The organism is Veillonella orientalis, assembly GCF_018406505.1.
Lineage (GTDB): Bacteria > Bacillota > Negativicutes > Veillonellales > Veillonellaceae > Veillonella > Veillonella nakazawae.
This window is the reverse complement of record NZ_AP022322.1, coordinates 1,515,001-1,572,671: the sequence shown is the minus strand read 5'-3', so window position 1 is coordinate 1,572,671 and position 57,671 is coordinate 1,515,001. Positions and strand designations below refer to the sequence as shown.

51 protein-coding genes (2 of these 51 only partly in view) are annotated in these 57,671 nt (G+C 38.5%); 47 read left to right on the top strand and 4 right to left on the bottom strand.

The genetic code is table 11. The features are described from left to right. The 24 genes from hemL to VEIS1202513_RS07010 all read left to right on the top strand — a co-directional run. Window positions 1–340, top strand: the end of a protein-coding gene (gene hemL, locus VEIS1202513_RS07125) for a glutamate-1-semialdehyde 2,1-aminomutase (RefSeq protein WP_195186589.1). The gene continues 965 nt to the left of window position 1, outside the view; 340 of the gene's 1,305 nt are visible here — the last part of the coding sequence; its start codon lies beyond the left edge, outside the window; its stop codon occupies window positions 338–340. Between the two features lie 69 nt (window positions 341–409). Beyond that, window positions 410–871, top strand: coding sequence for a helix-turn-helix domain-containing protein (locus VEIS1202513_RS07120; protein WP_105084888.1), 462 nt, complete (start codon window positions 410–412; stop codon window positions 869–871). A 302-nt stretch (window positions 872–1,173) separates the two neighbouring features. Next, entirely contained in the window at window positions 1,174–1,602 is a 429-nt protein-coding gene (locus VEIS1202513_RS07115; protein WP_213467184.1) for a hypothetical protein, read from the top strand. 55 nt (window positions 1,603–1,657) lie between these two features. Continuing rightward, entirely contained in the window at window positions 1,658–1,906 is a 249-nt protein-coding gene (locus VEIS1202513_RS07110; protein ID WP_213467183.1) for a hypothetical protein, read from the top strand. A gap of 75 nt (window positions 1,907–1,981) precedes the next feature. Then, window positions 1,982–2,746: a DUF3969 family protein gene (locus VEIS1202513_RS07105; RefSeq protein WP_213467182.1), complete on the top strand. Its 765-nt coding sequence runs from the start codon at window positions 1,982–1,984 to the stop codon at window positions 2,744–2,746. A 79-nt stretch (window positions 2,747–2,825) separates the two neighbouring features. Then, a complete protein-coding gene (locus VEIS1202513_RS07100; RefSeq protein ID WP_244856227.1) occupies window positions 2,826–3,197 on the top strand; it encodes a hypothetical protein in 372 nt (123 codons plus the stop codon). Window positions 3,198–3,202: 5 nt separating this feature from the next. Continuing rightward, a complete protein-coding gene (locus VEIS1202513_RS07095) occupies window positions 3,203–3,619 on the top strand; it encodes a hypothetical protein (protein ID WP_213467180.1) in 417 nt (138 codons plus the stop codon). A 109-nt stretch (window positions 3,620–3,728) separates the two neighbouring features. Next, the gene (locus VEIS1202513_RS07090) at window positions 3,729–4,106 is read left to right on the top strand and encodes a hypothetical protein (protein WP_213467179.1); all 378 of its coding nucleotides are present in this window, start codon (window positions 3,729–3,731) and stop codon (window positions 4,104–4,106) included. A 117-nt stretch (window positions 4,107–4,223) separates the two neighbouring features. Continuing rightward, window positions 4,224–4,643, top strand: a complete 420-nt coding sequence (locus tag VEIS1202513_RS07085; RefSeq protein WP_213467178.1) for a hypothetical protein — start codon at window positions 4,224–4,226, stop codon at window positions 4,641–4,643. A gap of 136 nt (window positions 4,644–4,779) precedes the next feature. Further along, window positions 4,780–5,547: a M48 family metallopeptidase gene (locus VEIS1202513_RS07080; RefSeq protein WP_213467177.1), complete on the top strand. Its 768-nt coding sequence runs from the start codon at window positions 4,780–4,782 to the stop codon at window positions 5,545–5,547. Between the two features lie 12 nt (window positions 5,548–5,559). Continuing rightward, entirely contained in the window at window positions 5,560–8,967 is a 3,408-nt protein-coding gene (locus tag VEIS1202513_RS07075) for a DNA polymerase III subunit alpha (RefSeq protein ID WP_213467176.1), read from the top strand. Window positions 8,968–9,042: 75 nt separating this feature from the next. Then, entirely contained in the window at window positions 9,043–10,791 is a 1,749-nt protein-coding gene (gene pyk, locus VEIS1202513_RS07070) for a pyruvate kinase (protein ID WP_213467175.1), read from the top strand. A 37-nt stretch (window positions 10,792–10,828) separates the two neighbouring features. After that, the gene (locus VEIS1202513_RS07065) at window positions 10,829–11,572 is read left to right on the top strand and encodes a Bax inhibitor-1/YccA family protein (protein WP_213467174.1); all 744 of its coding nucleotides are present in this window, start codon (window positions 10,829–10,831) and stop codon (window positions 11,570–11,572) included. An 11-nt stretch (window positions 11,573–11,583) separates the two neighbouring features. Continuing rightward, window positions 11,584–12,495 (top strand): LysR family transcriptional regulator, encoded by a 912-nt coding sequence (locus VEIS1202513_RS07060; RefSeq protein WP_213467173.1) that lies wholly within the window; start codon window positions 11,584–11,586, stop codon window positions 12,493–12,495. 395 nt (window positions 12,496–12,890) lie between these two features. Beyond that, complete coding sequence (locus tag VEIS1202513_RS07055; RefSeq protein ID WP_213467172.1) at window positions 12,891–14,312, top strand: DASS family sodium-coupled anion symporter; 1,422 nt, start codon at window positions 12,891–12,893, stop codon at window positions 14,310–14,312. A 105-nt stretch (window positions 14,313–14,417) separates the two neighbouring features. Next, window positions 14,418–14,687, top strand: coding sequence for a citrate lyase acyl carrier protein (citD, locus tag VEIS1202513_RS07050; protein ID WP_005385629.1), 270 nt, complete (start codon window positions 14,418–14,420; stop codon window positions 14,685–14,687). Further along, window positions 14,687–15,652: an HpcH/HpaI aldolase/citrate lyase family protein gene (locus VEIS1202513_RS07045; RefSeq protein WP_004695279.1), complete on the top strand. Its 966-nt coding sequence runs from the start codon at window positions 14,687–14,689 to the stop codon at window positions 15,650–15,652. Before citD ends, VEIS1202513_RS07045 begins: the two co-directional genes overlap by 1 nt. Beyond that, window positions 15,642–17,189, top strand: coding sequence for a citrate lyase subunit alpha (gene citF, locus VEIS1202513_RS07040; protein WP_213467171.1), 1,548 nt, complete (start codon window positions 15,642–15,644; stop codon window positions 17,187–17,189). Before VEIS1202513_RS07045 ends, citF begins: the two co-directional genes overlap by 11 nt. Before the next feature lie 248 nt (window positions 17,190–17,437). Then, window positions 17,438–17,980, top strand: a complete 543-nt coding sequence (locus VEIS1202513_RS07035; RefSeq protein ID WP_213467170.1) for a hypothetical protein — start codon at window positions 17,438–17,440, stop codon at window positions 17,978–17,980. Then, on the top strand, window positions 17,943–18,938 hold the full coding sequence (locus tag VEIS1202513_RS07030) for a hypothetical protein (protein ID WP_213467169.1): 996 nt from the start codon (window positions 17,943–17,945) through the stop codon (window positions 18,936–18,938). Before VEIS1202513_RS07035 ends, VEIS1202513_RS07030 begins: the two co-directional genes overlap by 38 nt. Window positions 18,939–18,959: 21 nt before the next feature. After that, window positions 18,960–19,835 (top strand): DUF4261 domain-containing protein, encoded by an 876-nt coding sequence (locus VEIS1202513_RS07025; protein WP_213467168.1) that lies wholly within the window; start codon window positions 18,960–18,962, stop codon window positions 19,833–19,835. Between the two features lie 28 nt (window positions 19,836–19,863). Beyond that, entirely contained in the window at window positions 19,864–20,220 is a 357-nt protein-coding gene (locus VEIS1202513_RS07020; protein ID WP_058948382.1) for a cupin domain-containing protein, read from the top strand. Between the two features lie 241 nt (window positions 20,221–20,461). Further along, window positions 20,462–21,775: an MFS transporter gene (locus VEIS1202513_RS07015; RefSeq protein ID WP_213467167.1), complete on the top strand. Its 1,314-nt coding sequence runs from the start codon at window positions 20,462–20,464 to the stop codon at window positions 21,773–21,775. Window positions 21,776–21,933: 158 nt separating this feature from the next. Continuing rightward, entirely contained in the window at window positions 21,934–22,830 is an 897-nt protein-coding gene (locus tag VEIS1202513_RS07010; RefSeq protein ID WP_213467166.1) for a hypothetical protein, read from the top strand. Between the two features lie 67 nt (window positions 22,831–22,897). Here the strand turns inward: VEIS1202513_RS07010 and VEIS1202513_RS07005 are convergent, their stop codons facing one another. Together VEIS1202513_RS07005 and VEIS1202513_RS07000 are read right to left on the bottom strand one after the other, a co-directional pair. Further along, window positions 22,898–23,317: a hypothetical protein gene (locus VEIS1202513_RS07005; RefSeq protein WP_060924520.1), complete on the bottom strand. Its 420-nt coding sequence runs from the start codon at window positions 23,315–23,317 to the stop codon at window positions 22,898–22,900. After that, complete coding sequence (locus tag VEIS1202513_RS07000; RefSeq protein WP_024065776.1) at window positions 23,317–24,240, bottom strand: LysR family transcriptional regulator; 924 nt, start codon at window positions 24,238–24,240, stop codon at window positions 23,317–23,319. Before VEIS1202513_RS07000 ends, VEIS1202513_RS07005 begins: the two co-directional genes overlap by 1 nt. Before the next feature lie 385 nt (window positions 24,241–24,625). Between VEIS1202513_RS07000 and nifJ the strand changes: the two genes are divergently transcribed. The 4 genes from nifJ (at window position 24,626) to VEIS1202513_RS06980 (ending at window position 32,779) form a co-directional block, all read left to right on the top strand. Next, window positions 24,626–28,162, top strand: a complete 3,537-nt coding sequence (gene nifJ / locus VEIS1202513_RS06995; RefSeq protein WP_156718891.1) for a pyruvate:ferredoxin (flavodoxin) oxidoreductase — start codon at window positions 24,626–24,628, stop codon at window positions 28,160–28,162. A gap of 271 nt (window positions 28,163–28,433) precedes the next feature. Then, window positions 28,434–30,050 (top strand): methyltransferase regulatory domain-containing protein, encoded by a 1,617-nt coding sequence (locus VEIS1202513_RS06990; RefSeq protein WP_213467165.1) that lies wholly within the window; start codon window positions 28,434–28,436, stop codon window positions 30,048–30,050. A gap of 349 nt (window positions 30,051–30,399) precedes the next feature. Next, complete coding sequence (locus VEIS1202513_RS06985) at window positions 30,400–31,428, top strand: helix-turn-helix transcriptional regulator (protein ID WP_213467164.1); 1,029 nt, start codon at window positions 30,400–30,402, stop codon at window positions 31,426–31,428. Window positions 31,429–31,666: 238 nt separating this feature from the next. After that, the gene (locus tag VEIS1202513_RS06980; protein WP_105085552.1) at window positions 31,667–32,779 is read left to right on the top strand and encodes an IS1249 family transposase; all 1,113 of its coding nucleotides are present in this window, start codon (window positions 31,667–31,669) and stop codon (window positions 32,777–32,779) included. Between the two features lie 68 nt (window positions 32,780–32,847). Here the strand turns inward: VEIS1202513_RS06980 and putP are convergent, their stop codons facing one another. After that, complete coding sequence (gene putP, locus VEIS1202513_RS06975; RefSeq protein ID WP_213467163.1) at window positions 32,848–34,335, bottom strand: sodium/proline symporter PutP; 1,488 nt, start codon at window positions 34,333–34,335, stop codon at window positions 32,848–32,850. A 324-nt stretch (window positions 34,336–34,659) separates the two neighbouring features. Here putP and recQ point away from each other — a divergent pair, with 324 nt between their 5' ends. The 8 genes from recQ to VEIS1202513_RS06935 all read left to right on the top strand — a co-directional run bounded on the left by recQ (window position 34,660) and on the right by VEIS1202513_RS06935 (window position 44,772). After that, window positions 34,660–36,543: a DNA helicase RecQ gene (recQ, locus tag VEIS1202513_RS06970; RefSeq protein ID WP_371732207.1), complete on the top strand. Its 1,884-nt coding sequence runs from the start codon at window positions 34,660–34,662 to the stop codon at window positions 36,541–36,543. A 115-nt stretch (window positions 36,544–36,658) separates the two neighbouring features. Next, a complete protein-coding gene (locus tag VEIS1202513_RS06965) occupies window positions 36,659–37,450 on the top strand; it encodes a thymidylate synthase (protein WP_213467162.1) in 792 nt (263 codons plus the stop codon). A gap of 133 nt (window positions 37,451–37,583) precedes the next feature. Next, entirely contained in the window at window positions 37,584–38,078 is a 495-nt protein-coding gene (locus VEIS1202513_RS06960; protein WP_105097349.1) for a dihydrofolate reductase, read from the top strand. Next, window positions 38,075–40,354, top strand: coding sequence for a Tex family protein (locus tag VEIS1202513_RS06955; RefSeq protein ID WP_244856225.1), 2,280 nt, complete (start codon window positions 38,075–38,077; stop codon window positions 40,352–40,354). Before VEIS1202513_RS06960 ends, VEIS1202513_RS06955 begins: the two co-directional genes overlap by 4 nt. Window positions 40,355–40,592: 238 nt before the next feature. Then, the gene (locus VEIS1202513_RS06950) at window positions 40,593–42,077 is read left to right on the top strand and encodes an aldehyde dehydrogenase family protein (RefSeq protein ID WP_213467161.1); all 1,485 of its coding nucleotides are present in this window, start codon (window positions 40,593–40,595) and stop codon (window positions 42,075–42,077) included. Window positions 42,078–42,234: 157 nt separating this feature from the next. After that, entirely contained in the window at window positions 42,235–42,627 is a 393-nt protein-coding gene (locus tag VEIS1202513_RS06945; RefSeq protein ID WP_213467160.1) for a hypothetical protein, read from the top strand. 65 nt (window positions 42,628–42,692) lie between these two features. Further along, window positions 42,693–43,646 carry a hypothetical protein gene (locus VEIS1202513_RS06940; RefSeq protein WP_213467159.1) on the top strand — a complete coding sequence of 318 codons (954 nt, stop codon included), beginning with the start codon at window positions 42,693–42,695 and terminating at the stop codon, window positions 43,644–43,646. Window positions 43,647–43,701: 55 nt separating this feature from the next. Then, window positions 43,702–44,772 carry a hypothetical protein gene (locus VEIS1202513_RS06935; RefSeq protein WP_213467158.1) on the top strand — a complete coding sequence of 357 codons (1,071 nt, stop codon included), beginning with the start codon at window positions 43,702–43,704 and terminating at the stop codon, window positions 44,770–44,772. 84 nt (window positions 44,773–44,856) lie between these two features. Here VEIS1202513_RS06935 and VEIS1202513_RS06930 read toward each other — a convergent pair whose 3' ends face one another. Next, the gene (locus tag VEIS1202513_RS06930; protein WP_213467157.1) at window positions 44,857–45,432 is read right to left on the bottom strand and encodes a hypothetical protein; all 576 of its coding nucleotides are present in this window, start codon (window positions 45,430–45,432) and stop codon (window positions 44,857–44,859) included. Between the two features lie 286 nt (window positions 45,433–45,718). Between VEIS1202513_RS06930 and VEIS1202513_RS06925 the strand changes: the two genes are divergently transcribed. The 11 genes from VEIS1202513_RS06925 to speE form a co-directional block, all read left to right on the top strand. Continuing rightward, a complete protein-coding gene (locus VEIS1202513_RS06925) occupies window positions 45,719–46,114 on the top strand; it encodes a hypothetical protein (protein ID WP_213467156.1) in 396 nt (131 codons plus the stop codon). Between the two features lie 1,190 nt (window positions 46,115–47,304). Beyond that, window positions 47,305–48,870, top strand: a complete 1,566-nt coding sequence (gene cshA, locus VEIS1202513_RS06920; RefSeq protein ID WP_213467155.1) for a degradosome RNA helicase CshA — start codon at window positions 47,305–47,307, stop codon at window positions 48,868–48,870. A gap of 176 nt (window positions 48,871–49,046) precedes the next feature. Beyond that, window positions 49,047–49,466, top strand: coding sequence for a Fur family transcriptional regulator (locus tag VEIS1202513_RS06915; protein ID WP_005385669.1), 420 nt, complete (start codon window positions 49,047–49,049; stop codon window positions 49,464–49,466). Between the two features lie 162 nt (window positions 49,467–49,628). After that, on the top strand, window positions 49,629–50,465 hold the full coding sequence (locus tag VEIS1202513_RS06910; protein WP_009351073.1) for a deoxyribonuclease IV: 837 nt from the start codon (window positions 49,629–49,631) through the stop codon (window positions 50,463–50,465). A gap of 85 nt (window positions 50,466–50,550) precedes the next feature. Then, on the top strand, window positions 50,551–51,786 hold the full coding sequence (locus VEIS1202513_RS06905; protein ID WP_213467154.1) for an exonuclease SbcCD subunit D: 1,236 nt from the start codon (window positions 50,551–50,553) through the stop codon (window positions 51,784–51,786). Continuing rightward, window positions 51,787–54,870 (top strand): AAA family ATPase, encoded by a 3,084-nt coding sequence (locus VEIS1202513_RS06900; protein ID WP_213467153.1) that lies wholly within the window; start codon window positions 51,787–51,789, stop codon window positions 54,868–54,870. Window positions 54,871–54,949: 79 nt separating this feature from the next. Then, window positions 54,950–55,324, top strand: a complete 375-nt coding sequence (locus tag VEIS1202513_RS06895) for a VOC family protein (protein WP_024065847.1) — start codon at window positions 54,950–54,952, stop codon at window positions 55,322–55,324. Then, window positions 55,324–56,031: a tRNA threonylcarbamoyladenosine dehydratase gene (locus VEIS1202513_RS06890; RefSeq protein WP_213467152.1), complete on the top strand. Its 708-nt coding sequence runs from the start codon at window positions 55,324–55,326 to the stop codon at window positions 56,029–56,031. Before VEIS1202513_RS06895 ends, VEIS1202513_RS06890 begins: the two co-directional genes overlap by 1 nt. Then, entirely contained in the window at window positions 56,028–56,462 is a 435-nt protein-coding gene (locus tag VEIS1202513_RS06885) for a peptidylprolyl isomerase (protein ID WP_005385683.1), read from the top strand. Before VEIS1202513_RS06890 ends, VEIS1202513_RS06885 begins: the two co-directional genes overlap by 4 nt. 4 nt (window positions 56,463–56,466) lie before the next feature. Then, window positions 56,467–57,096 carry a hypothetical protein gene (locus VEIS1202513_RS06880; RefSeq protein WP_213467151.1) on the top strand — a complete coding sequence of 210 codons (630 nt, stop codon included), beginning with the start codon at window positions 56,467–56,469 and terminating at the stop codon, window positions 57,094–57,096. Window positions 57,097–57,178: 82 nt separating this feature from the next. Then, window positions 57,179–57,671 carry the 5' portion of a polyamine aminopropyltransferase gene (speE, locus tag VEIS1202513_RS06875; RefSeq protein WP_060924501.1) on the top strand. 347 nt of this gene lie beyond the right edge of the window, so the window shows 493 of its 840 coding nt (coding positions 1–493); it begins with the start codon at window positions 57,179–57,181; the stop codon falls past the right edge of the window.

The following is a 57,671-nucleotide window of genomic DNA, read 5'->3' as shown; positions in this document are numbered from 1 at the left end:
AACTATTTTTAAACAAGTGGAAGATGCAACCATAGCCCTTTGTGAAGGCTTTGAACGATTGGCTGCACAATACAATGTGCCTGTTGTAGTGCAACGGGTAGGCTCCATGTTCACCATCTTCTTCACTGATAAACCAGTTAAGAACTTTGATGATGCAGCAGCGTGCAACGAAGAACAATTCAAAATGTTCTTCCACCATAACTTGAGCCATGGTATTTACTATGCACCAAGCCCTTATGAAAGTAACTTCGTATCTATTTGTCACAAGAGCAGTGAAATCGAACGCACATTAGCCGTAGCTGATGAAGCTTTCAAAAAAATCAGTGATACACTACTATAAAAATGAGTGATACATTATTATAAAAGTATATAGTTTGTAGTTGTTTATGTATCGATGTAGGTGATGAACATGCAGTTTTACAAGAACTTAAAGCGTGCTCGCGTGCGCATGGGCAAAAGCCAAATCGAAGTAGCAAAGGCCGTAGGTATCAGTAATGCGGCGCTTTCAAACTACGAAACAGGGTATCGCGAACCAGATTTAGATACACTCTGTGCCCTGTCTCGCTATTATGGATTGACCTTGGATGAGTTGCTAGATGTAAATGGAGAACAACACGAGCCCATCTATGATCTCAGTCCTGTACTCAAAAATAAATACATCGCCTATAAAGGTGAAGTATTCGAGTTGAAAGACTCACAAAAACGTGCGCTCTTGCGCGAGCTAGATAATCTATTTACTAAATTTGAGAAATCAAAGGTAGAAGATAAAAGTAGCAAACCAAAAACGTACAAACATGGGAACCCACATATCAATCGTGTGGGACTAGCTAGTAGCGCTGGTAGTTTAGCGGCACGACGGAATATAAAGTAGTTTAATATACTACTTTGTAGATTGAGTGGCACATGTTTATTAGCGCAACTTAATTAGAACAATAAAAGCACCATCTATTTGGAATTCTATACGATACGTAAGAGATTCCTTATTAGATGGTGCTTTTGTATTACCATAATATAAATGACCGAGCTCAAGCTTTAGTATTCTTTATTTAGGTTAAATATAAAAATAAATAAAAGATAACAATATTAAAAATTCCGTTGGTGATATAAGTTGCTTTAATATATAATTGAGATATAGAAGTGGATTAAATATTTACTGGTCTTATAGGAGACATTATGAAGGTATGGAGCGCTGTAAAATCTATATTGAATCGAGCACCTTTTACGGTTAAATTTTATATTGGTTTTATCTTGTTGGGATTCTTCATATTGGGACTTGTTACTTTACATGCGTATATTAAAAGGCCGGAGCAAATACAAAAACTAACAGTATATGAACAAAAGTTAGTAGGTATATCTGCGTATAAAGTAAGTGAAGAGCACTTTGCTACAGGTCGAAATGGACAGATATATATTTTTAAAAATACATATGAAGGTATTACTTTGGAAACAGTAAAGGATATGCTTTCAGAAGAACATATAACATGGCGTGAATTAAAAAAGAGGCATCTTATAGGCTATGATCTAGATGATAAGATTGAAATTGAAATTATACGAGATATAAATACTAAGGCTATAATCGTAAAATTAGAAAAAGACCGATAATTAAAGTTTGTATTTATTATGTATTATCTAAACTATAAGGAGATTCAGTATATAAATGGAGTTTTTTGATTCTTTACTAAATTTATATAATACAAATTATGAGGTTAAAGATACAATTCAGGCTATAGGTCTTACTATTGCATTTATTTGTATTCCTGAGTTGATTGGTAATCATGATAGTGTAGAGTCATTCACTCCAGCTAAGCCTATAGTGAGACGTATAGTACGGATTATTTTAAGTATCCTCTTGGTTTTTGCAATATTTACTTTGTTGGGGTTACTGATGGATAATGGACTATTATAATTCATTAAGTAAAAAGGGTTAATGATGAACCTATAGATTAAAAGCTAGAATAAATTAGTGTATAGAGGTATAATTATGATTTATTTTAAAAATAAAAAAAGTTTAGATACATTTTTAATGGTCTTTATATTGGGCGCTGTTAAGGCATATAGACGAAATTATATTGATTTGACCATTCTAGAATATTACATATTTAGTATGTTAATTCGATTAATGTGTAGAAAAGCACATCTGTCCGATAAATTGTTAAATATTATTGGAGATGGGATGAGTTTAGAGGATGTAGATGAGTGGATGGCTCGTAGGATTCCTATACCAGCATTAAATGATACGTTAGATGATATTGAATACAGCAGTTGGATTGCTTTAATAGAACTGGAGTTAGAGGGGGATACTCTATCTGAGGCGTTAAAAATTTCTACACATGATGAAAATAAGTTCGGTATCTATTTCTTTACCGATTATGTAGAGGAGATATTTTGGGCGTTGTTTTTGTTGGGGATGTATGAAGTCTTACAAAAACCTGAATTCATTTCTGAATCGATCTTAAGTTGTATTAAACAGACCTATTTGTCTGAAATATATACGTGTGAACGTATTCAGAATGAAGATTTTCAAGCATGTATTTCCAATTTACAGGAGATAGTTGATACTAATATATCCGGGCAATTAAGTAAAGAATTAATTACTATGAAAGCAAAATTAGCATCATTACAGGTATTATTACTATTTTATGATGTGAGTTTTGATAAGTTAAAAACAGACATTGATTTAAAAGCTACTAGAGGGATGTTCTGGCAAATTAAAGTTTCAGGGAAGTTTATAGACTTGGGATTTTAATAGAGATTTTGATAGGTATAATGGAAGATTATATTATAGAAGGGTAAGGATGTAATAAAGATATATGCGAATAAGTTTATTGAAAGAACTTGGGGCAAATTTATTTAAATATATGTTTGGTGGTATTGTAGTAGCCTTTATACTAATTATAATTGTTGGTATCACTACTCGATATTATCATTATAATGACAACTCTTCTGCATTAATCAGATATGGATATTCTCTCTACAAAGAGGATTTGATTGATGAGATAAACTGGACTCGCATTGGTGATAAGTTTATGGTGAAGAATTCTGACTATACTGACTTTAAGGCAAAGTATAATCAGAGTAGATTCTTAGCTGATATAAATGATAATAAGGACAAAATTAGTGAAGGTCTTAATACCAATAGCATTAGAGTCCAGTTGAAAGAAGACTCTATACGAATTAAATATAAAATGGTGGATTGATAAAGATGGTTTTCGATAGGGTTGTTATTAATAAATTAAAAATAATTATATTTGTAGTAGGAATAATCATAGGCTCATTTAGTGGTGCTCTTGTATTAGAGAAAATAGATAATACATTGGAATCCATTTATTCTGGTAGACAAGCTCTTATTTGGAATGAATATAAAAGTTTTGATTATCGTGAGCATTTTACTATCAATGCCATCTATCCTTTTAAATATGAAATTGGTAGTATTAGACCTTATTTTATTGTTGATGCAGTAAGTAATAGTAATATGGATACAATAGAAAAATCTTTAGCTTTAAATGGATGGCAGCAAATAGAGGCTAATACATTTAAAAAAGAAACTAGTGGAGAAGTATTAAAATTATCTGTAAAACCTATTAACATGAATGAATTTATGATTGTATATTATTACTAACTTTTACAAATGGAATCCATACTATTAGTTATGTGCTAATCGTAATAATTAATGAATAGTTATATAGGTAAAGTTATTCAGAAATGTATTAGTTGAGTTAGAAGAGATTATGAACGCTGGGCGTATCTTATGTAGTATTTTACTAGCTATGTATGCAATATATATTATACGAAATAATACAATAACTATTGCAGGCGCAAATGTTAAGAGAAGCCTTGTTCTTACAATGATACAATTAGGTCAATTATTGATGATTGAATTAATGGTTATTTTCGGTGGGACGATTTTACATAGCTTTTCTATTTTTTCGTTAATACTTGCGGTTCTTCTTTGGGGGGAAATGTTTGCACTAAAGCAAAATCTCAATGAATATTTTATGTGCAAGGAAGGAAAAAGCTATGGCATTAGTATTATAGGAAAAGGTCGAATTGCTGTGTCTGTAGGACAGAGTATCCTTTTAATCTTTCTTGGAATCTGGAGTTGGTAACATTTAATTAGCATTAAAGTTAACAATAATTCATAATAAAATATTAAATAGAATTACATCTTTATTATCCCTATTTACTTATTTTATAATAATGAAAATTAAGATTAGTGGTGGAATATGAATAAAAGTTATTTTAAATTGAGTAGTTTGCCTTTTGCAGTTAAGTTTTATGTCGGTTTTGCTTTATTTGGATTTCTACTAATTGGACTTGTTTCTTTACATGCGTATATTAAAAGGTCGGAGCAAATGCAAAGCCTTCAATTATATGAGCAAAAATTAGAGGATATATCTTCTAAAAAAGTAAGTGAAGAATATTATGCGTCTGGTCGAGCCTATCAAAATAATAATCTTAAAATCACATATGATTCTATTACATTTGATGATATTAAAAGAATTCTTTCAAAAGAAAACGTAGAATGGAATGAAATAAGTAAGAATTATATAGTGGGGAAGGATTTTAAAGCTGATGTTACTATAGTGTTATATAACGAGATAGCCTCTAAACAGGTAATTTTAATATTAGAAAGAAGAAATTGAAAAGAAAATAGGTCTCTCACATATTTTTAATTACTTAGCAGATAGCTGATTATCTTTAATCAGCTATCTGTTATTTTTTATATTGCATATATCGAATAATTCCTATTAAAATTACCAGAATTTTACGATTTTATGAGTGTTTTATGATAAAATAAAAGGTATGAATACTTCAACAACTAGGTCTATTACCTATAATGGCGACAGAATTGAATATGAGTTAACCATCAAGCGTGTGAAGAATATGAACATGCGCATTACAAAGGATGGTGTGATCCATGTGTCGGCGAATGCCTATGTGCCGGATTATAGGGTGGACAAGTTTGTCATTGAGAATATGCCCTTCATTGAGCGGGCTCGTTACAAGATTGATGCATTGAATGCCAAGCGCGTCGATGCGTTGCAGTATGTAAATGGTGAAAGCTTATCAATCCTCGGCATTCCTGTTACGTTGCGCCTAGTTGAGCAGGACGGCAAGCCTCACATTGGCTTTGACGGAAAAGCCATCCTTACCATGGTGGTGCCTCGTGGTACGACCTATGAAGCGAAGCATAAATTAATGCAAAGTTATTGGCGTAATTTAGGGGAGAAGGTCTTTGTTCATTGGGCAAAGGTCGTGTATCAACGCTTTCACAAGCAAGGTATTGATGTACCTATGCCAACTATAAAACAGCAGCGAATGAAGAGTCGTTGGGGTTCTTGTACGCCAGTAAAGCAGCTCATCAAGATGAACACCCGTTTATTAGAGGGGCCACAGGCGTATATTGAGTACGTTATGATTCATGAGTTTGCTCATTTTAAATATTTAGACCATTCCAAGAACTTTCACAATCTAGTGGCACAGTTTTTGCCAGATTGGAAGGCTCGTAAGAAATCATTGAACGTGTATTTTGCTCATCGCCCTTAAAGGAGGTGTACCATGCAGCCATTTGTACATTTACATAGTCATACAGAGTTTAGTTTGCTGGACGGCATCAGTCGTTTGCCTGACATGGTACGTCGTGCGAAGGAGCTAAATCAGCCAGCCCTTGCCATTACAGATCACGGCAATATGTACGCAGCCATTTATTTTTATAAGGAATGTGTGGCCCAAGGTGTTAAGCCTATCATTGGTTGTGAAGTATATGTAACAGAAAATAGCCGATTCGATCGCCCTGAAGGTCGCAGTCGTGAAAGACTAAAACATCTTATCTTGTTGGCGGAGACTATGGAAGGGTATCGTAATCTCGTAAAAATTGTGTCTAAAGCATCGACAGAAGGTATGTTGTATCGCCCTCGTGCAGACCGCGATTTATTGCGTCAATACAGCAAGGGCATAATCGCCCTCAGTGCCTGTATTCAAGGGGAAATCCCTCAATATATCTTGCAAGACAATATGGAAGGCGCGAAGCGTTCCATCGAATGGTATATTGAGACCTACGGTAAAGATAATTTCTTCTTAGAAATCCAAAATCATGGACTCCCAGAGGAGGCAAAGGCCCAAGAGGAGCTCATTAAGCTCAGTAAGGAATACGGTCTTGGCATCGTAGCGTCTAATGACTTCCACTATGTCTTAAAAGAGGATGCAGATGCACAAGATATAAAGGTATGTATTTCTACAGGCCGTCGTCGTGCCGAGGTAGACCGTTTAAAATTCCCTAATGATGAGTTCTATCTAAAATCTGGGGATGAGATGGCTCAGTTGTTCTCACATATTCCTGGGGCTATCGAAAACACTTTAAAAATTGCAGAGCGATGTAACGTAGAATTCAATTTCGACGAACATCATTTGCCACACTTTGATGTACCAGAAGGAGAAACGTCTAAAACCTATTTACGTAAGGTTTGTGAACGAGAAATTCCACGCCTTTATGGTGAAACGTCTGAAGAGTTACAAAAGCGTCTCGACTATGAGTTAGATGTTATTGGCACCATGGGCTTTGAGGATTACTTCCTCATCGTATGGGACTATGTACGCTATGCTCGTGAGCACGATATCTTAGTAGGTCCAGGCCGTGGTTCTGCGGCCGGTTCTGTAGTAGCCTATCTACTTGGCATTACAGGCCTTGATCCATTAAAATACGATTTGCTCTTTGAACGGTTCTTAAACCCAGAGCGAGTAAGCATGCCTGATATCGATATTGACTTCTGTTATGAAAAGCGTGGTAAAGCCATCGAATATGTAACGCGGAAATATGGCCAAGCTCGTGTGTCTCAGATTATTACCTTTGGTACTGAGGCAGCGCGTGCCGTTATTCGCGACGTAGGCCGCGTGCTAGACTTACCACTGGCGGAAGTAAACCGCATTGCGAAGATGATACCCAACGAACTAGGGATTACCTTAGATAAGGCTCTACAAGGCAAAGAGTTAAAGGCTTTATACGAAGCCGATCCAAATGTTAAAGAGTTATTTGACTTTGGTAAAAAGCTAGAAGGTATAGCGCGCAATTCGTCCACCCATGCGGCGGGCGTCGTAATTTCTGCGGACCCTCTAGATGACCACGTACCAGTACAAAATGCTAATGAAGAAGGCTTTGTAACGCAGTACGATAAGGATAACATCGAGGAATTAGGCCTCTTAAAGATGGACTTCTTGGGCCTCCGTACCTTAACGGTTATGGGGGATGCCTTAAAGCTCATCAAGGCGAACCGTGGTATTGACCTCGATTTAGATGCTATCCCGCTCGATGATAAAGCGGCTTGTGATATCCTCACTAAGGGCGATACATCTGGTGTATTCCAGCTTGAATCGGAAGGTATCACCAAACTCGTTATGGATCTTAAGCCTGAGCATTTTGAAGACTTAATTCCATTGGTAGCCTTGTACCGTCCAGGTCCATTGGGGTCTGGCATGGTAGCGGACTTTATCGACCGCCGTCACGGTAAAAAAGAGGTTACCTATTTACATCCTATCTTGGAACCGATTTTAAAAGATACCTTTGGGGTAATCTTGTACCAAGAACAGGTTATGCAGATTGCGTCCGCCATGGGCGGGTTCTCCCTTGGTCAAGCGGACTTGATGCGCCGCGCCATGGGTAAGAAAAAGGAATCTGTGCTAAAGGCACAGCGCGAGTCCTTTATTCAAGGTTCCATAAATAATGGTATAGAAGAGTCCATCGCGAATGAAGTATTTGACTTGCTCGTATACTTTGCAGGCTATGGCTTTAATAAATCACATAGTGCGGCCTATGCGTATATCGCGTACCAAACGGCGTATCTGAAAGCCCACTATTTCCCTGAATTTATGGCCGCTACCATGACTAGCTTCATGCAAAACATGCAGAAATTGACGTACTACATCAATGCTTGCAAGAAGCATAATGTTAAGGTACTCGGTCCAGATATTAACTATTCTGAACGGAGCTTTGCCGTGCAAGGTGATGCCATTCGCTTCGGTCTTGGGGGTATCAAGAACGTAGGAGATAATGCCATCGATCGCTTGATTCGCGAGCGCAATGAGCACGGCCTCTATACGGATATCGTAGATTTCTGTAAACGCGTGGACAACAAGGTTGTTAATAAACGACTTCTTGAAAGTCTCATTCGATGCGGTGCCATGGATGGTTTCAAGGAAAACAGAAATCAATTATTGCACATGTATGAAAGTGCTCAAGCCGTAGGTGCTAAAGAGCAAAAGGATGCCGCTATGGGCACCATGAGTCTCTTTGGCGATATAGAGGAGTCTGTAGATTTCATCCCTGTACCTAATGTGCAGGATTTATCGGAAGACGATAAATTGAAAGATGAAAAGGAATATACCGGCTTTTACATCACAGGCCATCCATTGCAAGGCTATGCTAAGGAATTAGAGGGCCTCTTTGAACTGGGGGCTCTCGTAGAAAATCCAGAGCAATACGATGGTCAAACAATAACCTTTGGAGGCTTGATTGAAAATAAGACGGACCGCATGACAAGGCGGAACGAGGTTATGTCCATTCTTCGCATCGAAGATTATTCTGGTGCAGCCAATGTGGTGGCGTTCCCTAAGGTCTTTAGTCAAAGTCAACAGTTCCTTGCGGTCGATATGATTGTTAAGGTAAAAGGCCGCGTTGATGCGGATGAAAAGGGTGTGCAAATTATTGCAGACCGCATTATGCCATTAAAGGTAAACTATAGTCAGGCTAAGCATGTGGCTATTCATATTTATAGCCAATATGACACGCCAGAAAATAGTGAAGCCTTAAAACGGCTGTTAACGAACACCGCAGGCTCTGTGCCAACATCACTATATTTGCACCGTCAACGGAAGCGCATTAACTTGCCACCGAATATGTGCTTTGATCCTAGTGATGAATCTATCAAGGCTATTGAAGCTATCTTAGGTGATGGCTCCGTAGAGGTGCAATAATAAATAGCTTTCACCAACATTACTACAATAAGAAGTGAAAGATTCAATATAGAAATTGCTTTCATAGGAGGAAAGATGAAACGTACAAAAATCGTATGTACTGTAGGTCCGGGAACGGATAAATTTGGTATTTTAGAAGATATGATGCGAGCGGGCATGAACGTGGCTCGTTTCAATTTCTCTCATGGATCTCACGAAGAGCAAGCAGAGCGTATGCAAATGGTGCGCGATGCGGCGATGATTGTTAATAAACCAATCGCATTATTGCTCGATACAAAAGGTCCTGAGGTTCGTCTTGGCCTATTTAAAGAGGGGAAGGTATTCCTTGAGGCAGGTCAAAAGTTTACATTGACTACCGATGATGTGGAAGGCACAAAAGAGCTTAGCTCTGTGAACCACAAAGGTCTTGTAGGCGACGTGTCCGTTGGGGATAAAATCCTCTTGGCTGATGGTCTTGTAACACTTAACATCGATGCCATCGAAGGGAATAACATCATTACTACCGTTCAAAACAGTGGTGAAATCGGTAACCGTAAACGCGTAGCTGTACCAGGCGTAGCACTTAGCTTGCCACCTGTATCTGAACAGGATGAAGCGGACTTACGCTTTGGCTGTCAACAAGGTGTGGACTTTGTAGCAGCATCCTTTATGCAACGCGGTAAAGATATCGTAGCCATCCGTCGTATTCTTGAATCCGAACAAAAAGATATCAAGATTATTGCAAAAATTGAAAATGCTGAAGGCGTTAAAAACATCGATGAAATTTTGGAAGTAGCAGACGGCCTCATGGTTGCTCGCGGTGACCTCGGTGTAGAAATCCCTGCAGAAGAGGTACCAGTACTTCAAAAAATGATGATCGAAAAATGTAATGACTTAGGAAAACCAGTTATTACGGCAACCCAAATGCTAGAGTCCATGATTCAAAATCCACGTCCTACACGGGCTGAAGCAAGTGACGTAGCCAATGCCATCTTAGATGGTACGGATGCGATCATGTTGTCTGGTGAAACCGCAAATGGAGCTTACCCAGTAGAGGCGGTTAAGACTATGACACGTATTGCTGAGGTAACAGAACAAGCTGCTATTTACGATAGTAAAAGTCGTGCTCGTCAAGATGTGGATATGACGACTACCAGTGCTGTATGTTTAGCAAGCGTGCGCATCGCTCAAAACCTTGGGGCAGCTGCTATTTTGACATGTACTGAATCTGGTCATACTGCAATTAGCACTGCTCGGCATCGTCCGGCTTGCAAAATTATTGCTGTAACACCGCATGAAGAAACAATTCGCCGCATGCAATTATGCTGGGGCGTAGAGGCTATTAAAGGTCATGAAATCGTTAACTCTGATGAAATGGTTAAACAAGCGATTACAGGTGCTCTTGGCACAGGTGCCATTGAGTCTGGTGACTTAGTTGTGGTAACGGCTGGCGTACCATCTGGTGCGACAGGGACTACAAATATGATTCGCGTTCATATTGCGGGGCAAGTACTCTTATCTGGCAATGGTATTTTGCGTAAATCCGTTACAGGCACTGTATTCATTGCTGCTAATCATAAGGGCAATTATGAAAGCTTCAAAGATGGCGACATCCTTGTGGTGGGCACAATGGAACCTGAATTGATGGCTATTGCAAAACGTGCAGGTGGCATTATCGCTGTTGAAGACGGTTATACCTCTGACAGTGCTATTGCAGGCATTACCTATGGCATTCCTGTAATCTTAGGTGCTAAAAACGCTCATGACGTACTCCTTGAAGGTCAAGAGGTAACAATCGATGGCGAACGCGGTAAGGTGTTTGCTGGCATTGCTAATGCTCGATAGTTTTAGTAAAAGATAATTAAATATAAGGAGGGATAGTATGAATCCATATAATGTAACAGGACCTAGTAATTCTCAAGTTGCTCAGGTTGAAAGTATTGTATCCCAACGTTTGAAGGGATCCTTCTTGTGGATGGTTGTAGGTTTACTTACGACTATCGGTGTTGGAGTGGCTGCGTTGGCAAATCCAAACTGGCTACGCTTTGCATACGAAAACTTTAATATTATTCTATTAGTTGAACTAGGCGTAGTATTCCTATTTAGCGCGCGTGCGTATACGGCCAATGTTATGACTTTAAAAGGCATGTTCTTCCTCTATAGTGCATTGAATGGCCTTACATTGACCTTGATATCGTTGCGATATAATGTATTTGAAGTAGTTATTCCAGCGTTAATCGGCACGTTAGCGTTCTTCATTGGCTTTGCCGTGGTAGGGGCTACTACGAAACGTAATTTGTCATCCCTAACACCATATGTAATGGCTGCCTTACTTGGTATGATTATCGTATCTTTTGTGATGATAGGGGCTCGTTATTTTAACTGGGCTGTACTTAGTGGCTTTAGTGACACTGTTAGCTTAGTTCTAGGTTATGTAGGGGTTGTAGTATTCTCCATCTTTACAGCTATCGATGTGAACCGCATTAAAAACAATGTGACACAAGTAGCGCTCTTGGAGGATGAAACCATTTTAGACCGCATTGAAATCACAGGTGCTTTGAGCCTATACTTAGATTTCATTAACTTATTCTTATCCTTATTGCGCATCTTTGGTAATAAGCGATAAAAGGAGATTGTATGGATAATAGAGAATGGCAAACCTTTGTAACCGTTGTGGATGAAGGGAATATTACAAGGGCTGCTGAAAAGTTATTTTTATCACAACCGGCTCTAAGCTATCGGTTGCGCCATATGGAAAAAGCCTTGGGCCATTCTCTGTTGTTGCGAACTGCTGAAGGGATTGCTCTTACGGCACAAGGTGAAATTTTTTATGACTACTGTAAAAGAATGATGCAAGATCAAGAAGCCTTAGAAAATGCTATGAATTCCGCTTCTGGTAAGATTCAAGGGACCTTAAAAATCGCATCATCCATCAACTTTGCAGACTATGAACTACCAGCTTTACTGAAATCATTTCGGGAGCAATATCCGGATGTGCATATTCAAGTTAAAACTGCTTTCAGCCATCAAGTAGTAAAAATGTTTAATTCTGGGGACTGTATGGTAGGATTCGCCCGTGGCGGTTATGATGTGTCTGGTAAGTCTGAGCTACTATTAGAGGAACCATACTGCTTGGTTTACAAAGAATTAGTACCACCTGAATCCCTTGAGAAGGTACCATTTATCAAGTATCAGACTGATGCATCGGTAGCTAATATTATCGAAACTTGGTGTGCAGAACATTTTGAAGAACCACCTAGTGTTGCCATGGATGTAAACTCAATGAGTACATGTCGCCACTTTGTGCGCGCAGGGCTCGGTTGGTCGATTCTGACCTATATGGGCCTTGGATCTTGCAAGGATAGAGATATCTATGTAAGTCCATTGCGTAGCAAAGATGGCACATATATTACTCGTGATACCAACATGGTGTACACAAAGGATGCAGAAAATCTTGTAGTAGTTAAGACCTTTATCGAGTATGTTCGGGATTACTATAAAAAACATACTGTCGTAGATAATAGTATTTTTAGAGAATATAAAGGATAGATTATACAAATCGAGTCTATATAAGGCTTTGCAAACGTCTATCCATGCTATTTCAGTATTAGACTTTTTCGATATAATAAGTCATAATAAAGGTGTCTCGAAAGAGCCAGGCAGGACCATGTAAGTGCATGTATACCCCCTTTGGGGACGTATACATGCATTTTTTTCATTTTGGGCTGCAGATCTATACTCAAAATGCATAAAAAGTATGAATGGTAGGTATAAAAGTTTTTATAACCCCTATAAAGGTAATCTATTATTCATAATTCTTTTAAGCATATATAATGAGTGTAGACAAAAACTCCTAGAGTTCAATAGCTGATAGTCGCGTATCACGAATTTCTGGGGTAGTGTTAGGATGATTACATGCCTATGTTTTTAAGAAAGGAAGAAACATGGAAAAATTCTTAAAACTAGCACTTATTGTGCTAATCCCTGTTGTCCTCTGGTTTACAACTCCACCAGATGGGCTCACTGATACGGCGTGGCGCCTTTTAGGCTTCTACATTGCAGGTATCGTAGGTTTGATTTTAAAACCATACCCAATTCAAATTATTTTATTAGCTGTATTATCTGCATCTGCATTATTCTTAGACAATGCAAAAGATATCTTGGTAGGTTATGGCTCCACTGCATTGTGGATGATCATCGCTGCATTCTCCTTGAGCGTTGCGTTTGGTAAAACTGGTCTTGGTCACCGCGTTGCATACCATTTGATTAACGCATTCGGTTCTACTGTATTACGTCTTGGTTATGTAACAGCACTTCTTGATTTAGTATTATCTCCAGCTACACCTTCTAACACAGCACGTGCGGCTGGTATCGTATATCCAATTAACTTATCCATCGCTGAATCTATCGGTTCCTATCCTGGCGATACTGCTAAACGCGGTGGTTCCTTCATCTTGATGAATGGCTATTTCGTAACAAAAATTACATCCTTCATGTTCTTAACAGCTATGGCTCCAAACGTGTTGGCTTTGGACTTTGTTACTAAAATCACTGGTCTTAACATGAACTGGGTTGAATGGGCATTAGCATTGGCCTTACCTGGTCTTATTATGTTGATTTTTGTACCACTTGTTGGTTATTGGATCGATCGCCCTGAAGCAGTAAAAATTGACAATAAGAAATTGGCTGCTGATGGCCTTGCCAAATTAGGACCTATGAAAATGTCTGAAAAAATCTTGGCTGTTGTATTCATTCTTGCTCTTCTTGGTTGGGCATGGCCTTCTATTGGATATTTTTTCCCAGCTATTGCTTTTGATTTGAGTCCTACAGCAGTAGCATTAGTTGCTATGACTATTGTGTTCTTTTCTGGTATCATCACTTGGGATGACATGGTTCAAACTAAAGCTGTTTGGAACACATTCATCTGGTTCGGTGCTATCCTTGGTTTATCCACTGCTTTAACAAAAGCTAAATTCTTTGCTTGGCTTGCAGCATTTATGCAAGCAAACTTGGCACTCGATGTATCTCCACTCGTAGTTGTTTTAATTCTTTCTGCTATTAGTGTTGTAATTCGTTACTTATTTGCTTCCAGTACTGCATATATTGCATCTATGCTTCCAGTATTCTTAACTGTAGGTATGGCAGCTGGTGTTAACCCTGTTATGTTTGGTTTAGTATTGCTTGCAACAAATGCGTTTGGTGGTCTTGTAACTCACTACGGTGCATCTCCAGGTCCAATCATTTACTCTGCAGGTTACAATAACTTGAAAGATTGGTGGACTGCTGGTGCAATCTTAGCAGTATTAAGTTGGGTTCTACTCTTCGTAGTAGGTATCCCTTGGTGGACTTTCATCGGTATGATTTAATCACCATATAGTTTTATAATCAACATTGTTTTAGCGGCACGGACCAGACATTCGCGACACGTCTGGTCTTTGCCATTTGATATATTTTTAGTGAAAGGATGCAACATGGCACAATTAGTAAAAGCTGCACAAGCTGGCTTCGACGAAAAAAATGATGCATTAGTAACGGTTGAACCGATTGCTAGCGGTATCGAAATCGAATTAACATCCAAAGTTATCCGTCAATACGGCGACCAAATTAAATCCGTTATCTTGAACACAGTGAAAGAAGCTGGTTTTGATGGCGTAAAAGTAATTGTACAAGATAAAAATGCTTGGGATTACACAATTAAAGCTCGCGTATTAGGCGCATTGGAAAGGGGGAGCAAAGCATAATGGCTAACGATAAAACATTCCCAGAAGTTAAAACAAATCCATTAACAGAGGCTGCTAAAAAACGCTTGTCTCGTTCCATGATGTTCGTACCTGGTAATACACCTAAAATGATTAACAGTGCTGACATTCACGGTGCTGACTCCATCATGATCGACATCGAAGATTCCGTGCCTATTACAGAAAAAGATACAGCTCGTCTTTTAACTGCAGAAGCATTGAAATCCCGTAAATTCCGTGCAGAAACAGTTGTACGTATCAACCATCCTACACAAACTCCTTATGGCTATGACGATCTTGATGTAATCGTTCCAGCTAAACCTGATATGATTCGTTTACCTAAAACTGAAGATGTTTCTGAAGTTGAAATCGTAGCGAAGAAGATTGAAGAAGTGGAAAAAGCTAACGGTTGGCCGGAAGGTACAATCAACATTATCGTGGCTATTGAATCCGTCCGCGGCTTATATAATGTTCGTGAAATCTGCCATGGTCCTCGCGTAGTTGCTATCGCTCTTGGCGCTGAAGACTATCGTGCAGACCTTCGCACAGGTAAACATAAACCAGCTGTTGAATTGTTGTTCGCTCGTCAAACAATCCTTCATGCGGCGCGTGAAGCAGGTATCCGCGTAATCGATACTGTATTCTCCGACGTGAAAGACCCACAAGGCTTCCGCGAAGAAGTTGAATTCATTAAAGCTTTGGGCTATGATGGCAAATCTTGTATCCACCCAAGCCAAATCAAAATTATCCACGAAGTATTCACTCCTGACGAAAAAGAAATCGCTCATTCCGTTAAGGTATTGAACAGCTATGCAGATGCATTGCGCAACAATAAAGGCGTAATCTCCGTAGATGGTAAAATGATCGATGGTCCTATCGTAGTTCGTGCACAACGCGTAGTTGATAAAGCACGTGCAGCAGGCATTAAAGTTGAATTAGAGGAAGGAGCAGAATACGATGTTAAATAAAGTAGGTCGCGATATCCCAACAAATATCCCAGCACTAGAAGGTCGCGAAGTATATCAAGGTGAATTCGCTATTGAACCTAAAGCTCATCGCGCAGGTAAACCTGTACACATGAGTCGTGTTGGTACTAATAAAGTACTTGCTTCTATTGATGAAGCAATCGAAAAAGCTGGCGTAAAAGATGGCATGACATTGTCCTTCCATCATCACTTGCGCAATGGCGACTATGTAATGAAAATGGTTATGGAACGAGTTCAAGCAAAAGGCATTAAAGACATTACAATTGCGTCTTCTTCCTTGTCCCCATGCCATGAATTCTTGGTAGAAATGATTCAAGATGGTACTGTAACAGCTATTGAAACATCTGGCTTGCGCGATCGTCTTGGTAAATTCTTGACTCAAAACCCAGGCGTATTGAAACGCCCTGTAGTGATTCGTTCCCACGGTGGCCGTGCTCGTGCTATCGAATCTGGCGAAGTTCATATCGACGTAGCTTTTATGGCTGCTCCTACAGCTGACCCACGTGGTAATGCTACTGGTCGTATGGGTAAATCCGCATGTGGTGCGCTTGGCTATGCTAAAGTTGACTCCCACTATGCAGATACAACTGTTATTATCACAGATAACTTGGTTGACTATGTACACAACTATGCAATCCCTCAAACTGACGTAGATTATGTTGTTGAGGTTGAAAGCATTGGTGATCCAGAAGGTATCGCTTCTGGTGCGGTAGGTTTCACTAAAAACCCTATCCAAATTAAAATTGCTGAATTAGCTGGTGAATTCCTTGACCAAGCTGGCATTATTAAAGATGGTTTCGTATTCCAATTGGGCGCTGGTGGTGCTCCATTGACTGTGGCGAAATTCATCGCTGAAAAACTTCGCAAACGCGGTGAAGTAGGTGGCTTCGCTATCGGTGGTGCTACTGGTATCTTGACTGGTATGCTTGAAGAAGGTTTGATCCGTGCAATTTACGATACTCAAACTTTCGATACAACTGCAGCAGCATCTTTAGATAAAAACCCTGCACACATTGAAATGTCTGCTTCTATGTACGCTAACCCATGGACAGACTGCACTACAAACTACCTAGACGTAGTATTCCTTGGTGCTACTGAAATCGACCTTGATTTCAACGTAAACGTAATGACTGACTCCAACGGTGTATTGATGGGCGCTTCTGGCGGTCACTCCGATACAGCAGCAGGTGCTAAATGCACAGTTATTACTTGCCCATTGATCCGTGGTCGCTTGCCAATGATCCGTGACAAAGTAGCAACTGTAATTACACCAGGCTCTTCCGTTGACGTACTTGTTACTGAATACGGTATCGCAATCAACCCAGCTCGTACTGATTTGATTGAACGCTTCAAAGATAGCAACTTGCCTATCTTCACAATTGAAGAATTACAACAATTAGCATTCGACTTAGTTGGTAAACCACAAGATATCCCTGTGTCTGACAAAGACGAAGATATCGTAGCAATCGTAGAATACCGCGATGGCTCTATTATCGACGTGGTTCGTAAACCTCTATAATTGAGTAGTGCTGAAAGTCCGGGGAATCCGGAACAGTTCCGCCATCGGCTTATCATCCTATGCTGATTAGATAATATAAAGACCCTATCCATTGTCCTTGGACTCATGGATAGGGTCTTTTGATGTTTATATAATGCTTTGGTACTAGCTAAAAAAATATTCACAAAATCTGATGTGGCAAAAATAGTACATGGATATAGTTATACTTTTACTATAAGAAGATTGGAGATCTTTAGGAGGTAGTTTCTATGTACCGTTGTATTGCTAAGTTAGAGATTGACCTGGAGGGGTTAGGTGAATTTTATAGTGATGTAGGCGAACTAACTATGTATCAAATAATATCAGCTTGGTTACAGGATGATTTAGATGGACCTAATCCTGAAAATACAGTTTTTGGTGTATCAGAGTATGCCTTAGACTGGATGGCTGTGTTGCCTGGAGATATTTCTTATCGCAATCTATTTGATATGGGGAGTTGTAAACTTGGTAATCGTTCTGAAAGTATTGATTATTTATATGCGCAATTTTTACAAACATTAGAAAGTATGAAACGATTTGAACCTGAATATAAATCCTTATGCTTGGATTATATAAACGTGATGCCACAGCATATAGAGATAACTCTAACCTGCTGTAAAAATGTAGACTTTTTATTATTATTAAAACGTTGGTTACGTAGTTGTAGTACTTATAAACATCCGATATACTATAAAGTGAAAGATGTGTATTATGTGAAATTTAAAGGAGTGTCAAATGGGGAATGTATGGAGATTACAAACAAAAACAGATAGTAAAGATGGTAAAAAAATATCTACTTATTGTAAAGAAGAATCTATTGCAGCTGTAGGGTGGAGTATCAATGATGATCAAATAAAAGAGTATAATGCAGAAGCTTTTGATAAAATTCAATCTATCAGAGCTAGTATTCAATCTAAAGATATTTATTATAAGGTTCTTGAAGAGTATAATTTATTCAATATTAAACCTGGTAAGAAGATAGTTGCTGTAGAAACTATAAAACGAGTGAAGCCAGGGGACTATATTTGGATGCGTGATAATGGTATTTATTATCTAGGGCGTGTAAACGAAAACTCTAATTTTATGTATAATTGTGACAAGGATGCATTAGATTTTGATGCAGCTAATCAAATTACAGGAGTTAAGTGGGAACGGATTGGTGATGAAAGCCAGGTGCCAGGAGCAGTCGCAACAGCCTTTATTCGAGGGCGAACTATACAACGTATAAATAAAGACTATATGTTTGAATATGCTGAATATGCATTTGGGGGAAAACCATTAGTATTAGAGCATTCAAATAGAGAGTTTTTACAACAATTGTTTTATGATTGTTTATCTCCAAATGATTGTGAGGATTTAGTTTGTTTATATTTATACGATAAGGCAAATTATATCGCAATTCCATCTACAAATAAGATAGCTACTGAATTATATGAATGTGTGTTAGTTAATCCAATTAATGGTAAATTAGCATATCCTCAAGTGAAAAAAGGAAATAAAGAATTAAATATTAATGATTATATAGAGCTGATTAAAGACCATCCGAATAAAGAAGTATACTTATTTACATCTGAAGGTAAGGTTCAAGGTGATACTCATATAGATAATATACATAGTATTTCTCCGGATGAACTTTATAGTTGGGCAAAAGAAAAAATAGAGGGAAATAGTTGTTTAATCCCTGAGGGTATTGTAAAATGGTATAAACTAATACACTCATCAGAAAAATAGTTGAAAATTAGGAGAGAGCATATGAGCCAAGTATTTAAACAGGATTTAACAGATAATTCAGTTCGTCCTGGCGGTTTGTTTTTCGTTGAGTTATTAATGCCGGAGCAGTGTGATATGCCTAATCGAGATACAATGGTAGAGGTATTCACAAAGCATTTAGGAACTATTGATTGCTTTAGTTATGGCACTGAATCTGCTGGTTTTGCGCCTCAGAATTATAAGGTTCATTATGAGGATAATGATGCTGATGTTCCACCGACTTTAATGGTGACGAATTGTGAGAAAATCGATAAACCTGTACTCGATGATTTTGAACGTAGCCAGGTGTGGGATTGTCCAAATGTAGACGAGTTGCTAGATGAGTGCCAATATAGAGTATTTGCTACCGATATGTTAGCGTCTGGTTTAGAGCCTAAAGAACGAGCTGATATGCTCGTGAAATATGTAGATGCACTATTAGAGTTATATCCATCCTGCAAGGCTGTTGTCTTTGGGCCAGCTCGAAAGTTATTAAGTCGTGAAACCATTGAAAATCATCCAGATAAAGAGGTAACACGTTTTATTTATTATGCTGTAAATGTGCGATATTTTAGCATTCAAGGCACAGATGACATGATGGTTGATACGTTAGGTATGAGTACCTTATTCTACCCTGATTTGCAGTACCATTTTCATGGTATGAACCCCGATGAGATCGTAAATCATGCGTATCGTGTGTTGTACTATATCTTTGAGCACGATAATCCTATTGATGATGGGCAAACGATTGCAGGCTTAGAAAATGGAGATTTGAGTCCAGATATCAAATGGGCGGTTCAGTATGAGGACTCCTTAATTCAACCTGTTCGAACTGTTATAGATATTAATATGGGAGAATATGCATCGGGTACTCGTTAGTTGTTAATCGATGAAAGGTGTGAGCATTATGAGTAATCAACGTATTTTTGACATGGAACTTGTGAAAGTTGAAAGTTTGGAGAAAGCTGTTAGGACTCCATTTTATCAAACTGATTCCACAGGTGGTTCAGTATGGGTTATTAAACCTGGGCAAACCTTACCAAAGCATTACCATCATAACTCTGATGATATATGGGTTATATTGCAAGGTAAGGGGGTATTTTATCCAACGCCTGATACAGAGGTGCCTTTTACAAAGGGACAAGTTATAGTATCTAAAAAGGGTGAATGTCATGGCGCAAAAAATACTGGGACAGAAGATGTTATCTTTGTAAGTATCGTTGCTCCTGTGCCTGCTGATTATGATCCTGTTAGTACAAATTAATATGAAAGCACTTTATAGTATTTTCTTATCTTGTGATAGAGATATATTTATACTATAAAGTGCTTTTTGTTTTATACAGTCATTCCTAGCAAATATCCTTTTTCTATTTTTAAAGGCTATTATTTTGGTGTTACTATTCCTATTTGTTATTTCTATATTCTATATAATTCCATTGACAGAGGACTTTTGTTTTCTTAAGATAGTAAGGTATGTAATATCTTAAGTAGTAGAAAGGAATTATATGAACTCATCTACACCAGAGCCTCAAAGTGGGGCCATCGATTTCAAAGACTTTACAAAGCGGCGTATGCTACACGTAGTCTTACCTTTATTTATTGTTTCCATCATTGCCTTCTTAGACCGTGTTAATATTGCCTATGCAGGCTTGACCATGAAAGAGAATTTACCATGGTTAACGCCAGAGGTATTCGGTATGGGGGCCGGTATTTTCTTTATTGGCTACGTTTTATTTGAAGTGCCAGCATCCTTAATAGCTGCTCGCTGTAACGCTATGCATTGGGTGGCTCGTATCATGTTTAGTTGGGGTCTCGTATGTATTCTTATGACGACGATGACTACAGAGTTGGAGTTTTATATTTATCGATTCTTACTCGGTCTATGTGAAGCCTCTTTATATCCTGTAATTTATTCGTTACTGATACCGAATTGGTTCTTGCCAAAGGAACGTGCGAAAGCGATCTCCTTGATGTTAACATCTTTATTGTTCTCTAACATCATTGGTGGTCCATTGGCAGGTATCTTGCTAGATACAACATTCTTTGGTTTGCATGGTTGGCGCACACTCTTTATCGTTGAAGCCATTCCTGCTGTAATTTTTGCGTTCATTTTCGCATTCTGGATGAAAGAACGTCCAGATCATGCATCTTGGGTAACTGATGCAGAAAAAGCGTATATCAAGGCTGAACTTGAAAAAGAAGAGCAACAAAAGCAAGCTGTAAAGAAATATACCACATGGCAAGCTTTAAAAGATCCAAAAGTATTACGTTTAGCGTTAATTTACTTCTTATGGGTTATTGGCTTCTGGGGCTTTAGCTTCTGGATGCCTCAAGTGCTTAAAAGCTTATCCGGTTGGCCACCAAGTGTTGTAGCATGGTCTATTGCGATTCCAATGTCTGCTGCATTACTTGTACAAGTATATTGTGGTTACTCCTCTGAAAAGCGTAATGAAAAACGTTGGCATGTTGCTACTACATTGTTCATTGGTACTATTGGTTTCTTAGCAACACCACATAGTCCATCCCCAGAAATTAGTTTATTCTTTATCTGCTTAACTGCTGTAGGCGTTTACGGTGGCATGGGTGTATGGTGGACAATGCCAACAACCTTCTTATCTGGTGCTGCTGCGGCAGGGGCGATGGGCCTTATTAACTCCTCTGGTAACATGGGGGGCTGGGTAGGTCCTTACATGCTTGGTTTCATCAATGGTCATACAGGCAGCTTTACTTATGGTTACTATGTAATGGGGGCTTGTATGTTCCTTGCAGCTCTATTGATTTTGACATTGCCTAAATCTATGGAACACAAAGACGATTAAATATTATTGAAACATAATAACAAAATTAGAAGAGTTATATCTCTAGTATTTCTGCTTTATGGCGATTACATAGAGATATAGCTTTTTTCTTTTAGTAAATATATTGTTTTATGTATAATAAGAGTAATATAACCTACAGTAAAAAGAGAGAGGATACTATGTATAGAACGTTATTATTAACAACCGTATTAACAACTTTCACAATAGGCGTATCTGTAAATGCGATATCATTACATGATCCGACTGGTGAAGAGAGAACTGACTTTGAGCGATTGGCTGTATATAATCGTGATATTGTTAAAGTTTCAGGTCCTTATGATTCATGGGAATCAGCTGTTAAGAATTTAGGGCGCGCTAAATATATTAGTGATATAGAACAACGTAAGACGATAGATAAGTTGCAGAGTCAATTGAAGCCTATATTAGGCGGTTATTATGTATCAGCATATTACGTAGATTCTAATATCCTTACTCATGACGAGGGTACCATTAAAATCAAATCGACTACTGATGCGGTAGGTGAAAGTAAATATATTGTAGAGTATAAAACACAAGAGCATTATATTGATTCTGTCTTATGGAATCCATTTGTAGAGAAAATTATTACAGTAGCAGATCCGATTATTTCTTATGAGAATCAGTATGGAACGGGAAAACTTATAGTTGTGACAGCCTTTGGATATCAAGAGGATGTTCAAGGTTTTCCAGATAAGGGACTTATAGCTGCAAATAAAGCATATAAGGCTGCTGAAGATACCTTGGTTAGTAGAGTATTGGAATTAGGATGGGTTGATACATCTCGTGAGGCAGAGTTACGAGATTATTTAAATACAAATGATGGTGTTCATAAGGGATACACTTTGGATGCCATGGGCTTTGGCGTCATGGCTCAAAAAGATCTCTTCCTCTATATAGATGATGAAGGTAATTTCCATCATAGGCACTATTCGGTTGTGAGTGAATGGGAAAAATCCTATAATAAAAATTTTAGGTTATATAAGCACATTCCCCTTGATAAAAAGATAAAAGCTATTACAGTAGTTCAAACGAATTAAGACGGATATAACAAAAAGCCAGATACAAGGTAAATACTTTTTAGTATGTATTGTATCTGGCTTTTATTTATTTTTTTACATCCGGTACTTTTCCAGGATTCATATCGAGGTTTAAATCCGTCGATTTGAATGGGGAAGGGTTAGCTTCTGGCGGTTGTACTTTAAGCTCTGGGTGCAACCATTGTAGTTGTTTCAGTTCCCAGTCGTACTTGGCACCGTCGTTTTGTAATTGACGAATGTCTTTAAAGATACCATCCAGTTGGTCGCTATGTTTATTAGCCATCCCTTCTAGGATGTAAAGGCGACCAGCTACACTATCAACGGAAGAACCATCGTGGTCTTCATCGACACGCCATTGTAGTTCTGAAATTTGTATTTGCTGGAAGATTATAACAATGACCAGCACGATGATAACGCCCCACATGGGTGTTTCTTTAGCTTTCAAAAGGGCCCGCAATTTAGATGCGAGCCCAGATGGTTTATTCATTATTGACGATCCTCGAGTTGTAATCCAGGTAATGGTAATTTGGAATTTACAAAGTCTAACCACAAGCGAGAAGCGTGGGAGAGGTAATGACCTTTTTTCCAAATAACATAAAGTGTATGAATAATTTCTGGTACAAGTGGACGTACAACGACCTTGGAACCAACCTCTGTATTTTCACCTGCCTCAGGGCAGAGACGAGATGGTAACAATGCGATGGCAAGGTCTGCACTAACTGTTTGCAACATAAGATCACGTTGGCTTGTTTCAAATACGATATGAGGTTGAAAACCTGTATGTTTACAAGCTTTGATGATTTCGTCATGCAAATTAAAGTCATCTTTGTGTAATACGAAAGACTCGTCAGCTAACATTTCTAAACGAATCTCTTTTTCTTTCGCAAGAGGGCTAGATATTGGAACGATAACGGAAAGCGGATCACTAGTGAGGTAGAAGGACTCAAATTCTTTTGGATTTGGTTTCGTACAAATGATACCAATATCAATCAAGCCTTCTTGAACACTAATCTCAACTTTTTTAGAACCTTGTTCATAAAGTTCTAATTCAATTTGTGGATATACTTTTTTGAACTCCCCTAAAAGCTGAGCGAAGATAGGTGCATCGGTAATTGGTGGAATACCAATTCTAATGGAACCTTGCTCCAAACGAAACTCGTTTTCAAAATCAGTTTTTAGATGTTCAAACATGAATACTACGCGTTTTGCGTGGGTTAAGAAGATGGTACCCCCATCAGTAAGTTCTACAGATTTAGCATTACGCATGAAGAGAACAACACCAAGTTCGTCTTCTAAAGCTTTAATAGTACGGCTGATAGCGGATTGGGAGATGTGCAAATTCCGCGCAGCTTTACTAAAGCTTTTTTGATCAGCTACTTCAACGAAGTATTTCAAATGATGAAAATCCATAATTAACCCCCTAAAAATAAAATATGGTTATAGGAAGTGACCTATACTAAATGAGAATAGTTATTACTATAACGCAATTAGCTATTACTTTATGTAAAGCATGGATAGCAATATTGGCAAAGCGACAGTCACTGTATGTGTTGCGTTGATAGGGCCCAGCACGTTATAATGAGCATATAGGGCTATATCAAGTTATGATATTAGGAATTATGGTTGTGCCCAATACAAAAGTATGTTCACACATAATGCCATATTATATATAACATATATATTATTGCATTATTTTTTCATGTGCGCAAGTTTGTAATGGTTGTTATTCCTAAACATAATGATAGATTAAGCAAGTGTTCTATTTTTGCTAAATGCTTAAGGAGGCAATAATCACATGAGTCGTAAATTTAAAACTATGGACGGCAACCAAGCGGCTGCTCACGTTTCTTATGGTTTTACAGAAGTTGCTGCGATTTACCCAATCACTCCATCTTCCCCAATGCCAGAACACATTGATGAATGGGCTGCGTCTGGTCGTAAAAACATCTTCGGCAACACTGTTCAAGTTGTAGAAATGCAATCTGAAGCAGGTGCTGCTGCCGCAACTCACGGTTCTTTACAAGCTGGTGCATTAACAACAACTTTCACATCTTCCCAAGGTTTGTTATTGATGCTTCCTAACTTATACAAAGTAGCAGGCGAATTACTTCCAGGTGTATTCCAAGTAGCTGCTCGTGCATTGGCTGCACACGCTTTGGCTATCTTCGGTGACCATCAAGACGTAATGGCTGCTCGTGCAGCTGGCTGCGCTATGCTTGCTGAATCCTCCGTACAAGAAGTAATGGACTTGTCCGCTGTAGCTCACTTGACAGCTATTAAAACTCGTGTACCATTCATCAACTTCTTCGACGGTTTCCGTACATCCCATGAAATTCAAAAAATTGAAATCTGGGACTATGAAGATTTGAAACCATTAGTAGACATGGACGCTGTTAAAGCTTTCCGTAAAAATGCTTTGAACCCAGATGCTCCTGTAACTCGTGGTACTGCAGAAAACCCTGACGTTTACTTCCAACATCGCGAAGCATCCAACAAATTCTACTTGAACGTTCCTGACGTTGTAGAACATTACATGAACGAAGTTAACAAATTGGCTGGTACTAACTACCAATTGTTCAACTACCATGGTGCTCCTGATGCAACTGATGTAATCGTAACTATGGGTTCCTCCGCTCAAGTAGTTCAATCCACTGTTGACTACTTAAACAAATTGGGCCGTAAAGTTGGTTTCATCAACGTTCACTTGTTCCGTCCATTCGCAACAGATCGTTTGTTGAAAGCTCTTCCTCAAACAGTAGAACGCATTGCAGTTCTTGACCGTACTAAAGAACCAGGCGCTTTGGCTGAACCATTGTTCTTGGACGTACAAGCTGCTGTAATCGACGGTGGCCGTAACGTAAAAGTTATCGCTGGCCGTTATGGTTTGAGCTCCAAAGACGTTATCCCTGCAGACATCGTATCTGTATTCGATAACTTGGCTGCTGAAAACGGCAAGAAATTCTTCACATTGGGTATCAATGATGATGTTACATTCTTGTCCTTGGATCGTGCTGAAGGTGTAGAAGTTGAAACTCCTGGTTTGACTGAATGTAAATTCTGGGGCTTCGGTTCTGACGGTACTGTAGGTGCGAATAAATCCGCTATCAAAATCATCGGTGACCACACTGACATGTATGCTCAAGCATACTTCGATTACGACTCCAAAAAATCTGGTGGCGTAACAATGTCTCACCTTCGTTTTGGTAAAAACCCAATCAACTTGCCATACTTGGTAACTGAACCTCAATTCGTAGCATGTCACCGTCAATCTTACGTACATGAATACGACTTGATTCGCGGTATCAAAAAAGGCGGTACATTCTTGTTGAACTGTACTTGGTCTCCTGAAGAATTGAACGAACATTTACCTGCTAAATTACGTCGTCAAATCGCAGAAAAAGAATTGAACTTCTACATCATCAATGCTGCGAAAATCGCTTCCGAAATCGGTTTGGGCGGTCGTATCAACATGGTAACTCAAGCTGCATTCTTCAAATTGACTGAAATCATCCCTGTAGATGACGCTGTTAAATACCTTAAAGAATCCGTAGTAACTTCTTACGGTAAAAAAGGTCAAAATATCGTTGACATGAACAACGCTGCTATCGATCAAGGTGTTAACGCTTTGGTAAAAGTAGATGTTCCTGCTGACTGGAAAAACGCTGTTGATGAAGGCGGCCACGCAGTTAAACCTGGTTGCGAATCTTGCCCATCCTTCGTTCAAAACATTGCACAACCAATCAATGCACAAGCTGGTTATGATCTTCCTGTATCCACATTTGCTGGTTACGAAGATGGTACATTACCTGCTGGTACTGCTAAATTCGAAAAACGCGGTCCTGCATTGTTCGTTCCAAAATGGTTACCAGAAAACTGTATTCAATGTAACCAATGTTCCTTCGTATGTCCACATGCTACAATTCGTCCAATCTTGGCAACTGAAGCAGAAGTGGCTGCAGCTCCAGAACATTTCGATACAATCCCTGCATTGGGCGCTAAAGACCTTCAATTCCGTATCGCAGTATCCCCATTAGATTGCTTGGGTTGCGGTAACTGTGTTGATATCTGTCCAGCTCCTAAAGGCAAAGCTATCGTAATGACTTCCATCGATTCCGAAATCGAACAAGCTGAAGCATGGAACTACGGTGTTAACCTTCCTGTAAAAGAAAACCCTATGAAGAAGGAAACTGTTAAAGGTTCCCAATTCGAACAACCATTGTTCGAGTTCTCCGGTGCTTGCGCAGGTTGTGGTGAAACTCCTTACGCTAAATTGTTAACTCAATTGTTCGGCGACCGCATGATGATTGCCAATGCAACTGGTTGTTCCTCCATCTGGGGTGCTTCCATGCCTGCATCTCCATACACAACTAACCAACAAGGTCAAGGTCCTTCTTGGGCAAACTCCTTGTTCGAAGATAATGCTGAGTATGGTTATGGTATGTACATCGGCGTTAAGAAAATTCGTCAACAATTAGTAGAATTAGCTGCTAAAGCTGTAGAAACTGCTACAGGCGAATTGAAAGAAGCTTTGGAACAATGGATTGAATTTGCTAACCTTGGTGCAGCAACTCGTCAACGTTCCGAACGTTTAGTAGCAGCTATCGAAGCTGAAGGTGCTACAACTCCAGAATTGAAAGAAATTCTTGAGAAAAAACAATTCTTGATCAAACGTTCCCACTGGATCTTCGGTGGTGACGGCTGGGCATACGATATCGGCTTCGGCGGTGTTGACCATGTATTAGCTTCTGGCGAAGACATCAACATCTTCGTATTCGATACTGAAGTATACTCCAACACTGGTGGTCAAGCTTCCAAATCCACTAATATCGCAGCAGTTGCTCAATTCGCAGCTTCTGGTAAACGTACTAAGAAAAAAGACCTTGGCATGATGGCTATGTCTTATGGTTATGTATACGTAGCACAAGTAGCTATGGGTGCAGATAAAAACCAATTGATGAAAGCTGTTGCAGAAGCTGAAGCATATCCAGGTCCTTCCTTGATCATCGCTTACAGCCCATGTATCAACCATGGTATCAAAGCTGGTATGGGTAAAGCTCAAGAAGAACAACGTAAAGCAGTTGCAGCTGGTTACTGGGATCTTTACAGATACAATCCTCAACTTAAAGAAGAAGGTAAAAATCCATTCTCCTTGGATTCCAAAGAACCAACTGAAAACTTCCAAGACTTCCTTAAAGGTGAAGTTCGTTACGCTTCCTTGGCTAAAGCAGCTCCAGATGTTGCAGAAGAATTGTTCGCTAAAACTGAACAAGACGCTAAAGATCGTCGCTTAAGCTACGTTCGCTTACAAAAAGGTTTCGAAGACGTAAAATAATTCGTTATTTAACGACTAAGAACTAATAAGAGGCACCCTTTCGAGGGTGCCTCTTTTGTATATAATATATTTATTATATTATGAGTATATTTGACTGTATCTTAAAATAATATGGCCATTTCTTGAATAGGTAGTTCCTGAATTACTAATGCTTTTACAATAGGTAATATACTAGGAATTTGGTATAATATTAAATAGTTGTGCATATACTATTAGGTATATTGTACTGACATATGATTTGATAACTTTAATAGTAAATATAGAGGTGCTTATGGCTAAGGATAATCAACAGATCGCAACAGATGATATGCAACAAACAATATATAAAGAGTTAGGCTATAAATCCTATCCATTTCCTTTTACTACACCTGCCTATTTGGAAGCATATGGTACACTTGTAGGTCTTAAGCCACCAACGGCTAAAACAGCACGTGTACTTGAATTAGGTGCTACGTATGGGGGAAATATTATTTCTCAAGCTGTGCATAATCCAGAAGCAACATTTGTAGGTATTGAGCTTTCCCAAGATCAAGTAGAGAAGGGCAACAAAATTATTAGTGATGCCAAATTAGATAATGTATCTCTATTGCAAGGGGATATTTTGAACTTTGATGAATCCTTAGGAAACTTTGATTACATTATTGCTCATGGTTTTTACTCTTGGATTAGCGATGAAATGAAGGATAAGTTGCTTGATATTATATCCCATCATTTGGCTGATAATGGCATTGCATATGTATCCTATAATACATATCCAGGTTGGCATACGATGGAAGAGGTTCGTCAACTTATGCTATTTGCTAATCGTGGTTATGATGAGTTGACTCATAAGGAAAAGGTATTACGCGGTAAAACTGTAGGTAGTCTAGTAGGTGCTCAAATTCTTAATTATGATAACCTTAAAGAGCGTAATAGTAAATTCTTAGGTGCCTTGCGTTCCGTTATGCAAAAGGATGATTATTATGTAGGTCATGACCATTTAGAACCTCATAATGATCCATGTTACTTCTATCAATTTAATGATCATTTAAAAGCTCACAATCTTACATATGTGTGTGATGCAGATTTAACATTATCCATGGTTCGTACCTATGATGATAGCATCGCCGATAAACTTGAAAAATTGGCTCCTAATAGCCAAGCGGATCAAGAACAATATTTAGACTTTATGCTTGATACAACATTCCGCAAGTCTATTATTTGCAAAGAAAGTGCTGCAAAGGATATTAGCTATGATGTAGCTAATCCAGATAAGGTGAATACAGTACCTGTACGGTCTATCATAAATAGTTTTGTATTCCAAATCCTCTTTGATGAAGAAGCATTAGAAATGTTTGAAAATGAGCTTGTACGAGATACATTCAAAGCTCTCATTAAAGATGGTGGCACTTTCAATATGATCGAAGCCCTTGCCATTTTAAAAGCTGCTCATGATACTGCTAATGCATCTGAAGATGACTTAGAACCAGCTGTATGTAGTTTATATAAAGCTATCGTTGAACATATGGTACGCGGTGGTATTCGATTCTATAAAACATTCCCTGATAAACAGGAATATATGGAGGGCTTATCCTATGTACCAGCTCGTTTTACAAACTTTGTAAAAGCTATTGCTGATGGTGGTAGTGAATATATTTATGGTGCAAATATGTTTAATGACGCTATTGGTGATATTTCTGAAGAAGATTTATTGTTCATGGAATTATTGAATAAGCCTAAAGCCAAGTCTACGATGATTAAGAAGATTAAAGATTCTCTCTTTAGCGCTGATAAGGCCCAAACTGGTAAACACCAAAATGCCATGGCGGAAGCATTCTATAATGAATTGACGAAGCGTATGGAGCAATTAGGCTTTATTAGAAGTAAGAAAAACAATGGTCTTTCGTAATTCTTTTAAAATTTCTAAGATAATATTTTAGTGATTCATATAATCTTCAGAATGAATGTAAAACCCATTACACTTATAACATTTATGTGTATTAAGTAGTAATGGGTTTTTGTTTTATATAATTTAATTTAATCTTTTTTAATAATTATTACATTTAGTTATTTAATATTGCCAAAAAAGTATAGTAAATCGATAAAATTAATGAGAAATAAATGAACCATATATGAAAAGTGTGGTATACTATGTATGGGTATTTTTGTGAACATCATCCGATGTGTTGTGGATGATATTATAAATTGTATTAGTTACAATGTTGTTTTTATTGTATTATTTGTAAAAGGAGTCTTTTATGGCATCTAAGAAGGCCGTTCTAGTATATATACTAGAAATCCTGAAAAGTGAAACGGATGCTAATCATACTTTATCTCAAGAGGAGATTCGCAGTATATTAGCCGAGCGGTACGAGGTATCCGTCGATCGGAAGACCTTAGGCCGTCATTTAAATGATTTATATGAATCTGGTGATTTTGGTATTCAATGTGAAGAGTCTGCCGTAGGAGCAGATGGTACTATTCGCCGTACTGATTTTTATATGATTCATACCTTTGAAGATTCGGAATTGAGATTATTAATTGACGGTATTTTGGCGTCTCGTCATATTACCGCATCTCAACGTAAGGATTTAATTAGTCGTGTTGCTAAATTGGGTAGCTCTCATTTCAAGCCCCATGGTATTGATATTGAAAGTGCTACGGGTTACCTTCATAGAAGTCAGGACTTATTCCTTAACATTGATCTCATAGAGGAAGCAATACAAAAGGGGAGAAAAATTTCCTTGGCTTATTGCCAACCTGACGTGGATAAACGATTACATATCAATCTCGGTCCAGATAATAAGGAGCGAAAGTATGTATTCAATCCATTCCAACTAGTTATGAATCGGGGACACTATTACCTAGTTGGGAACCATGAAAATTATGATGACATGTCTACATTGCGTGTCGATCGAATTGCACACATTACGGTGCTGAGCGAACGCAGAAAACCTTTACGGGAGATAAAGGGCTATAATCAGCAACGCACCTTTAATGTATCACAATATGTAAAAGAACATATTTACATGTTTGGCGGTGAATCCATTACCGTAAGTTTTAAGGCAAAGCGGTCTATTGTAAACCAAATTTTAGATTGGTTCGATGGCAATGTGGAATTCACCAACGTCACATCTGATGATGTTGTATGCCGTGTACGTGTAAATCATGATGCCTTTAAGTATTGGGCACTTCAATATATGCAAAGTGTGAAAGTACTTTCACCAGCATCCTTGGTAGCAGAAGTGAAAGAAGCTATTAAGGAAGGCTTAGCACAATACTCATAATAAAAGAGCTAGTTGATCGTTGAATCAACTAGCTCTTTTTTGGCTTATAGGACAAAAAGTGTGTGTAAAAACCCTTATAACACTAGATATTTACTAGTGTTATAAGGGTTTAATCTTTTTTTGGAGAAGTTTGAGGGTGGACAAAAAGTGTGGGTGAAAACATCAATTAACCCTTGTAATTACTGACTAAAATGAGGTTATATCTTCCTATATATAAACAAATATGGAGGAAGAGTTTATGCGACAAATAAAATGTCCTGATTGTAATGAAACATGCATTAAACACGGTGTTTTAAAATCTGGTTCTCAGCGTTGGTTTTGCAAACATTGTAAGGTGGCATTTACCGTTAAAATTAATAATTTAAGTAAAGAGTTAAGCCTATTCTTGAATTGGTTATTCAGCACCAATATTCAAGCTGATATGCCTGGTAAAGGTCGTACATTCAGGCGTAAAACCGCTAAATTTTGGTCCATATGGCCATTGCCACCAAAAGTGGAAGAAGTACATGATGTGGTATATCTTGATGGAATTTACTTAGCTAGGAATTTATGTGTTTTGATTTGTTGCAATGATACTCATGTTCTAGGATGGTATGTCTGTCGTTATGAGCATGCTAGAGCTTGGCAGTGTTTAATGGAACGGATTGCCGAACCTAAAGTTGTTGTGTCTGATGGTGCTAATGGTTTGCCTAAAGCATTACGTAAAGTTTGGCCTCATAGCAGTCACCAAAGATGCTTGTTTCACATTTTTTGTCAGGTTAGACGATATACGACAAGTAGACCTAAAACGTTAGCAGGAAAGGATCTTTATACTCTGGCTAAAGATTTATTTAATGTGAAAACAATGGATCAAGCTCTTGTATGGATTAATGAACTTTCAGCGTGGCGAATGACATATTCTGATTTTTTACGAGAAATGACGATTGATGAATTCGGAAACAAACGCTCTACACATGAGCGTTTGCTTAAAGCCGAATCATCATTATGGCGTCTGATTAGGCAACAAACTTTATTTACATTTTTGGAATGTATTGATATTACAGTACCTACAACAAATAATCGTATTGAAGGTGGAGTAAATGCTCAACTAAGAAGTATGTTACGATCTCATAGGGGCCTTTCACTTGAAAGAAGACTAAAAGCGGTCTATTGGTGGTGCTATATGCACTCACCAAGACCGCTTTCTATTTCAGATATATTAAATTGTATGCCTACAGATGAATCGATTGCTGCTATCTACAAACGGTTATCTGATTATTGCCAAATAGATCGCTCAATACCTCAATGGGGTGATGCTCCTGTTTGGAATGAGCTACATATGTCTACAGATTTTCCAACTTATTGGGATTAGTCACACACACTTTTTGTCCTATAACCCTCTTTTTTTATGTATGCTATTTTAAACGTCCGATTTCTAATTTATAGAACATGCATTTTTTCTGCTTCACGATAGTCCTTAAGAACTGGACGAGGAGGTAATTTACCCATGATACTCACTACATAGATAGCGATGGAAGAGAAGATGAAGCCTGGTACGATTTCGTAAAGACCAAGGAATTCAAATTGTTTCCAAATTAGTACTGTCAAACCACCAACTACGATACCAGCGATACAGCCATGACGTGTCATGCGTTTCCAGAACAAGGAGAACAAGATGGCTGGACCAAAGGCAGCACCAAAGCCTGCCCATGCATAGGCAACCATGGTTAAGATGTAGCTATCTGGATCCATTGCCATATAGATGGCTATTAATGCAACTAGTAGTACTACGATACGACTTACGAGTACTAGCTCCTTATCACTCGCTTTAGGATGAATGATATTCGCATAGAAGTCATTAGAAATGGCAGAGGCTGTTACTAATAACTGGGCAGATGCGGTACTCATGATAGCTGCGAGTACTGCAGACCAGATGAGACCTGCTACAAATGGTGTAAAGAGACGCTCTGTCATGATAAGGAATACAGTTTCTGCATCAGTGCCTACCAATTTATCTGGCAGCATATATACGTGACCGATGAGGCCAACTGCAATGGCCGCCATAAGGGATAAGATAACCCAAACCATGGCGATGTTTGTAGATTTCTTAAGCTCTTTAGCATCAGAGATAGCCATGAATCTAACAAGGATATGAGGTTGACCGAAGTAGCCAAGACCCCAACCAAGAGAAGAAATCAAGCCAATAACCCATGTGAACCAGTCGGATGGATCACCAAATAGGCTAAGTCCTTGAGGAAACTCGTGTTGAATGAGTTGGAATGTTTCAATAGGACCACCCATAAACATGGCAGCTGTAATTGGTACCGCTAAGATAGCGAAGAACATCAATGCCCCTTGAATACAATCTGTCCAAGATACGGCGAGGAAGCCGCCGAGGAATGTGTAGAATACGACGATACCCGCTGTAATAAATAGAGATACAGTGTAATCAAGACCAAAGATGGTGTTGAACAGTTTGCCACCTGCTACGAACCCTGATGATGTATAAATCAAGAAGAAAATCAAGATAAATAGGGCGGAGATAACGGCTACCGAATGAGATTGATCGTGGAAACGATTTTTCAAATAGTCCGGTAAAGTTAAACTGTCACTAGCTACCTCAGTATGGTTACGTAAGCGTCTAGAAACAAACTTCCAGTTTGCCCATGTGCCTAATGTGAGACCTACGGCAATCCATACACCAGAAATCCCTGTAGTATACGCTAGGCCAGGCACACCCATGAGCATCCAACCACTCATATCTGATGCTTCCGCACTAAGTGCTGTGATCCATGGTCCTAGTTGTCGGCCACCGAGGATGTAATCACCAATGCTATTAGATTTCCTGTAATAGTAGACCCCGATATACATCATGAGTCCTAGGTATAAGGCAAAGGCGATTATAATCATTAAGTTGTCTTGTGTCATGCCTATATAAGACCTCCTTAGGTTGTAGTTCTATTCTATAGTATTATAAATAATTCCTATTGTACCATATATTAGTGCTTTAGAGTGTAAAACTTTAGTGATATACACCTAGTTTTTATACAAATTTAGGCTCAGTCTTTCACGATATGCATTAGACTGGCTTACGTAAAATCGTATATACTAATAAGTCCAATGGCCAAGGAAATATGTTAAAATATAAGAATGGAAAAAACGATTTTTCGTATTTTGGATACGAAATACTATCATTGATAGTTGTAATAATAGTATTGTATTTATATTTCTGGAACATGAAAGGAGGACCCTATGGAAAAACAGACAACATCAAAGAATATTGTTGGAACACAGCGTGATGGTGCGAATCAACAGGCCCAAATGAAGCAACACGCATTGCGTATGTTAGAAACCTACTTTGGGTACACCTCCTTTAGACCGGCTCAAGAGGCTCCGATTGCATCCTTATTACGCAATGAAGATGTAATTGGCATTATGCCTACGGGGGCAGGCAAGTCCATTTGCTTTCAGATTCCTGCACTTTGCAAAGCGGGCCTTACTATTGTGTTCTCTCCACTGATTTCTCTCATGAAAGACCAAGTAGATGGTCTATTAGTGCAGAATATACCAGCGGCGCTTATCAATAGTACGCTCACCCAAGCGGAGTTTAATAAAACGATGTACGAAGTGCGTAGCGGTAAGATTAAACTCTTATATATTGCACCAGAGCGGCTAGGATCTAATTTTTTCTGCAATGTACTGCGAGCTTTGCCTATTGCTCAAGTCATCGTGGATGAGGCACATTGTATTTCCGAGTGGGGCCATGACTTTAGACCGTCCTATCGCCTTATCGGTGAGTGGCTTAATTCACTACCGAAGCGTCCTATCGTAGGGGCTTTCACGGCGACGGCTACGAAATATGTAGAAAATGATATTAAGAAACTATTAAGCCTCAACCATGCGAATGTGTACGTAACGGGTTTTGATAGGCCTAATTTATCCTTCTCTGTCATCCGTACGCCAAAGCGCATGGATTATGTGGTTCACTATGTGCGCCAACATGCTAACGAAAATGGTATTATCTATTGTGCTACGCGCAAGGATGTAGATCGAGTGTATGAAAATCTAACCCGTGCAGGCATTAAGGTGGGCCATTATCATGGGGGGCTCAGCGATGAAGTACGCCGTGAGATGCAAAATGCTTATGCAGACGATAAACTGCAGGTTATGGTGGCTACTAATGCCTTTGGGATGGGCATAGATAAGAGTAATGTACGCTATGTGCTGCACTACCAAATGCCGCGCAACATGGAGTCCTACTATCAAGAGGCTGGCCGTGCAGGTCGCGATGGAGCTCCTGCAGAATGTATCTTGCTCTACAGTGGGCAGGATGTACAGGTTCATAAGTACTTGATTGAACAGTCAATCGAGACGCCTGAGCGACAAGAGGTGGAGCTCCGTAAATTACAGTCTATGATTGACTACTGTTTCTGCAGTAATTGTTTACGTAAATATATGCTTAACTATTTTGGTGAAAGCACCGTTTGGACTACTTGCGATAATTGTAGCTCCTGTAAAGGCTCCGGTGATAAGGTCAATGTTACAAAAGAGGCGAAGGCTATCTTCCGTGCTATTATGGGTACTGATGAGCGCTATGGTGCTTCTATGATTACCTCTATCGTGCGCGGTGAGCGAACTGATCGTATTATGCGAGCAGGCCACGATGCACTCCCTGTATTTGGGTTGCTAAGCGATGTAGACGAGAAATCTATTAAAGGGCTCATCCAACAATTTGTGGCCTCTGGTTACTTACGTAGCTCTACAGGTAAGTATCCGGTATTATCTTTAACTGCTGGTGCTGAGGAAGTCTTAGCAGGCCATAAAGAGGTAGAGGAAATTAGACAACATGTGTCGGTACCATCTCGAACTAGTAGGTCTACATCCACTACATTGCGAGGAAAATCTAGTTCTGGGTCAGGTGGTTTATTTGAACATTTACGACAACATCGCAAGCGCTTAGCCGAAAAGGCAGGGCTTCGACCATATCTTATCTTCCCTGATACAGTACTTATTGACCTAGCCAATTTACGACCCATAACATTGGGTGAGTTTGGCAATGTTAAGGGCGTAGGGGAAGCAAAATTGAAAAAATATGGCCTCAGTTTTTTACAGGCCATTGCAGAATATAAAGGATAATAAATTTTACTGTATATATGGTAGTACTATGTATTTTTTAGTATGATAGTACTATATATTGTAAGATATAAGGTTAGTATTATTCGACGTGTTATACATAGATTTAGGGGGATATATGAGTCTAGCAGATACACAATACCTCGGTATTATTGAAAATATTTTAGAACACGGCACATACGGTCAAAACCGTACAGGTATTGCAACCTATAAATTGCCACATCAAATTATGCAATTTGACTTGCAAGAGGAATTTCCTATTTTGACTACAAAGTTTGTCGCTTTCAAAACGGCAGTAAAAGAATTGTTGTGGATTTGGCAAATGCAGTCCAACGATGTACGCAAATTGCAAGAAATGAACGTGCGTGTATGGGATGAGTGGATGCGTGAAGATGGTACCATTGGTAAGGCCTATGGTTACCAAATTGCAAAGTACAAACAACTTGATAATCTCATCAAGACTATCAAGGAAGATCCTGATAGCCGTCGTATGATTGTTACATTGTGGAATATTGAAGATTTAGATGATATGGCATTGCAACCATGTGCGTATGAAACATTATGGGATGTAGCTGATGGACACTTGAACTGCATGCTCATTCAACGCAGTGGCGATATGGGCCTTGGCGTTCCATTCAATACCGCTCAATATGCAGCGTTACAATGTATGATCGCTCAAGTAACAGATCTCAAACCTGGTAAATTTACTCATGTTATCAACAATGCTCACGTGTATGAAAACCACGTAGAAGCATTGCGTGAACAATTAGCACGCCGCAATCAAGCGTTGCCAGCGCCAAAAATTGTAGTAAATCCAGACGTGAAAGACTTCTATGATTTCACACCAGAGGACGTTACATTAGATGGCTATGAACATCTAGGTAAATTGTCCATGACTGTTGCTGTATAGCATTGTATTCATGACCATTGCTAAAGCGCATAATATGTACAGCTGTTGCCATTTAATATTATGTTCGTGACCATTGCTAAATAGTATTACAATTATGACTGTTACCATATAGTATGAATCGAAAGAGGGCAGTATGTTAGCATTAATCGTAGCCGTAGCACATAATCGTGTGATCGGTAAAGATAATACCTTGATTTGGCACTTGCCGAATGATTTGAAATTCTTTAAAGAAAAAACTACGGGTCATGTTATTATTATGGGCCGTAAGACCTTTGAAAGCTTGCCGTTCTTGTTGCCAAATCGTGAGCACTGGGTGATTACTCGTGATAAGGGCTTTGACGCACCAGAAGGGGTTAGGATTTTCCATAGCCCTGAGGCTGCTGCAGAAGCGGCACGTGCTCTTGATGCGGCTTTTGTGCTCGGTGGTGCTCAAGTATATGAGGCTTTCTTGCCTTACGTAGATACGATGTATATCACAGAAGTAGACCATGAATTTGAAGGGGATGCATTTTTCCCAGAGTTCCAAGAGGGTGCTTTCACCATTGAATCCGTTGTAGACGGCATGGTGGATGAAAAGAACAAATATCCTCATCGTTTTGTAACCTATCGCAGAAAGGCATCTAAATGAGTGAAAGAATGTTTGCCATTATTGGCAGTGAATTAAATGTTAAGCCAAAGCAGGTGCAAGCTGCCGTAGAATTATTGGACGAAGGCAATACGGTGCCATTTATTGCGCGTTATCGTAAAGAAGTAACCGGCGAATTGCAAGATGAGCAATTGCGCACCATTGAAGAACGTATTAAATACTTGCGCAACTTGGAAACACGTCGCCAAGAAATCATTGCATCTATTACAGAGCAAGAAAAGATGACCGACGAGTTGATGAAATCCTTAGAAGCCGCAACAAAGCTTCAAGAGTTAGAGGATTTGTATTTACCATACCGTCCTAAGAAACGTACCCGCGCTATGATTGCCCGTGAACGAGGCTTAGAGCCGTTGGCGGACATGATCCTTAACGATACCGTTACCTCTGGTGATCCTTTAGAGATTGCAAAAGACTTTGTAACGGAAGAGGTGCCCACACCAGAGGATGCTATTCAAGGTGCATCAGATATCGTAGCGGAAATCGTTAGCGATAGTGCTGACTTCCGTGCGCATTTACGTAAAAAGATGTGGAATGAAGGCTTTATTCAAGCTGAGTTGACTGGTGATGAAGAGGTACAACAACAGTTCTTGCAATACGCAGAATATGCTGAACCGGTTCGTCAAATGCCATCTCACCGTATTTTGGCGGTTAATCGCGGTGAAAAATTAGGGGCTTTGAAATTAGCCCTTACTGTACCAGGTGATACGTATGTTGCTTATATGGTGCAAAAGTTAGAGAAAAATCCAAAATCCATCTTCACAGACTATAAAGCAGCTGCAGTAGCCGATGCGTACAAACGTCTAATTTTCCCTGCTCTAGAGCGTGATATACGCAATGAGTTGACGGAAAATGCGGATGAGCAAGCTATCAAGGTATTCGGTGTAAACCTTAAGAACCTATTATTGCAGCCACCTTTGGCAGGCCACGTTATCATGGGCCTTGACCCTGGTTACCGTACAGGTTGTAAGATGGCTATCATCGACCAACAAGGTAATGTGCTAGATTACGGTGCCTACTATTTAACGAATAGTGAAAAGCTTCGCAAAGAAGCGCAAAAGGTATTGGCTGATAAAATCCGTAAGTTCAAAGTTAGTCTCTTATCTATTGGTAATGGTACTGCATCCTATGAAACAGAGCAGTTTGCATCTACTATGATTGAAGAGGAAAAGTTAGACTGCCACTACATTATCACCAATGAAGCAGGCGCATCTGTATATTCTGCTTCTAAATTGGCTATCGATGAATTACCAGATTTAGACGTAACCATACGCGGTGCCGTATCCATTGCACGGCGTGTACAAGATCCATTGGCTGAATCTGTTAAGATTGATCCTAAATCTATCGGCGTAGGTCAATACCAACATGACGTAAACCAAAAACAATTGACTCATACGTTGGATCAAGTCGTTGAAACTGTAGTAAATCACGTTGGGGTAGAGCTCAATACTGCATCTCCAGCTATTTTGCAACATATTGCAGGCATTTCTAGCACGGTTGCTAAAAACATCGTTGCATATCGTCAAGAGAATGGTGTATTTAAAAGCCGTAAGGAATTGTTGAAAGTACCTCGCTTAGGTCCTGCGGCGTTCACGCAATGTGCGGGCTTCCTTCGCTTGCAACAGTGTAAAAATCCATTAGATAATACATCTGTCCATCCTGAGTCTTATGAATTGGCAGAACGCATTATTGGTGAATTAGGTTTTACCTTAAAAGATTTGCAAGACAAAGCGCAACTGGAAGCATTACAAGTGAAATTACCACTTGTTGATGCCGGAAAAATGGCCGCAAAACTTGATGCAGGTGTACCGACTGTACGAGATATCTTAGGGGCTTTGGCAAAACCAGGTCGTGACCCTCGTGAAGATTTGCCAGCACCGCTTACTAGAAAACATGTAGTAAGCCTTGAAGATATCAAGGTTGGTACTGTGGTAAAAGGTACTGTTCACAACGTAGTTGACTTTGGTGCCTTCGTAGACTTTGGTCTTAAAACTAATGGTCTTTTACATCGTAGTGAACTCTGTAACAGTCGCCAACATCCATCTGATGTGCTGGCTGTAGGCGATATCATTGAAGCTCAAATTATTTCTGTTGATGTAAAACGTAATCGTATCGGTTTATCTGTAAAAGCATTACAACCAGAAAAGCCAAAGAATAACGATAATAACCGAAACAGAAATAACAATGGACAACGCCGAAACATCGGTCGTAACAATAACCGTAATAATGGCCGCAACAATGGTGGTCGACAAAACAATTAGTATCAATTGAATTACATTATTGAGAAATACTTTTGACTAAAAGTCATTGTACACAAAACCGCACTCTCTATGGATTTTGAGGGTGCGGTTTTTCTATATAACTTAAAACTATGTATAATAATGCAGAACAGATATATCGAAAATGATATATATGATTGAAATATTTAGATATAAAGCGTATGATGAAATCACAGAGGAAATCTTCCTCAATCTATATTCCTACATAGGAGGTAATGCTATGAGCTTGAACCTTAAAGAAAGATATGGACTATTAATTAATAATGAATGGGTAGCTGCATCTGACGGCGCTGAATTTAATGTATATAACCCTGCTAATGGCGAACAACTCGCTATCTGTGCAGAGGCTACGAAAGACGATGTTGATAAAGCGGTAGACGCTGCAACAGAAGCTTTTAAAACTTGGAAAACAGTATCTCAAGTAGATCGCGCTGATTACTTGTTAAAAATTGCTGACGCTATCGATGCTCATAAAGAGTACTTGGCACAAGTTGAAACATATGACAATGGTAAACCAATCCGTGAAACTTTGAACGTAGATATTCCACTTGGCGCTGACCATTTCCGTTACTTCGCTGGCGTGCTTCGTTCCGAAGAAGGCTCCGCACAAGTATTCGATGAAAATACATTGAGCCTCATCGTTCGTGAACCGATTGGCGTTGTAGGTCAAGTTGTGCCTTGGAACTTCCCATTCCTAATGGCAGCTTGGAAATTGGCACCAGCTCTTGCAGCAGGTTGTACAGTTGTTATCAAACCTTCTAGCCATACATCCCTTAGCCTTTTAGTATTGGGCGATATTTTGAAAGAAATCTTGCCTCCAGGCGTTGTAAATATCGTAACTGGTAAAGGCTCTAAATCTGGTCAATATATCCTTGATCATCCTGGCTTCAGCAAGCTTGCTTTCACAGGCTCTACAGAAGTAGGTCTTGATGTATATAAAGCAGCATCTGAACGCTTGATTCCAGCTACATTGGAATTAGGTGGTAAATCTGCGAATATCTTCTTTGAAGATGCAAACTGGAAACAAGCTCTTGATGGGGCAATGCTTGGCATCCTCTTCAACCAAGGTCAAGTATGCTGCGCAGGTTCTCGTATCTTCGTACAAGATACAATTTATGATAAATTCGTAGCTGAACTTTCCGCACTATTTGATAAAGTAAAAGTTGGTTTACCTTGGGAAGAATCTACACAACTTGGCTCTTTGATTTACGAAGCACAAGTTGAGAAAGTACTTAGCTATGTAGATCTTGCTAAAGAAGAAGGGGCTCGCATTGCAGCTGGTGGTGTACGCGTTACTGACGGCGAACTTGGTAAAGGTTGCTTCATTAGACCTACACTTATCGTAGATGCTACAAATGATATGCGCGTAGCTCGCGAAGAAATCTTCGGCCCTGTAGCTGTTGTTATCAAATTCCACAGCGAAGAAGAAGTGATCGAACAAGCTAATGACAGCTTATACGGTCTTGGCGGTGGCGTATTTACACAAAATCTTAACCGCGCAATCCGCGTAGCTCGAGCAATCGAAACAGGTCGTATGTGGGTAAATACATATAACTCCATCCCAGCAGGTGCACCATTTGGTGGTTACAAACAATCTGGTATCGGCCGTGAAACTCACAAAGTTATCCTTGAGCATTACACTCAAATGAAAAATATCATTATTAACTTGAGCGATAAACCATCTGGTTTCTACGATTTAGATTAATAAAATACAACTCTCCTATAAACTATAACAATGAGGCACCTCGTAAGAGGTGCCTTTTTTACGTTTAATTTTAGGGTAGTTTCTTAAATATGGATGTATACTGTATGCTATAATTAAGACCAACTAAGAGTGTATTGTAAAAGAGACTGGAGAGACAATGCGTAAATTAGATATATTAGGTATAGAGTTCATTATTGTATCTATAGTGTTGGGTGTAATACTTTATAAACTTGAAATAAGTAAGCATATCATTGACGAAGACTATGAATATATAAAAAAACATAGAATTTTTGGTAACTTAACAAAGTATCTAACTATAATCAGTATTATAAGTATAGTTTTAATAGATCTTAGGTTTATAATTTATAAAGATTATGAATTCATTATGACTTATGGGGGTGGATGGGTTGTTATGGGCCTTCTCACAATCTGTACAGGATTTTTCCAAAAGAAAAATAGTGTATATTTTAAACGGGGGCTTATTGCTATATTGTCGATATTGATATTTATTGCTGTATATATGTATGCATTTCGTGATGTATTTTTTTAGTAGTAAATCAAAAATAGAAAACTATTAGGTAATATCAATATAGATATTGTTTTGAGAGGGTGCCTATGAATTCAAAGAGAGTATTGAAATGGATTGGGTGTGTTGTTGCTGCCATATTATTAATTTATATTACTTTAATGGTAATAGTAATTTTATTGTTAGCTGGTAGTAGTGATTTTAAAAATAGCTCCATTCATTTAACTGAATTTTATAATAGTGCATTATTTTATGACGATGAAGAACATAAGATTGCTGATAATGTAGTTGCTGTTCATGAGGTAGATAATAAACTTTATTACATAACGTTAGACGGTATTGGTATTTTTGATGAAAATGTAAGTTTATTAGATGCTTGGAATAAAGATCTTAATAAATATAATACTTTCATTCCTCGAATAGATGCTAAAAAAACAGACTTTAATATGAGTCTTGATGAGTTATATCCTAATATTTCTAGTCTTGATGAAAGTGATAGAGATATATGGCATGAGATCTTTTATGATAGTGAGAAACGATATACAGGTCCATACGCTGGATATACTATAAAGCTACCTTTCTATGTATCATATAGAAAGGAAGATATGGTTAAGCATAATGATATAGTTGATCTTTCTACAGGGACTATTATTGGTAGGTATGGGAGTGAGCATATTTTAAGAAATAATGCTTATTATAATTTTGAATTTGGGAAATTGACTAAAATTGATTTCTCTCAGAAAGCTATATATAGCTATTATTCTAATAATCTTGATATAGGGCGGTTTAGCAAGAATAATTCAGGTGATGAGAGATATGAATCTTATGCACGAAATGAGCTAGATACAGTAAGAACGAAAGACTTAAAGGTATTACCTAACTTATTGAATCAACAATTTATAGTGTTTAATTCCTTTAATGACTTTTCTGATTTTGATAAAGATACCTTTGAAGCATTAGCTATTAATGCGATTAAAAATAGGAAGGCGCTACAATTAGGGCCATTAGAAAATCAAACCCTAAGGCAATACTTAAGTAAATAGAGTAAATGCATAGTGAAGAATATTTGTACTAGATAAAATAAGGAGTATCAAATTAATGAATCCTATTCCCATCAAAAAATTGTATAATCCTCAATATGATTTGTTATCTACTAGCGATAGAATGGAATTATTAAATAAGATTGGAAAAATATATAATTTAGAATTAATATGCTTTAAAGAATTTACTGCCTTTGGAAAATCCACATATACAGCGGTATATCGTTCACATGATGGTATAGAATTTGTATTTGTTCCTGGAGATACTGTTACGTTAGGGTTTGATTTTAAAAATAAACCATTTCAGGATATTTTTAATGATGAAAATTTAGCGGAGCTTGCCTATCCATTTGTCGAGGGATATGAAGAGGAAATCTTTAGTGAAGACGATGTTCAAACTAAGATTAGCGAAACACTAGAAGATGAAGAGGTACTATCCAACATAGAAACGTATTTTAAACATAATTTTACTCAAGAAGATGAGTTTGTAATCCATCCATTATTGGTACAAAAAGAGTATAGTGAAACTTGTTGGATACCTATTTCAGATGAGATACTCAGACAAAATAAAGAGTGGCAACAGATGATAGAAAAAGCCGAAAGCGAGGGTCTTTCTGAAATAATGATTCATAATACCATTTGTTTATATAAAACAGACGATAGCAATTGGTGTGGCAAACTTTATGAAGAAACAACATTTAAGAAACTTTTACAGGATATAAAAGATAATAGATATTCTTTGCCTACACAAAGAGAGTGGGAGTATTTAGCTGGCAAGGGGTGTAGAACTATCTTTCCATGGGGGAACAATATAGATTTTTCTATGAATTTAAAGCATATGGAATGGATGGATAATGATGGAGATTATACGTTAGAAAAAGAAAACTTTTTTGGCCTTGTTATAGGTGACGATCCGTATTGTAGAGAAATTGTATATGATGAAGATGAATTTTCCTATAAAGGTGGAGACGGTGGCCGCAATATATGTGGAGGCTTAGGGGTTATGTGGGGCTATTTACCTGTTTCACCATACTTTCAAGATAGTGAAATGGTAATTGGCGATAATATAAATGGTGGATATGATTTCTTTAGGAGGATTATAAGAATTGTTGATGATAGTGTGAAATGATGTCACATATAATATTTCTAGAATATCAAATGGCAATATCGTTTTATAAATGAAAGAGGTGCTCCTTAGGAGGCACCTCTTTTATCAATATTGAGATAAACGGAATATTCTTCTATACTCTTCAGGTGAATCAGAACCATCAGACGGTTTTATAATGACTCTAATAAATATCCTTTCTTTGAAGTCTGGATAGGTGTTAGCATATTCTTTGCAGAATTGATCCATACGATTATAAAAGTTTGTTACATCTTGGTTTTGTATGGCTGAATAAGGGATAGGTATTTCAATATACAAAGAAGATGTATCATATGTGGCATAGGATAACTCCTCTGCCGTTAGATAGTTTTTCATTAATGGAAATGCTGTTATCAGCGGAATGTTGGTTGTTAGTATTCGATCAACTTGTGGTACAACAGGTGCAGAGGTGTGCATGACTTCAGATATTTCAATGGGCATTTGAGGATACTTGTCAAAGGTGACTTGCCATCTATTGTTTCTTTGTGCCTCCAACTGATATGTTAGATTAGGATAATCCTTGTTTATATATTGTTGAACTTCCTCTTCACTGTAATGTGATAGAAGATGACAACCCGTTGTTAGTATGAGGGATAGTATAATCAACGGTAGTAATACAAATCTTTTAAGAGTAAATGGTTTCATTGGTATTCCTTTTATACTACTTTAGAAAGTTTAGTAAATCATAATTGCTTAATTATTGGCAGTATTTTGAAGTATATTCTTTTAATTATATTATACCTAAAACATATTCTTACTTATATAGTTGATTAATAGCATCAATTCTCCAATAAACTATAACAATGAGGCACCTCGAATGAGGTGCCTTTTTTGTGCATAATATAGGAAATTAGTATCTTATAAGTATGGATCTGCCGTATGCTATAATAAAGAACATCTAAAAGTGTATTGTAAAAGAGACTGGTAAAAAATGAAAAAACTTGAAATGTTAGGATATTTTTGGATTTTCATATCTATGTCGTTATCTATAGGGTTATATAAACTTGAGATTAGTAAACGTGTCATTGATGAAGAATACGAATATATCAAAAGACATAGAGCTTTTGGTAATTTAACCAAGTATTTAACAATAATTGCAATTGTGAGTATATTGCTATTAAACCTTAATTTTTTAGTCTATAAAGATTATAAGTTTATGTCACGATTTGGAGGGGCTTGGGCATTCTTTCTACTTTTTATAATGTGTACAGGATTTTTTCAAAAGCGAGACAGTTTGTATTATAAACGTGGGATTATTGCTATTGCTTCAATATTATTCGGTGCTGTAGGCTCTGCTTATGCGTTTAAAGATATATTCTTTAAGTAGTAAAGAGAAAGATTGAATACGAGAAAAGTATCGTCGATGAAAAATGAGGTAAAAGATGAGTAGGTTAACAATATTAGGTAGTACGTTTGTTTTTGCATCTATCATATCGGGAATAGCCTTATATAAACTTGAAATTCGTAAGACTTCAATTAATGAAGAGTATGAATATATAAAAAAACATAGAGTTTTTGGTAGTTTAACAAAATATTTGTCTATTATTTCTCTTATAAGTTTAGTTCTACTGATTCTTAAAATTATAATTGATAGAAATTATACAGTAATTGTGAGTTATGGAAGTGTTTGGACTATTTTTACACTTGTTACACTGTGTACAGGATATTTTCAAAAAAGAGATAGTATATATTACAATCGTGGACTCATTGCCGCATTTTCGATGCTGATGTTTATTACTGTTTGCATCTATGCGTTTAGGAAGGTATTATTCTAAATAAAAAATATATATTGTTTTATTATCTTAGACTAATAATATAGAATTCTTCAATAAACCATAATAAGAAGGCACCTCCTTCGAGGTGCCTTTTTTGTGCATAATATAGAGGATCAGTATCTAATAAGTGTGGAGCTGCCGTATGCTATAATTAAGAATATTTAAGAGTGTATTGTAAAAGAGACTGGTGAAAATGATTAAAGGACAGTATAAACTATGATTCATTTAGATTATCTATTAGTTATAGGAATATTACTTAGCATTTTACTCTTTCTTTTGGTTGGAGTCTTATACTATAGTAAAGCTAAACTTTTAAAGGGACTCAATATTTGGTTCTTAATAATACTTAGCGCTCTTTTAAGTTATTTATTATATCCCTTATATGAACTGACAGATTATAGAGAAGAATTTACGTCAATCGTTATAATCGCTGCGATAATCATTAAAATAATTATCAATTTATCTATATTTATGATAGCTGATAGAATAACAACAAAATGGATTTCCAAATTAATTTTGATTCTATGGGTTGTTCTTGTTGAATGTTTGTATATGCCTATTTATTTATCATACCTTGTTTTCCTTTGTGTGTCAGGTGGAATCGTTTTAATAGAACAGTTAAGAGAGAGAAGAAAGAACATTTAGTTTTGACTTGTAATTACTTTTATAGCGTTCACCTTTGAAATATGATATACTATTCTAACGCGCATAATTCGTGCGCGATAGGAGGAAACACATTTAGATGTTAGAAAAATTTGAACAATTAATGATTAGCGAACCTGTTCTAAGAGCGTTAAACGATATGGGCTTTGAAGAGCCTACGCCAATTCAACAGGAAGCTATCCCAGTAGCCATGAGCGGTAAAGACATGATCGGTCAAGCTCAAACAGGTACTGGTAAGACAGCAGCATTTGGCTTGCCTGTATTGGAACGCGTAGACGGGAATGAGCGTCACGTTCAAGTAGTTATTTTATCCCCTACACGAGAATTAGCTATCCAAGTAGCTGAAGAGCTTAACAAAATGGCTCAATACACGAATATCACAGCACTACCTATCTATGGTGGTCAAGATATTAATCGTCAGTTCCGTGCCTTGAAAAAAAATCCACAAATCATTGTTGCCACACCAGGCCGATTGATGGACCATATGGATCGTGGTTCTATCCACTTTGACCATGTGAAAGTTGTGGTGTTGGACGAAGCCGACGAAATGTTAAACATGGGCTTTGTTGATGATATCAATAAAATCTTGGGTGCTATCCCAGAAGACCATCAAACATTGTTGTTCTCTGCAACTATGCCTAAAGCTATCCAACAATTAGCTGAAACATATTTGACAGAGCCAACATTGATTCGTATGAAACCGACTCAAGTTACGATGGACTTAATTGAACAATATTATATCGAAGTGCAAGACCGTCAAAAATTCGATGTTCTTTGCCGCTTGTTCGATATCCAAACACCTGAACTTGCTATTATCTTCACACGTACAAAACGTCGTGTTGATGAAGTAACTGAAGGTCTTAAGAAACGTGGGTACATGGCGGAAGGTATTCATGGCGATTTGTCTCAACAAAAACGGGACAGCGTAATTCGTCAATTCCGCGAAGGTACCATCGATATTCTCGTGGCTACTGATGTGGCAGCTCGTGGTCTTGATATTTCTGGCGTATCTCACGTATATAACTACGATATGCCTCAAGATCCTGAAAGCTACACGCACCGCGTAGGTCGTACAGGCCGTGCCGGTAAAGCTGGTCAAGCTTTCACGTTCGTTATCCCTCGTGAAATGGAGCATTTACATGCTATCGAGCGTTTAACAAAACGTAAAATCGCACGCCGTCGTGCACCTTCCTTAGGTGAAGTTCTTGAAGGTCAACAACGTTTGGCAATTGAAAGCCTCGTTGAAATGACAGATAATTTAGAAGCATTAGCGCCATTCAAATCTAGTGCAGAGGAATTGTTGAATGATACAGATTCCGTAACACTTTTGGCAGCAGCTCTTAAATTGTTAACAAAAGAACCAGATACAACTCCTGTAAATATTACAGAAGAAAAACCATTGCGTGTACGCCGTCGCCGCGAAGGTGGCCGTAGTGACCGTCGCCGTGGTGACCGTCGTAGAGATGGTGATCGCCGCCGTGACGGAGATCGTCGTCGTGATGATCGTCCACGTCGCAACCGCGATGACCGTAGAAGTGATCGTCGTGATGACCGCCGCAGAGATGATCGTAGATCTGATCGTCCACGTGGTGATAAAAAACCTCGTCATCAAGGTGAAGGTTTCAAACCTTACTTTAAAGACTAATAGAATGTGGATTGCTTTTGGGCAATCCACATTTTTTATTACTTAATAGTTAATACTATCTATCTTGATAAGTGTTGAGAATTCTGATATAATAGATAATAATTATTTCTTGTGAATGGCCGATAATGGTCGATGCCTTATAGATTTCCAAGTGGAGAAAGGTAGAGTAGAGTATTATGGATATCGCACAAATTCTGCGTAGCCAAGGGTTTAAAGTGACCCCACAACGTATTGCGATTTATGATGCATTGCGTGGTCATCATGATCATCCAACAGCAGAAATGTTGTATCATACGTTGCGTCCAGAACATCCAAGCATGAGCTTGGCAACTGTGTACAAGACAATGGAGATTTTTGAAAAAATCGGTCTTGTAAAAATTTTAGAAGTTGGTGATGAGCGCGCTCATTACGATTGGGACACACAAGCTCATTCCCATATCCGTTGCATCCGTTGCAACAAGGTAGAGGATATGATGGGCATTGATTTACAAGCTATCAAAACAATTGCTGATCAAGGTAGCGAGTATCAAATCACAGGTCAACATATTACCTTTGAAGGTGTATGCCCTGAGTGTGCTAAAAAAGAAAGCCATTAATTCATAACCCCTGTCGCGAAGGGCTCCTTCACGGTAGGGGTTATATTAGTTATATATGTCTTATATTCATTAAGCTTTGGAAATAGATGTAAGAGCAATAGAATAGATATTAGAATTAAGTATTTTAGAATTTTAGAATTATATAAATAAAAAAGGAGTATTATGTTTGTCATCGGCAGTCATTTATCAATTAGCAAAGGTTATTTAAACATGGGGAAGGAAGCTACCAAAATTGGGGGCAATACATTCCAATATTTTACACGAAATCCTCGTGGTGGTAGTATGCGTGCCCTCGATGTAGAGGATATGAATAGCTTGAGTGCGTATATGAAAGAACATAACTTTGGCACCTTATTAGCTCATGCACCTTACACGTATAATCCATGTGCAGCAAAAGAAGATTTGCGCGCTTTTGCAAAACAAGCCATGACAGAAGATCTAGAGCGTATGGAATATTTACCAGGCCAAATGTATAACTTTCACCCTGGTAGCCATGTAAAGCAAGGTGTAGATCAAGGCATCGAATATATCGTAGAATGTTTGAATGAAATCTTATTCCCTGGCATGAAAACAACAGTTCTCTTAGAAGTCATGGCAGGTAAGGGTACAGAAATTGGTTCTCGCTTTGAAGAAATTGCTCGCATCATCGACGGTGTGAAATTAAAAGAATACATGGGCGTATGTGTTGATACATGCCATATTCACGAAGGTGGTTATGATATCGTCAATAATCTTGATGGCGTTATCGATGAATTTGACCGCATTGTAGGTCTGGACCGTTTGAAAGCTATTCACTTGAATGACTCTAAAAATCCTATGGGCGCTCATAAAGATCGGCACGAAAAAATCGGGGAAGGTCACATCGGTATCGATGCCATTGCTCGTATTGTGACACATCCTAAATTGACGAACTTGCCGTTCTATTTAGAAACGCCAAACGAATTAGATGGTTATGCAAAAGAAATTGCTATGTTGCGCTCTATTGTAGAGAATCAATAATTAAGCTAAAACGCAGTCTTAGTTATATAATTATTTATATAACTACATTACATAAGATATAGGGAGAGCTGGAAAGGGGGATAAAATGCGTTTTTTACATACTGCTGATTGGCATTTAGGACGTATTTTTTATGGTCAGTATTTAACAGATGACCAAGCTCATGTATTAGAGAATCAGTTCTTTACTATTTTGAAAGATGAAAAAATCGACGGCATATTGTTAGCCGGGGACGTATTTGATAGAGCGGTACCTCCTATTGAAGCTATTGAGTTATGGGATTCCATCATTACCCGTCTCGCTATGGATTATAAGGTACCACTCTTCGTGGTAAGTGGTAATCATGACGGAGCTGAACGACTTGAGGTGGGCCGCTCTATGTTAAGTCGTTCTGGCATCCATATTTGGGGATCCCCTCATCATGCATTACAACCCTTTGAATTTGAAGGTGCTGATGGTAAAGTGGCCATTTGCCCTATGCCCTTTAGTGAACCTCGTCGCATAGGGGATGCATTAGGTCTGGGTGCAATTGTATCAAAACCAGTTGATATAGATATGAGCGAGGACTCCCTGTTCTCCTATGTGGAGACTGATGAGCAAGAGCCAGCTTCACTTAATTTACATAATTACGATCAAATGTATCAGGCCTGGAGTGACTACTTGTTCAAACAAGTGCCAAAGGGGATGCGCAGCATTGCTATTAGTCATGCCTTTGTAATGGGCGGTGATGTAGGTGGCTCTGAGCGGACCTTGTCTATCGGTGGTAGTGAACAAGTAAGTCCACAAGTCTTTAAAGACTTTCAATATACAGCTCTTGGCCATTTGCATGGGCCTCAACGAATGGGGGCAGACTATATTCGTTATAGCGGATCGCCATTAAAGTATTCCTTTGATGAGCATACGCAGAAGAAGTCTTTTACTATCATTGATATGAATGTAAAAGGTAACGTAGATATTAGCACCATTCCTGTAGAGGCGAAGCGTGACGTTGTAATATTGGAAGGCTATTTTGAAGATTTGCTAAACAATAAGGAATTACAGGCTAAGCATAAAGAGGATTATGTGCAGGCCCGATTGCTCGATACGATGCCTATTATGGATGGGATGGCTAAGTTGCGCCAAGTCTATCATCGATGTATGACTATTGATTTAGTAGGTCGCTTGGCAGCACCTATAGCTGACATGGGAGATGCAGTCTTTAAAGAGTTAAACGAGCGCGAATTATTTAATCAGTTTGCTGAAAGCGTGTGGAAAGAACCGTTAACAGAGCGTGAGCAACAATACATTAACTCTGTATGGGATCGAATTCTAAAGGAGGACTAAATGAAGCCTATATCTTTAACTATAGAAGCCTTTGGTCCGTACCGCGATTCGGTTACCTTGGACTTTAATGAGCTCCAAAACCATTCCATGTTCCTCATCTCTGGTCCTACAGGAGCGGGGAAAACATCCATACTAGATGCGATGGTGTATGCCTTATATGGCGAACCTAGTGGAGAAGTGCGAAAAACAGATGCTATCCGCAGTGATTTTGCAGAGCCTGAACGTATGACCCGTGTTGACTTTTCCTTTGCTATCGGTGAGGCTCAGTATCGTGTTGAAAGATTGCCAAAACAATTGGTAGCTAAAAAACGTGGTACAGGTATGCGTGAGCAGAATGCTAGTGCCACTGTATACGAAATGAAAGATGGCGAGTGGAAAGTTATCGCTACCTCTGCCGCTGCTATTCGGGATACGATTCAACAAATCATAGGTTTTCGTAAAGATCAATTCTTACAAGTAGTACTTTTGCCGCAAGGGGAGTTTAGAAAATTATTAGTAGCCTCTACTAGTGAACGGGAGGAGTTATTACATACACTCTTTAGAACTGAGTTATATCGAAGATTACAGGATGCCCTAAAATCTGCTTATGATGAGGCAAAATCCGGTATTGAAGAAAATATAACAAAACAATCTGCATTACTGCAATCCATTCCGCATGATGAAGAAATCTCTGTACTAACTATTGAGCATGTACGGGAACTTTTGAAAGATAGAGAACCTCATCGTGATACGCTTGTTGTTGAACGTGATAAAGCTGTAGATGTAGTGAACCAGTTCAATACATTGCGCAATGAGTGGGCCTTATATAATCAGGTACAACAATCTCTTATTGAGGCTACGAATAAATTAGACTTGGTAAAAGAAAGAGAAAAGGAACGGTCTAGTTTAAATGAAAAGGTTCAGTTCCTCACCGGGTTAACACCAAGCTATGAATTGTATAAACAACTTGGTGATAAACAGGCTGTATTAAAAACCTTGAAAACGGCACTTTCAGATGCAAAAAAAAGTGTAGAGGCCGCAACTCAACATGAGTCTAAATGTACAGAGGTTTATGAAACGTTAGAATCTCAAGGTGAAACTATGCAAGCTAAGCGGACTACGTTGGCTCAATTACAACAGCAGGCCGAACAGTTTAATGAGTTAGTAGTGCTACATAAGGAATTGAGCACATTAAATAGCCAGTTAGAAACACAAGACCGCGAGAAAAGTGAAGCTAAGTTGCAGGTACAGCACAAGCTAGTTGCTGATTTAGAAGCTGCGTTAGTTGAAGCGAGAAAACAGTTTCAAGCTAATAGTAAAGCGTTAGAATCTATTTCTCATATCCAAGAACAGTTGGGGTATTTGCAACGATATTCTGAATTGTTAGTAGAGAAAGATAAGGTTCAAAACGATATCGATGCTAAAGAGAGGTCGTTAGCAACTCTAGATAAAACAGTAAATAACTCAAAGATACAGCTTGAACGGTTAGAACATTTAATGGCAGAGGGACGAGCTTTTGAACTCGTCCATTTAGTAGTAGATAATAAGCCATGTCCTGTATGTGGCTCTACAGAGCATCCACAGTTAGCATCTAAGCCTGAGTTATATCCTACAAAAGAGGAAATAGAAGCGGCTCGTGCAGTGCGTGATGGGGTGTTGCAAAAGCAGGCTAGCGAAATTGGTCAGAAAGAAACGTTATCTGTTCGTTTACATGAGTTAGATGAGCAAGTTAAAGACCAAGTTTCTAAACTCAAATCATCCATTGATAATTTTACAGAAGATGCATTTGATTCAATTCAACAAGGCTTGGCGTCTCAAATGGAGCAGCTTACAGCTTTACGTAGAGATACTGAACAGTTGACCAAAATTATAACTAAAAATGAGCATGACTTGGTTGAGGCTAAAGGTATATTATCAAAGTTGGAAATCGGTCATAATGAATTGCTTAATAATTTGCATGATGTAGCGGTTCAGATTAGCTCTGTACAGGCTAAGATAGATGGGTTATCTAAGATATTGCCAACTACAGATCTCGATGCATGGCATAAACAGATAGAATCATTAGAGACTGAAATTAAAGAATACGATGAGCAGGTGAAGGTTTGTAAATCAAATCTAGATGCGGCTAAAGAACAGCTCAATGCTAAACGGGGGCGTCTAGAAATCTTATTTGCACAAGTGCAGGAAGAAACAAAAAATCTTGATGGACTTTATCAAGAATATGTAAAGTCATTACAATCAATTTCTGTATCTGAAGATGACTTTATAGATGCGTTAAGCGATTATAAGGCCTTAGATACGTTTAGAACTGAGCTACATGCATTGGATGAGGATTTTAGTACAGCTCAAGCTGTATATGATGCGGCTTTGAAACAAGCCCAGTCTGTAATAGAACCAAGTGATACGGTTTCTGACGAAGTATATGATACGGCCGTAGAGAAACGTGATAATTTGGTAGGTTCTCTTGCGGCTTGGGATAAAGAAACAAAACATATTGAAACCACATTAGCATCATTAGAAGAACTCGAAAAGGCTATGGGTGAAGCTCGTAATGAAGTAGAGTTTTTGAGCCGATTAAATGATCTCGCTAATGGTGGAGAACAAGGGTTTAAAAATGTAACCTTTGAACGATATGTGCTAGGTGCTATTTTAGATGAAGTTGTGTATGCCGCCAATTTACGTCTTCAAAAGATGAGTCGTAGTCGGTATTCCTTGGAAAGGTCTGACTATACCGGTGGTGGTCGAGGCAAACAAGGCCTTGATTTGGCCGTTATGGATGCTTTCACAGGTCAATCAAGACCAGCGAACACATTGTCCGGAGGGGAAACCTTCTTGGCCTCTATGGCCCTTGCCTTGGGCCTAGCTGATGTCATTCAAAGTTATGCAGGTGGTATTCATATGGATACGATGTTCATCGACGAAGGCTTTGGTACTCTTGACCCAGATACATTAGAACTTGCCATGGAAACATTGGTACAATTACAATCTTCTGGACGCCTCATCGGTATGATTTCTCATGTACCTGAATTAAAGACCCGTATACCTGCCCACTTAGAGGTCACACGTGGTGATGATGGTAGTACAGCAAAATTTGTGATTAACTAGCTATAGAATTATAAAATGTGATACTATTAAAAGAGGAGAATTCCTACAAAAACATACTGGAATTAATTAAGGAGGTCCTATGAAATTTTCATTTGCGCACAATAATATAAATGTTAAGGATCTTGATAAAAGTCTAGCATTCTATAAAGAGGCTTTATTACTTGAGGAATCTCGCCGTTTGGAAGATCCAAGTGGTGCTTTCATCCTTGTATATTTAAAAAGTCCATATACAGCGCATGAGCTAGAACTTACTTGGTTGCGTGACTGGGATCGCCCTTATAATCTGGGAGATAATGAATTCCACTTGGCATTTTATGTAGATGACTATGAAGCAGCTCTAAAAAAACACAAAGAGATGGACGTTGTAGCCTACGAAAATGCTGATATGGGGATTTATTTCATTGCCGATCCAGACGGTTATTGGACAGAAATCATTCCGGCGGGTAAATATTAATGGAATATATGTTAACTCGTTTAGAATGGTTAGTTGGACCAGATAAAATCCAAACATTAAAGGATACATCTATCGCACTCTTTGGTGTCGGTGGCGTTGGTGGTGGTGTCCTTGAGGCGCTAGTACGTGCAGGGGTAGGGCGCATCGTCATTATTGATGGTGACTCCATTGCTCCTAGTAATTTGAACCGTCAAATGATTACGACTTATGACACGATTGGTGAGCGTAAGGTAGAGGTAGCAAAGGCGCGAGCTCTTTCTATTAATCCGGATGTGGTGATAGAAACTCATGATATTATGTATACTGAGGAACGTTACCCTGGATTTATTCAAAGCTTGCATGTTGATTATGTTATCGATGCTATCGATATGGTAACGGCAAAACTGAATATTATTGAGGTTTGTCAACGTGAAAGTATTCCCGTTATTTCTTGTATGGGCGGCGGTAATCGCTTTTACCCGGAAAAACTTATGATTGCTGATATCAATAAGTCTCATACCTGTCCTCTTGCGCGCGTTATGCGCCGGGAGTTAAAAAAACGAGGCATCAAAAAACAATTAGTTTTATTCTCTACAGAAAAACCAACAAAGCCACAGTTCCGTGGGGAAGCAACAAGTCCTGGTACATGTAGTTTTGTGCCACCAGTGGCAGGTTTTATATTAGCAGCACATGTGTTGCGTACAATTTTGGAGGTACCTGAACAATGAAAAAAGCAAAAATCCATATGGCTGACGGCGGCGATATTGTAATTGAATTATTTGATAAAGAAGCTCCTGGCACAGTACAAAACTTCATTGATCTGATCAATAAAGGTTTCTACAATGGTCTTCGTTTCCACCGTGTAATTCCTGGCTTCGTAGCTCAAGGTGGTTGCCCTAATGGCAATGGTACAGGTGGTCCTGGCTACACAATTAAAGATGAATTAATTGGTAACCCACACAAACATGAACGTGGTGCATTGTCTATGGCTCACCGTGGTCCTAATACTGGTGGTAGCCAATTCTTTATCGTATACGAACCACAACCTCATTTGGATGGTGTACATACAGTATTTGGTAAAGTAATCGAAGGTATGGACGTAGTTGATGGTATCCATCAAGGTGCTATCATGGAAACTGTTGAAGTAATCGAAGGTTAATCTCATGAATGATGTATCTATTAAACATCCGGAATGGCTATATATTGATGTAGACGGAAAGACATCATATGGGTATGACCAAGAGTGGTTCACAGATGAGTGGCAACGCCTGTCTGGTTGTGGTCCTACATCGGCATCACAAGTTTTGAGTTATTCGCTATTTAGGGATGGCTTATTAGATTTAGAAACCACATCCGATCAAACGCTTGCTTTAGAACGGATGAACTTAGTTTGGAAATATGTGAAGCCACGCTTCGGTGGTGGTGTTTATAAAACGCAATGGATGGAACGAGGCCTGGTTCGTTTATTAGACGATGAAGGCTTGTCATATGATGTACATATGTTAAATGTGTCTCCTTTCTGTGCTTCTCGTGTAGAGGTAGAGGCAGCAGCTCAGTTTATTCATGATGCATTGGCACAAGATGTGCCTGTGGCGTTTTTGAATCGTCATAAGGGCAAGGAAAAGGCTCTTTATACATGGCATTGGGTTCCAATTCACAAGATTTTTAGAGATGGCGATGATATTCGCTGTGGCATCTTTGATGAAGGTGAAATCCGTGATTTTTCATTAGCGAATTGGATGAAAGATACCATTTTAGGTGGCGGTTTCTGTTATATTAGCCGTAAAGCTTAAGTAATAGAGCAATTAAAGTAATATACATACGCATCGCAATAACCTGCGGTGCGTATTGTAGTATAAAAGTAGGAGGTACTACATGAGTCAATGGATTACAGAGGAACAAACTCCTCATTTACGTCTCAGCGCTGAAGCAGAAGAAGTATTATATTCAGGTGAATCTGAGTTCCAAAAAATTGAAGTATTTAAATCTAAAGAGTATGGTACAATGCTCGCATTAGATGGCGTATTCCAAACATCTGAACGTGAAGAGTTCATCTACCATGAAATGATGAGTCATGTTCCATTATTCTTACATCCAAATCCTGAACGAGTACTGATCATCGGTGGCGGTGATGGTGGCGTAGCTAGAGAATGTGTACGTCACGACTGTGTAAAAGAAGTAACAATGGTTGAAATCGATGGCAAGGTAGTAGAGTTGGCAAAACAATATTTACCAACTATTGCTAAAGCTATGATTGAAAACCATCCAAAATTAACTGTAAAAATCGGCGATGGTATTGGTTTCATGGCAGAAGCAGAAGATTATTATGATGTAATTATAGTAGACTGCTCTGATCCAATTGGTCCAG

Excerpts from the sequence above, each read along its gene's own strand:
- VEIS1202513_RS07010 (WP_213467166.1), top strand. The coding sequence starts at position 21,934 with ATGTATAGAACGTTATTATTAACAACCGTATTAACAACTTTCACAATA.
- VEIS1202513_RS07105 (WP_213467182.1), top strand. The coding sequence starts at position 1,982 with ATGATTTATTTTAAAAATAAAAAAAGTTTAGATACATTTTTAATGGTC.
- VEIS1202513_RS06955 (WP_244856225.1), top strand. The coding sequence starts at position 38,075 with ATGAGTGAAAGAATGTTTGCCATTATTGGCAGTGAATTAAATGTTAAG.
- VEIS1202513_RS06935 (WP_213467158.1), top strand. The coding sequence starts at position 43,702 with ATGAATCCTATTCCCATCAAAAAATTGTATAATCCTCAATATGATTTG.
- VEIS1202513_RS06965 (WP_213467162.1), top strand. The coding sequence starts at position 36,659 with ATGAGTCTAGCAGATACACAATACCTCGGTATTATTGAAAATATTTTA.
- VEIS1202513_RS06905 (WP_213467154.1), top strand. The coding sequence starts at position 50,551 with ATGCGTTTTTTACATACTGCTGATTGGCATTTAGGACGTATTTTTTAT.
- VEIS1202513_RS06885 (WP_005385683.1), top strand. The coding sequence starts at position 56,028 with ATGAAAAAAGCAAAAATCCATATGGCTGACGGCGGCGATATTGTAATT.
- VEIS1202513_RS06945 (WP_213467160.1), top strand. The coding sequence starts at position 42,235 with ATGCGTAAATTAGATATATTAGGTATAGAGTTCATTATTGTATCTATA.
- VEIS1202513_RS07035 (WP_213467170.1), top strand. The coding sequence starts at position 17,438 with ATGTACCGTTGTATTGCTAAGTTAGAGATTGACCTGGAGGGGTTAGGT.
- VEIS1202513_RS07060 (WP_213467173.1), top strand. The coding sequence starts at position 11,584 with ATGGATAATAGAGAATGGCAAACCTTTGTAACCGTTGTGGATGAAGGG.
- VEIS1202513_RS07025 (WP_213467168.1), top strand. The coding sequence starts at position 18,960 with ATGAGCCAAGTATTTAAACAGGATTTAACAGATAATTCAGTTCGTCCT.
- VEIS1202513_RS07075 (WP_213467176.1), top strand. The coding sequence starts at position 5,560 with ATGCAGCCATTTGTACATTTACATAGTCATACAGAGTTTAGTTTGCTG.
- nifJ (WP_156718891.1), top strand. The coding sequence starts at position 24,626 with ATGAGTCGTAAATTTAAAACTATGGACGGCAACCAAGCGGCTGCTCAC.
- VEIS1202513_RS06915 (WP_005385669.1), top strand. The coding sequence starts at position 49,047 with ATGGATATCGCACAAATTCTGCGTAGCCAAGGGTTTAAAGTGACCCCA.
- citF (WP_213467171.1), top strand. The coding sequence starts at position 15,642 with ATGTTAAATAAAGTAGGTCGCGATATCCCAACAAATATCCCAGCACTA.
- VEIS1202513_RS06880 (WP_213467151.1), top strand. The coding sequence starts at position 56,467 with ATGAATGATGTATCTATTAAACATCCGGAATGGCTATATATTGATGTA.
- VEIS1202513_RS06940 (WP_213467159.1), top strand. The coding sequence starts at position 42,693 with ATGAATTCAAAGAGAGTATTGAAATGGATTGGGTGTGTTGTTGCTGCC.
- VEIS1202513_RS06960 (WP_105097349.1), top strand. The coding sequence starts at position 37,584 with ATGTTAGCATTAATCGTAGCCGTAGCACATAATCGTGTGATCGGTAAA.
- VEIS1202513_RS07095 (WP_213467180.1), top strand. The coding sequence starts at position 3,203 with ATGGTTTTCGATAGGGTTGTTATTAATAAATTAAAAATAATTATATTT.
- VEIS1202513_RS07115 (WP_213467184.1), top strand. The coding sequence starts at position 1,174 with ATGAAGGTATGGAGCGCTGTAAAATCTATATTGAATCGAGCACCTTTT.
- VEIS1202513_RS06910 (WP_009351073.1), top strand. The coding sequence starts at position 49,629 with ATGTTTGTCATCGGCAGTCATTTATCAATTAGCAAAGGTTATTTAAAC.
- VEIS1202513_RS06950 (WP_213467161.1), top strand. The coding sequence starts at position 40,593 with ATGAGCTTGAACCTTAAAGAAAGATATGGACTATTAATTAATAATGAA.
- VEIS1202513_RS07090 (WP_213467179.1), top strand. The coding sequence starts at position 3,729 with ATGAACGCTGGGCGTATCTTATGTAGTATTTTACTAGCTATGTATGCA.
- cshA (WP_213467155.1), top strand. The coding sequence starts at position 47,305 with ATGTTAGAAAAATTTGAACAATTAATGATTAGCGAACCTGTTCTAAGA.
- VEIS1202513_RS06925 (WP_213467156.1), top strand. The coding sequence starts at position 45,719 with ATGAAAAAACTTGAAATGTTAGGATATTTTTGGATTTTCATATCTATG.
- VEIS1202513_RS06985 (WP_213467164.1), top strand. The coding sequence starts at position 30,400 with ATGGCATCTAAGAAGGCCGTTCTAGTATATATACTAGAAATCCTGAAA.
- VEIS1202513_RS07020 (WP_058948382.1), top strand. The coding sequence starts at position 19,864 with ATGAGTAATCAACGTATTTTTGACATGGAACTTGTGAAAGTTGAAAGT.
- VEIS1202513_RS06895 (WP_024065847.1), top strand. The coding sequence starts at position 54,950 with ATGAAATTTTCATTTGCGCACAATAATATAAATGTTAAGGATCTTGAT.
- VEIS1202513_RS07005 (WP_060924520.1), bottom strand. The coding sequence starts at position 23,317 with ATGAATAAACCATCTGGGCTCGCATCTAAATTGCGGGCCCTTTTGAAA.
- VEIS1202513_RS07015 (WP_213467167.1), top strand. The coding sequence starts at position 20,462 with ATGAACTCATCTACACCAGAGCCTCAAAGTGGGGCCATCGATTTCAAA.
- VEIS1202513_RS06900 (WP_213467153.1), top strand. The coding sequence starts at position 51,787 with ATGAAGCCTATATCTTTAACTATAGAAGCCTTTGGTCCGTACCGCGAT.
- VEIS1202513_RS07055 (WP_213467172.1), top strand. The coding sequence starts at position 12,891 with ATGGAAAAATTCTTAAAACTAGCACTTATTGTGCTAATCCCTGTTGTC.
- VEIS1202513_RS07065 (WP_213467174.1), top strand. The coding sequence starts at position 10,829 with ATGAATCCATATAATGTAACAGGACCTAGTAATTCTCAAGTTGCTCAG.
- VEIS1202513_RS07000 (WP_024065776.1), bottom strand. The coding sequence starts at position 24,240 with ATGGATTTTCATCATTTGAAATACTTCGTTGAAGTAGCTGATCAAAAA.
- citD (WP_005385629.1), top strand. The coding sequence starts at position 14,418 with ATGGCACAATTAGTAAAAGCTGCACAAGCTGGCTTCGACGAAAAAAAT.
- pyk (WP_213467175.1), top strand. The coding sequence starts at position 9,043 with ATGAAACGTACAAAAATCGTATGTACTGTAGGTCCGGGAACGGATAAA.
- VEIS1202513_RS07030 (WP_213467169.1), top strand. The coding sequence starts at position 17,943 with ATGGGGAATGTATGGAGATTACAAACAAAAACAGATAGTAAAGATGGT.
- VEIS1202513_RS07085 (WP_213467178.1), top strand. The coding sequence starts at position 4,224 with ATGAATAAAAGTTATTTTAAATTGAGTAGTTTGCCTTTTGCAGTTAAG.
- putP (WP_213467163.1), bottom strand. The coding sequence starts at position 34,335 with ATGACACAAGACAACTTAATGATTATAATCGCCTTTGCCTTATACCTA.
- VEIS1202513_RS06990 (WP_213467165.1), top strand. The coding sequence starts at position 28,434 with ATGGCTAAGGATAATCAACAGATCGCAACAGATGATATGCAACAAACA.
- VEIS1202513_RS07110 (WP_213467183.1), top strand. The coding sequence starts at position 1,658 with ATGGAGTTTTTTGATTCTTTACTAAATTTATATAATACAAATTATGAG.
- VEIS1202513_RS07120 (WP_105084888.1), top strand. The coding sequence starts at position 410 with ATGCAGTTTTACAAGAACTTAAAGCGTGCTCGCGTGCGCATGGGCAAA.
- recQ (WP_371732207.1), top strand. The coding sequence starts at position 34,660 with ATGGAAAAACAGACAACATCAAAGAATATTGTTGGAACACAGCGTGAT.
- VEIS1202513_RS06980 (WP_105085552.1), top strand. The coding sequence starts at position 31,667 with ATGCGACAAATAAAATGTCCTGATTGTAATGAAACATGCATTAAACAC.
- VEIS1202513_RS07045 (WP_004695279.1), top strand. The coding sequence starts at position 14,687 with ATGGCTAACGATAAAACATTCCCAGAAGTTAAAACAAATCCATTAACA.
- VEIS1202513_RS06890 (WP_213467152.1), top strand. The coding sequence starts at position 55,324 with ATGGAATATATGTTAACTCGTTTAGAATGGTTAGTTGGACCAGATAAA.
- VEIS1202513_RS06930 (WP_213467157.1), bottom strand. The coding sequence starts at position 45,432 with ATGAAACCATTTACTCTTAAAAGATTTGTATTACTACCGTTGATTATA.